We start from the raw sequence: 55,881 nt of genomic DNA on the forward strand, positions 1-55,881 counted from the left end.
CGCCATTGTTGACGGCGACCGCGATGCCGGCGGCAGCGAGGCCGGGCGCAGGCGTGTCGGTGCGCAGGACGACGCCGATGGCTGCGCCATCATGGGCGGGGCGCGGCGGCGACAGCCCGGCGACCAGAGCGCAGCTCCGGTTGGCGGCCTTCACCTTCTCGCGCAGCATCTCGTCGGTCGGCGGAAACGCTTCGCCCGCCCGGTCGTCCGGCCAGGCATCGTCCGCACCGTCGGTCAGCATGTTGATGGGCGCGAACAGGCCGTTGCCGAGGCAGGCCGCGAGATCGAGAGCGCGGAGCGCCGCCGTCCGCCGGCTTTCGGCGCCCGCCGCGGCCGCCTGCTGGATCGTGGTTGGAGCAAGATGTTCGCCGCTCGGCACATCCGCCAGGGACAGCGCGGGGCCGAGCCGGTCCAGCAGTTCCGCCTCGTCGGCAAGCCAGGCCGCGCGTCCGTCCCACCAGGCTGCGGACAGAAAGCCACCAGCGAAACCGGCACCCTGCAGGCGGGTGATCTGGTCCCATGTGAGACCGGGTGTCCAGGCGTGCAGCGTGGCGCCCGGCTCGGCCGCGTGCAGCGCCGTCGCTATGGCGCGCCAGGCGGCATGCGGAGCAAGATGCGGGGTGCGGCACCGGAAATGACGCACGCCCTGCTGCGCGAGCGTGACGAGTTGCGTGCTCCACCACGCCTCGATGTCGTGCCGGGCGGCCGGGTCCTGCCAGCGCAGGCGGGGCGAGACCTGTTCGCGCCGCGGATCGGGCGGTGGAACCGCCGTCGGATCGGCGATCTGCCAGGCGGCCGGGATGGCGTTGCGCCCGAGCCCCTCGGGCTGTTCGAGGCAAATGTCGAGCATCATGGCGAGGCCGGCTTCACGCAGGGTATGGGCGACCTCGGTGATCGCCGCTGCGGCCGCGTCGCCGCCGAAGCGAAGGCCGAGGGCCAGCCCGTCGAAGCCGAGCGATCGCAGGTCCGCCGCGGCCCGTTCCAATCCCGCTCTGGCGAGCGGGCCGTGCAAGGATGCGTAGCAAAATCTCATTGCGCATGTCCGATCAGGCTAACCTCGGCAGACCAGCTGGCACGCGACCGGCGGCGCTCCGTGACATGCGCGGCCGAGCCGGCCCGCCTGTCACAGTTCGGGGATGAACCGCCTGCCGTGGCAGGCGTTTCCTCGGCGACCGACCGGCGCCCGACTCCTGGGACGAACGAAGAATTCACGTTCTGGACGAACGAAGGATCCCTCTTGCAGTTCCACTGATCTCACCGGGAGGCGAGCGCGTCCCTGCCATGCAAGCCTTTGAAATCGTCGAGAGCCGCAGCCCGCTTCTGGGAGCCAATGCAGATGATGAAGGCGTCGGTTTCGCGCTGTTCTCGTCGGTTGCGAGCGGCGTTGACCTGTGTCTGTTCGATCCCGGCGGCACGCAGGAAATCGCCCGCCTGGCCTTGCCGACATGCGAGAACGAGATCTGGAGCGGCTATGTGCCGGGGCTCCGGGCGGGGCAGCGCTACGGCTATCGCGTGCACGGGCCCTACGATCCCGCCGCGGGCCTTCGCTGCAACCCCAACAAGCTGCTGATCGATCCCTATGCACGGCAGCTGACGGGCGACATCGCGCTGTCGGAAGCGCATTTCGGCTATGACCGCGCGGCGGAAGCCGATCGCGATCTGACCTTCAGCCGGCTCGACAGTGCCGGCGTCACGCCGAAATGCATCGTCTGCGGCGACCTTGACGGCGGGCCGGGCCCGAGCGCGCCGGTGATCGGCTGGGACCGCACCATTCTCTATGAGCTTCATATCGACGGCTTTTCCAGGCTGCATCCGGCCGGCGGCGCGGCAGGGCTTGCCCCGTGCGAGGCGCTCGCCGCGCCCGATCTCGTCGCGCATGTCAGGAGCCTCGGCGTCACGTCCGTCGAGCTCCTGCCGGTGCATGCCTTCGCCGACGACTATCCGCTGGCGGCGAAGGGCCTGCGCAACTACTGGGGCTACAACAGCGTCGGCTTCTTCGCGCCCGCGCCGCGCTATCTCGGGCCTCAGGGCCTGCGGTCGTTCCGCGACATGGTGCGCTGTTTCCACGATGCCGGCGTCGAGGTCATTCTCGACGTCGTCTACAACCACACCGCCGAAAGCGACGAGTTCGGCCCGACGCTCAGCTTTCGCGGCATCGACAATGCCGCCTATTACCAGCTTCAGCCGCAGGATCCGCGTCGCTATGTCAACAATGCCGGCACCGGCAACACGCTGCGCGCCGAGCATCCGCGCGTCATCGCCCTCGTCCTCGATTCCCTGCGCTACTGGGCGCAGGTCATGGAGGTCGACGGCTTTCGCTTCGACCTCGCCGCGAGCCTTGCCCGCAAGGACGGGCCGTTCGACGCCCACGCGCCGCTCCTGAGCGCCATCGCGCAGGATCCGGTCGTCAGGCGGCTGAAATGCATCGCCGAACCCTGGGACGCCCGGGCGGAGGGCTATGCTCTCGGCGCGTTTCCGCCCGGCTGGGCCGAATGGAACGACCGCTACCGCGACCGGGTGCGCGCCTATTGGCGCGGCGACCCCGGCTCCGCGCGCGGACTTGCCGAAGGCCTGGCCGGTTCGCCTGGCACATTCGACCGCCGCGGCCGGGCGCCCTGGGCGAGCGTCAACTTCGTCACCGCCCATGACGGCTTCACGCTGCGCGATCTCGTCTCCTACGATCGCAAGCACAACGAAGCGAACGGCGAGGACAATCGCGACGGCCAGGACGACAACCGGTCGTGGAACTGCGGCTGGGAAGGCGAGACCGGCGATCCTGCCGTCAATGCCCTGCGCGAGCGGCAGATGCGCAACATGCTGGCGACGCTCCTGCTGTCGCATGGCACACCGATGGTGCTGGCCGGAGACGAGATCGGCCGGTCGCAGGGTGGCAACAACAATGCCTACTGCCAGGACGGCCCGATCAGCTGGCTCGACTGGGACGCGCTGTCGCCGCGCTATCAGGGGCTGCTCGCCTTTGCGCGCCGGCTGATTGCGCTGCGCCAGCAGCATGGCCTGTTCCGCCCGCCGCGCTACGGCGACGTCGTCCTGCGCTGGCTGAATGCCGGCGGCGGCGAGCAGGAGCCGGCTCACTGGGCGGACGCCTCGGCGCTTGCCTTCGGCTGCCTGATGACGGTGGAGGCGGGCGGACCGGAGAGCCTGATCCTGTTCAATTCCTACGCCGACACGGTGCGCTTCCAGCTGCCGGCGCGCGGCGGCGGCCAGGCCTGGACGCTGGTCGTCGACACGGCCGACCCCGAGGCTCGCACGGGCGCGTCCGAGACCGCCGAGGCCATCCGGGTCGGCGGCCGCAGCCTGATGGTTCTGACGTGACGGCGCGCCTATGTCTCGACGGGCATGTGCCAGATATCGGCGGCATATTGGCGTATGGCGCGGTCCGAACTGAACCAGCCGCAGCCGGCGGTATTCAGGATCGACCGGCGCCACCAGGCACCGGGATCGGCCCAGAGCGCGTCGACCCGGCGCTGCGCCTGGCGATAGGTCTCGAAGTCGCGCAGCGTCATGAACCAGTCGTTGTGCCGGAGGTCGCGAACGAGATCGGCGTAGCGGCCCGGATCGCCCGGCGAGAACGCGCCTTGCGAAACCGCTTCGAGAACGTCGCTGAGATAGGGGGACCGCCCGATGACCGCTTCGGTATCGCTGCGCCCGCGCGCGGCCTCGACCTCGTCGGCGGTCATGCCGAAAATGACGATATTGTCCTCGCCGACCCGCTCGCGGATCTCGAGGTTCGCCCCGTCGAGCGTGCCGATCGTCAGGGCGCCGTTCAGCGCGAATTTCATGTTGCCGGTGCCGGAAGCCTCCATGCCGGCGGTCGATATCTGCTCGGACAGGTCGGCCGCGGGAATGACGAGCTCCGCGACGCTGACATTGTAATTGGGGATGAACACGACCTGCAGCCGGTCCCGCGTCATCGCATCGTTGTTGACGACCGCGGCGACGTCGTTGATCAGATTGATGACCCGCTTGGCGGTCAGATAGTTCGATGCCGCCTTGCCCGCGAAGATCTTCACCCGCGGCTGCCAGTCCAGATAGGGCTCGGCGCGCATCGCGTCATAGAGCGCGATGGTCTCGATGATGTTCATGAGCTGGCGCTTGTATTCGTGCACGCGCTTGATCTGCGCGTCGAACATGGCGCGCACGTTGACGGCAATGCCGGTCTCGCGGCGGATATAGTCCGCCAGGCGCTCCTTGTTGGCGAGGCGTATGGCGGCGACCCGTTGCTGCACCGCCGCGTCGCCGCAGCACCGCGCGAACCGGTCGATCACGCCGATATCGTCGAAGATCTCGCTGCCGCAGGTCTCGGCCAGAAGCTCGGCCAAGGCCGCATTGGCGCCGAACAGCCAGCGGCGGGGCGTGATGCCATTGGTGACGTTGCGGATGCGTGTCGGGAAGATCCTGTGCAACGGCTCGAACACCGTCGTGCGCATGAGCGAGGAATGGAGCTCGGACACGCCGTTGACCGTATGCGATCCCAGAAAGGCGAGATGGGCCATGCGGACGCGGCGGCCGTGATGCTCGTCGATCAGGGAAAGGCGGGAGAGGTCGGCGGTCGGGGTTTCGGCGAGGGCACGCTCGAGAAATCTGGCATTGATGGCGAAGATGATCTGCATGTGCCGCGGCAGAAGCCGTTCCATCAGCGACACCGGCCAGGTTTCCAGCGCCTCCGGCAGCAGGGTGTGGTTGGTGTAGGAGATCGTGGCGTTGACGAGCGACCAGGCCTCGCTCCAGTCCACCGCGTGGTCGTCGACGACAATGCGCATGAGCTCGGCGACGGCGAGAGCCGGGTGGGTGTCGTTGAGCTGGATCGAGGCCTTCTCCGGCAAGGACCTGACATTGCCGAACTGCTGGATGTGCCGGCGTACCAGGTCCTGCAGGGAGGCGGCGGTGAAGAAATATTCCTGCCGCAGGCGCAGCTCCTGTCCGGCCGGCGTGCTGTCGTTCGGGTAGAGCACGCTGGAGATCGCCTCCGCGCGGTTGCGCTCGGCATGCGCACCGAGATGGTCCCCTTCGTTGAAGGCCTTGAGCTGCAAGGGATTTTCGGCACGCGCGCGCCACAGGCGCAAGGTGACGGCCCCGGCGCTGCGCCAGCCGATGATCGGCGTGTCATAGGCGACGGCGAAGACGCTTTCGCTCGGCGCCCAGGTGGCGCGGCCGAACGGTGTCGTATCGACGACGGCGCCCCCAAAGCCGATCTGATACGTGTTTTCGGGCCGCTCGAGCTCCCAGGGATTGCGGAAGGTCAGCCATTCCTCCGGCGCCTCCATCTGCTGGCCACCGGCAATGAACTGCTTGAACAGGCCGTGGTCGTACCGGATGCCGTAGCCGCGGCAGGGCACGCCGATCGTCGCCATGCTTTCCAGATAGCAGGCTGCCAGGCGGCCGAGGCCGCCATTGCCGAGCGCCGCGTCGGGCTCGATCGTCTCGATTGCCTCGAGGTCGACGCCGAGCTCGGCAAGCGCGCCGCGCATCGCTCCGGTCAGCCCGAAATTGCTCAGCGCGTTGGCGAAGGAGCGGCCGATCAGGAATTCCAGCGAGAGGTAGTAGACGCGTTTTCGGCCGGTCCGGTAGCTGTCGATCGTCGTCTGCTGCCAGGTGTCGATGATCCTGTCGCGCAAGGCCAGGATGGCGGCGGTCAGCCAGTCATGATCTCCGGCTGTGGCCGGCGTCTTGCCGATCGAATAGGTCAGCTTGCGCAGGATCTCCTGCTTCAGCACGGCGGTGTCGCCACCTGGATCGGCGGCGGAACGGGGGCGGGAAGCGGTCATGATTCACTGCCTGACGTCATCTGGTCGCAACCATGGCGGGGGACGCGCTGGAACACAGCGCGACGGGGCTCGACGGTTTGAGACCTTGCGGATTCCGTTTCGGGCGAACGTCTTGCGCGATCGAGGCGACACTATCGGCATGGCTACCTGGCAATCGTGATCCGCGTGCCCGAAGGCGAGGAGAGATCCGCAGGTGGAGGCTCGGGGTGCCCGGCGTGACCTACCGGAACCGGTCGTCGGAGGCGGCGCTGGTCGCGAAAGCAAGCGCCCGCGAGCTGTAGGAGAACCCAATGAACCACGTCCAGTTCCCGGGGCCCGTCTGCGGGGTGCCAAAAAAGCCCCGGCGACAGGGTTGTCGCCGGGGCCGAGGCTCTTGGTCCCGAAGGGTGGGTTCAGCTGCAGCAGGACGCGGCGTCGCGCCGGCTGCCGGCCTCATATTCGTCGCTGCGGCGCCACCAGACGCCGGTCTCGTTGCGCCCCTTCGGCGCACGATCGAGCCACGGGTACATGCCCCAGACGCCATCGACACCGCGCGAATAGGCCGAATAGGTATGATAGACGACGCCATCCTCGCGGGTGAAGGCGCTGAGGCCGGGGCGGTCGCGCTTGTAGGCGGCGACATCGGTTCCGCACATGGCGGCGAACTGCGCCTCCGGCGTCGCTCGGCCGCCGGCGGTCTCCGGCTGCGGCACAAAGCCGGCCTGGCGCCGGTAGTTGTAGGTGATGCCCTCGCGCTGCTGTGCCTCCGTGAACGAGGCCTCGAAGTCGAAATTGAAATCGCTGTCCGCGGACGAGGCCCAGGGAAAGCGCCAGCCCATCCGCTCGCGGTAGCCGAGGAGCTTGGCCAGGGGCGCGCGCGAGACCGCCCAGAGCATCACGTCGTGATGGGCCAGATGGGTCACGACGCCGTTAAAGCCGTCGGCGATCGCCGAGCAGGACGGGCAGCCGGCCGCCCAATCGGCGCCGAACATGAAGTGATAGACCAGCAGCTGCGAGCGGCCCTGGAACAGGTCGGCGAGCGAGACCTCGCCGGCCTCGGTATCGAAACGGTAGGCCTTGTCGACGCGCACCCAGGGCAGGGCCCGGCGCTGCCGGGCGAGCGCGTCGCCGCGCCGGGTGTGCTCCTTTTCGGCCGCGAGCAGCGCGATCCGTGCCGCCAGCCACTCTTCGCGGGTTCCGGTTCTCCCAGTGGTCATCGTCTTGCGCTCCTGTTTCAGGACGTGGGGCCGGCCGCTCGCCGCGAGCGTGCCGTCATGTCCGGTGGTAGGCCGCTCGGCGCCGCGTGCGGGAGTGACAAGTGTGGCGGGATTTCGCGGGCCGCACCCGGCTGCGGAGGGGCGAGGCGACCTTCGCGACGCAGTTGTTACTCCCGCGGCCCGGGAGACGGGGCTAGGCTTGCCCCATGAAACACGCACAAGCTGAAATCCTCCGCGAATATGGCCCGTTTCCGGGCGTTTCCGAGGTCCACGGGCTGACCTTCGATGGCCGGCACGTCTGGTTCGCATCGGGTGACCGGTTGAACGCGCTCGACCCGGGGAGCGGTGTCCTGGCTCGCACAATCGCGGTGCCGGCCCGTGCCGGGACGGCTTTCGACGGCCGGCACCTGTTCCAGATCGCCAACAACCGGATCCAGAAGATCGATCCGGAGACCGGCCTCGTGCTGTCGACCATCCCGACGCCGGGCGAGGGGCATTCCGGCCTCGCCTGGGCCGAGGGCTCGCTCTGGATCGCCCAGCATCAGGGCCGGCGGATCATGCAGATCGATCCGGCCACCGGCGCCGTGCTGCGCACCATCGAAAGCAACCGCGTCGTGACCGGCGTGACCTGGATCGACGGCGAGCTCTGGCATGGCACCTGGCAGGACGAGACGAGCGACCTCAGGCGGATCGATGCCGGGACCGGCGCGCTGCTGGAGCGGCTCGACATGCCTTCCGGCATGGGCGTCTCGGGACTGGAGGCCCATGGCGACCTGTTCTTCTGCGGCGGCGGGCCGAGCGGCAAGGTTCGTGCCGTCCGCCGGCCGCGACGGGCCGCAGCGCAATAACGAGGATCGGCGACAACGAGCCTAACAAAAAGGGCGCCAAGCGGCGCCCTTTTCGATGTCGCTATGTCGAGACGGCTCAGTCGAAGCGGCCGCTCGAATGGGCGAGCAGGGTGAAGACCTTGCCGGTTTCCGACGTCAGATAGGTGCGGGCGAGCGAGCCGTCGCGGTCGTTGCGGTCGACGTCGCCGAGCAGGCGCTGGAACTCGTCGATATAGCGGTCGACGGTGTCGCGGAACTCGGCGTCACGGCGGTAGCGGCGGCGCAGGTCGTCGAAGGTCTGCTGACCCTGGGTGGTGTAGAGCCGGCGCGAAAAGACGTTCCGCTCGCCACGGCGCCAGCGCTCCCAGAGGTCGACGACCGCATCGTGGTCGACCATCCGCGCGATGTCCGAGGACAGGGCGTCAAGATTGTCGAGCGCAGCGGGGGCAGGGGGCCTGCGGCCGGCCGGCCGCAGCCGCTCGCCCTCGCCCTCCTCCGTCGATGCACGCGCCAGCAGATCCGACAGCCAGCCACGCTCCGTGCCGCCACGGGCCGGCTCGCTGCGGGCCGGCGCCTCGCGCCGCGGCTCGGCCTTGGGCGTTTCCGCCTTGTGGCTCTCCTGGCGCGGGGCTTCGGCGCGCGGCGCCTCGCCACGGGCCAGCTCGGCGACGTTGGTGCTGCCGCGCAGCGGCACAGGCGGCATGGACAGCGGCTCCTGCCGCCGCGCGCCGGTCGGCGCGAGCGGCGCCGGCTCGGCAATGTCATAGGCGCGGCCGGACTTGGCGACGATGTCGTTCAGCTCAGCCAGGGCCTTGATCTGCTCGGCGACCACCCGGCGCATGGCCGCGGTGTTCTCCTGCGTTTCGCGCGGGATCTCCACCATGCCGCGGGACAGTTCGCTGCGGGTCGCCGCGAGTTCGGTCTGAATCTCGGCAGCCATGCCCTTCATGCTGGCGGTGAGCGAGGCGAAGCGTTCGGCGGCGTCCTGGAACAGGGCGTTCATGTCGGTGGTCGCCTGGTCGTAGGCCGACCGCAGGGCGTGCGAGGTGCGCTCGCGCTCCTTGCCGGTGGCGAGGCGCAGCGCATCCGCCTGTTCGTGGATCGCCTTGGTGGTCTGGCCGGTGGATTCGACCAGCACGCGGCCGATTTCCCGTGCCCGGTTCTCGGCGGCCGACAGATTGTCGTCGAGCAGGCCCGAGAAGCTCTTGATCAGGTTGTCCATGTCCTCGGTCTTGCCGACGAGATGGCCGATCAGGCCTTCGATCACCTCGCGCCGCTCGTCGAGCGACTTGTCGAGGCGGGCATGGGTGCGGCTGACCTGCTCGGCCGCGCCGGCGAGAACCGCCGCCTGGCTGTCGAGCCGTTCGGCCAGCGCGGAGACGTCCTTCAGCACCGAGCTCGCGACCGTCGTCAGCTGGCCGATATGGCCGTTGAGCGCCTGGGTCGAGCTTTCGGCCGTCGTGGAGGCGGTCTCGACCGAACTGCGGAACTCGTCGATGCGCTTGCCGAGCTGCCGGTTGATGGTGCCGAGATTGGCCTCGGCCTGGCTCGACAGGTCACGCAGCACGATGTTCGACTCGGCGAGCCGGCCGAGCAGGCCGCCGACCTCCTCGCGCAGCTGCTCGTTGGTGGCGGTCAGGGCGGCGATCGACTCGCGGGCGCCTTCGTCCACCGTCGTGCGGAAGACGGTCGAGGAATCGGTCAGCGTGCGGGCCGCCATTTCGCTCGAGTCGGTGATCGATCGGGTGACCTCGATGCCGGTTTCCGACAACGCCTGGGTGATCTCGGCGCCCTTCTGGCCGAGCACCTCGGCGATCGTCGCGCCGCGGTTTTCCAGGGCCCGGACCACGATGTCGCCGACGCGGCTGACCTCGGAGGTGATGGCCTGGCCATTCTCGCCGATGCGGGCGACCAGATGGCCGCCGCGCTCGTCGAGCAGGGAGGCGAGCTCGGTCGAACGGGCGCCGAGCACGGCGTTGATCTCGTTGACGCGAGTCGACAGGCCGACCGTGATGTCGCTGGAAATGGTCGCCAGCGTGCGCTCGACGTCCTCGGCATTGGCACGCAGCGTCGCCGAGACGGCATCGACCTTGTCGGCAAGCTTCTGGGCGATGGAGGTGCCGCGCTCGTCGAGCGACTGCGAGACCGTCTCCAGCCGGCCGACCACGACCTGCTCGAAGCGCATGACGCGGGTGTCGAGGCTTTCGGCGACCTCCTGGGCACGGCTGCCGAGGGTGCGATTGATCTCGTCGGCCTTCTCGCTGAGGGTCGCGGTGATCAGATCGGCCTTGCCGGTGAGGATGTAGGTGACCTCGTCCGACTTGTCGCCGAGCGTGCGGGTGATCTCGCTCGACTTGGCGGTGAGATTGTCGGCGATCTCCGCCGACTTGCTCGCCAGCGTCCGTGCGATCTCGTCGGAACGGAGGGTGATCGACGAGGCGATCTCGCCGGACTTGATCGCCAGATGCTCGGCGATCGCATCGGAGCGATCGGTGAGGCTCTGGGCGATCTCCTCGGACTTCGACGAGAGATGGCGGGCGATCTGATCGGACTTGCTCGTCAGGTTGCGGGCGATCTCGTCCGACTTGTCGGTGATGCTCTGGGTGATCTCGTCCGACTTGGCGGCGAGGTTGATGGTGATCTCCGCCGACTTGTTCTCCAGCGCCTCCGTCACGCTGCGGCCGCCGTCGCCGAGAACCTTGGCGAGTTCGAGCGTGCGGCTCGCGAGCGTCGCGTTGAACGCCTGGGCACGGTTGTCCAGCGCCTGGTCGATGCGGGCGAGACGGGCGTCGAGCGCTTCGGTGATCTCGCTGCTCTTGCCCGCGACGCGGTCGGCGAATTCGCGCGTATCGTTGAGGATCCGGTCGGCCAGCTCGCCGCCCTTGCCGGCGATCGTCGCCTCGAGGGCGTCGACATGGCCGGTGAGCTTGTGGTCGAGCAGCGCGACGTGGGTCGCGACCGATTCCGTGAGCGTCGTCGCATGGCCGGCGACGCGCATTTCGAATTCGGACGTATGGCGGCCGATGGCCTGTTCGAGCGCCGTCGTGTGCGACGAGACGAGCTCGCGCAGGTTCGACGTATGCCGCCCGACCGTCTCCTCCAGCGCCGCGGCATGGCCGACGACGCGGGTCTCGAAGCCCTGGCTGTGGCGGCCGATGGCCTCGTCGATCGCGGCGGCCTGGCTCGCCACGCGCTGCTCGAAGCCCTGGCTGTGCTTCAGCAAGGTCTCCTCGATATTGCCGGCGTGCGACAGGACGCGGTCCTCGAAGCCCTGGCTGTGCTTCAGCAGGGTCTCCTCGATATTGCCGGCGTGCGTCAGGATGCGCTCCTCGAAGCCGGTGCTGTGCCGGACGAGGCTGTCCTCCATCTGGTTCGCGTAGCTGGCGACGCGGGTCTCGAAGCCGGTGGTGTGGCGCAGGATCGCCGTCTCCATGTTTCCGGCATGGGCCGAGACGCGTTCCTCGAAGGCCTGGCTGTGCCGGGCGATCGCGTCCTCCATGTTGGCGGCATGGGCCGAGACGCGCTGCTCGAAGCCCTGGCCGTGGCGGCTGAGCGTCTCCTCGAGCTGGCCGGTATGGGCGATGATGCGCTGCTCGAAGCCCTGGCTGTGACGCGTCATGACGTCTTCGAGGTTGCCGGTATGGGCCAGGACGCGCGCCTCGAAGCCCTGGCTGTGGCGGCCGATGGCCTCTTCGAGATTGGCGGCGTGGCTCGCCACGCGCTGCTCGAAGCCCGAGCTGTGGCGGCTGATGGCGTCCTCGAGCGTGACGACGTTCTGGGCGATGCGGGTGACGATGGCGTCGCCATGCTCGCCGACCGCCGAGGACACCGCGTTGGCGGCGGTCTGCAACTGGCTGGTGAGCTCCTGGCTCTTGGACGAGAGCAGGCCGGAAACCTCGTTGCCGATCACGCCGAGCCGGTTGGTGAGGTCGGTGCCCTGGGTCGCGAGCGCCGACAGCACCTCGGTGCCGGCGAGCTCGATTTCCGAGCGGAGACCGGTGGTGCGTTCAGAAATGGCGGTCGTGACGGTCTCGCCGGCGCGGAAGAGCGCGAGCTGGACGTCCTGGGCCTTCTCGGTGAGGGTCTCGACCACCTGGATGCCGACGTCGCCGATGGCCGACTTGGCCTCGCCGGTCCGCTGGGCGATGGCCTGCGCGATCAGCTGGCCGGTGACCGACAGGCGCTTGTCGAGTTCGTCACCCTGGACGGTGATGGTCGCGTGCAGGCGGTCGCCGGTTTCGGCGATGCGGTTCGCCAGCGCTTCGCTGCGCTGGCCGAAGCTGTTGCCGGTCTCCGCCATCAGCGCGATCAGCGTCTCGCCGCGCTGGTCGAAGCTGGCGCCGGTCTCGTTCATGCGGGCGATCAGGGCTTCGCCGCGCTGGCCGAAGGTGGCGGCGATCTCGCCGCTGGTGGCTTCCAGCTTGCCGGCAACATCCACGACGGTCACCTGCAGGCGGTCGCCGGTCTCGGCAATGCGCGAGATCAGTGCGTCGCCGCGCTGGCCGAACGTGTCGGCGACATGGCCGCCAGTGGCCTCCAGCTTTTCCACCAGGTCGGTCACCGTGACCTGCAGGCGATCGCCGGTCTCGGCGACGCGAGCGGCGAAGGCGCCGCCCCGCAGGCTGATGCTGTCGGCAATGTTGGCGCCGGTCGTCTCGAGCCGGTCGACGACGTCGACGACCGTCGTCTGCAGCCGGTCGCCGGTTTCGGCGATGCGGGAGACGAGGGCGTCGCCGCGCAGGCCGAGGCCCTCGGCGATGTGGCTGCCGGTCGCCTCCAGCCGCTCGACCACCTCGGCGACGGTGCCCTGCAGGCGGTCGCCGGTCTCGGCGATGCGGGTAACCAGGGTTTCGCCGCGCTGGCCGAGATTGTCCGCGATGGTGCCGCTGGTGGTCTCCAGACGGTCGACCACTTCCGCGATGCTGCCGTGCAGGCGCTGGCCGGTATCGGCAATGCGCAGGACCAGGGCGTCGCCGCGCTGGCCGAGGCTGTCGATGATGCCGCCGCCGGCCGTTTCAAGCCGATCCACCACTTCGGCGACGCCGACATGCAGGCGGTCGCCGGTCTCGGAGATGCGCGCGATCAGGGCGTCGCCGCGCTGGCCGAAGGCCGCCGCGACATGGTCGCCGGTCGTTTCCAGCTTGCCGACGACGTCGACGACGGTGCCCTGCAGACGGTCGCCGGTCTCGGCGATGCGCGCGATGAGGGTGTCGCCGCGCTCGCCGAGGGCCGCCGCGACATGGTCGCCGGTGGTTTCGAGCTTGCCGACGACGTCGATGACGGTGCCCTGCAGGCGGTCGCCGGTCTCGGCGATGCGCGTGATGAGGATGTCGCTGCGTTCGCCGAGGGCGGCCGCGACGTGGTTGCCGGTCGTCTCCAGCCGGTCGACGACTTCGGTCACGGTGCCCTGCAGGCGATCGCCGGTCTCGGCGATGCGGGCGATCAGGATGTCGCCGCGCTGACCCAGCGCCTGGGCGACATAGCCGCCGGTCGTTTCCAGCTTGTCCACCACCTCGGTGACGGTGTTCTGCAGGCGATCGCCGGTCTCGGCGATGCGGGCCGCGAAGGCATCGCCCCGCTGGCCGATATTGTCGGCCACGAAGCTGCCCGTGGCCTCCAGCTTCTCGACCACTTCGCCGCCGCGCGCCGAGAGCTCGCCGACGATGGTGTCGCCGGCATCCTTGAGGCGGCTCGTCACCTCGCTGCCGCGGTTCGACAGCTCGAAGACCAGCGACTCGCCGGCCTCCTTCAGGCGCGTCGTCACGTCGCCGCCGCGCAGCGACAGCTCGCTGATGAGGTTTTCGCCGGTCTCCTTGAGCAGCGCGGCGACGCCGGTGCTCTGGTTCGACAGTTCCGCGACCAGGCTGTGGCCGGTGTCACGCAGCAGGCTCGTCACCTCGCTGCCGCGGCCGGAGAGCTCCGCCACCAGCGCTTCGCCGGTGTCCTTCAGGCGGGCGGAAACGTCGCTGCCGCGGTTCGACAGCTCGGCGACCAGCGTATCGGCCGAATCCTTCAGGCGCGTCGCCACCTCGTCGGCGCGCGCGGCGATGGCATGGGTGATCTCGGCGCTGGTCGAGGCCAGGTGCTCGGTCATGGTCGAGCCGGTTTCCGACAGCTTGGCCGCCATCGTCGAGCCGGTCTCGGCCATGGCGATGGTGACGCTGTTGCCGGTATCGGTCAGCACGGTGGTGACGCGGTCGCCGGTCGTCGACAGGGCGCGCGTGACCTCTTCGCTGGTGGCGGAGAGGCGCTCGACGATGTCCGAGCCGCGCACGTTCATCTGGTCGATCATGTGATCGCCGGCGCGGCCGAGCGCGACGGTGATGGCCTCAGCCTTGTCGGCCAGGCTGCTGGTGACGCGCAGGCCGCTCTCGTCGATCCGGCGGGACAGGTTGTCACCGGCCTCGGCCATCTGGGCGGCGAGATGCTCGTGCGCGCCGGTGATGGCGCCACGCACGCGCTCGGAGTTGGAGACGATGGCCTCGCGCTGGGTGACCAGTTCCTCGATCAGGTTGCGGATGCGCAATTCGTTGTCGTTATAGGCGCGCTCGAGCGAGGCCACCTCGTTGTGAACGAGGGATTCGAGCTCGTTGGCGCGGGCGAGCGCGCGCTCGACGCCGTCGCCCATGGCGGCAACCTCGCGGCGGATCGCCTGGCCGACCGACACGATCGATTCACGCGCCACCGTCTCCGGCTCGGCGAGGCGAATGGCGACTTCGCTCATGCCGCGCGCGACGATGCGCATTTCCTGCGTGCGGCGGATCAGGCCGCCCATGACGAAGAAGAACACGACCGGCAGGACGAGCGCGGTCAGGAAGGTGAGGACGGCGGGGGAGGTGACGTCGAGGGCGGTGCCGGCGAGGAGGCGCGAGCCGAGGAACAGGCCGAGGCCGACCCATGCGATGGAGACGAAGAAGGCAACCCAGAGCGGCGTCGCGGAGGCGCGGCGCGACAGACGCTCGAGCAACTGGGCAATGTCCCGGCGGTCGTCGTTGGCCGGCGGCTGGCTCGGCGCCACCACGGTCTCGCCGCGCCGGACGTCGGCAAACAGGTCGTCGTCGACCTTGACCGGGGAGGCCGCGGCCGCCGCATTCTCGGTCGAGCGCGCCGAAGGCGATGCCGAAGAAGAGGATTTGGCGGGTTCGGGCGCCTGTGGCGTGCCCTGACCCTTTGCCGCCCCCTTGGTCGCCTCCTCATTGGCGAGGTTCAGCGCATCCTGGATCGCCGCCAGAGCCGCTTCTGCCGGATCCTGGATCTTCTTCGGAGTGTTCGCCATCGTCGTCGCCCGCGTCCTCAATACATCTCGCAGACAGGTACCCGGCAGCGCGCGTGCTACGACCCCAGTGCCTCTCGGACGCAACACAGCGCTGGCGGGACGACAGTCCGCCGCACCCCTAATCTACCGGTGAGATCTTCCGAAAGATACCGGAACACCGGCGACTTTCTCAAACATCGTTAACGCCTTGTTTACCATAAATTTTGCCAAGTGCTTGAAAAGTCTCGATCGAGCTTGGCGAAACAGGGCTCCCAGGGGGCTTGAAGGCGTTAACCTGAGCAGCAGAAAGCCGTCCCCCTGACCTGCCGGGTCAGGTCCCGGACGGAAGCTTTCAACCGGTTTTCCCCAGGGGCCGAAAGCCGCCGATCCCAGGCGGCGCGCGCCGTTCGGCGGCATCGCCGCGGGCAAGCCGCCGGACAATGCCGCCGGGCCGGCTAAGCATTCGCCCGGAGGCACGTTCCGTCCCGCACGCACGGGACCGCAGGGCGCGTCCGCGTGCGTCGGGCCGCGCATCGGAAAGGCAGAAAGGACAAGGCGTTGCGTGCAGCCCAGCCGGCCGCGTGGGCGGTCCCGCCGGTCACCGGTGCGGGGCGCACCAGCGGTAGGTCTTGCCGTTCGAGACGAAGGTCGTCTCGTCGAGGATCCGGTAGCGGAACGCGTAGGTCCCATCGGGGCTCACGCCGCCGCTGCCGCCGGTCTCGCAGCGCGCCGTGCCGGAATAGACGTTGCCCTCGACGCGGACACGGCCGATGCGGCAGTAGCCGTCCCGGTCCTCGCCGCGCGGCGACAGGGTCCCGGAATAGAGGCCGATGCTGCTCAGGATGTCGCCGGCGCCCGTGCCGCGTCCGGGCGGGCCGCAGGCGACGCTATTGTAGTCGCCGTCGCGCAGCGGCAGGCGATCGGCGGCCGAGGCACCGGTTGCGACGAGGGCGGCGGCGAGGACGATGGCGATCTTCATGTGGAACCCGGGATGTTGGGCCGCCATGAGGGTATGGGCGGCTGCGGCCATGGCATATATCCGAATCATTTCTGTGAAATTGTGCGGCTGCGGTCAATTGCGCCTGCTTGGCAGGCCTTGCCGCGGCCGCCTGTGATGGCCGTGGCGCTCCTGTCTTGAACGTGCAACGATCCGGCGTCTAAAGCGTATCGTCGAGGGTCGCTCGTTCACCATGACCGAGAAGTCGACAAAGCCGAAACGTCCGCCGGTATCCCGGCCAAGCGAGGCGCAACGCCGCTGGCTCGCCCGCGGCGCTCAGCAGCCCGGCGGCAAGCTGCCGCTGTTCGACAGCGATGGCCGCGAGGTGCCGCATGCCACCATCCGGTCCTGCATCGAGGCGGGCTGGGCCGAGCCCTGGTTTGCCAATCCGATCAAGCCGGACTGGCTGGTCTGCAAGCTGACCGACGCGGGCAGACAGGTGATCGCGCCGAAGCAGGGCAAGACCTGACGGCGATTTACCGCCCGTCAACCGAATGCCCGTGTTTGGCGGCTGTCTGGTCTTGTCTTAACCTTGGCTTGCCCCGGCCTCGACAATGATCTGGTGACACGACGCCGAAACGGTTCGCGCTGTAATCTGGCGTAATGGCAGGATGACACGATACTCATGACGGACGATCAATCCGGGCAGGCCAGCCCTCTCGATCTCGACCATCTCGCCCGGCAGACGCTGGGAGACCCCGATCTGGAGCGGGAGGTTCTGGAACTGTTCGAGCAGCAGTCGCGGGCGATGATCGCCAAGCTGAGGGCGGCCACCACCGCCAAGGACTGGGCCTATGCCGCCCATACGCTGGTCGGCTCGGCACGCGGCATCGGCGCCTTTGCCGTCGCAGCCGCAGCGGCCGCGGTCGAGGGCGCCAAGCTCGACCATCTTTCCAGCCGCGCCATGGCCGAACTCGACCGGCTGGAGGCCGAGGTGGCCGAGGCCAATGCCTTCATCGCCGAGCGGCGCCGGGCCGCCTGAGGCCGCCGCTCCGGCGGCTTTCGGCCGACATCGCGACGCGACGTGCGCGCGGCCGCCGACGGCGGGCCATCCGCTGCATGGAGGGGCTGCCGATCGGCCCTCTGGCATGGCGGGCGGCTTTTCGCTATCTGAACGGCATCCGGGACCGCCGCGGACCATGCGGCGGTCTTCGTCTTGTCAGGACCATTCACGTCTCAAGGGCCCAAGCCATCATGCCTCAGATTACCTTCATCGATCATGCTGGCGAGAAGCGCTCGGTGACCGGCGACGTCGGCGCGACCGTGATGGAAACGGCGATCAAGAACGGCGTGCCGGGCATCGTGGCCGAATGCGGCGGCGCCTGCGCCTGCGCGACCTGCCATGTCTATGTCGACGATGCCTGGACCGCGGCGGTCGGCGAGCCCTCCCACATGGAGGAGGACATGCTCGATTTCGCCTTCGATGTCCGGCCGAACTCGCGCCTGTCCTGCCAGATCAAGATCACCGACGCGCTCGACGGCCTCGTGGTGACGACGCCCGAGCGGCAGGGATGATCGCGGCGGGTGCCGTGATGTCGAAGCCCGCTTCGGCTTGATACCGCGCGCGGAGCGGGTTTCAGGTCCGAGGACCGCCAGCGCGGCGTGACCGGGGAGAGCCCTATGACCAACCCCATCGAGACCGATTGCCTGATCATCGGAGCCGGCCCGGTCGGCCTGTTCGCGGTGTTCGAGCTCGGCCTGCTCGACATCAAGGCCCATCTGGTCGACATCCTGCCCAAGGTCGGCGGGCAATGTTCCGAGCTCTACCCGGAAAAGCCGATCTACGACATTCCCGGCTTTCCGTCGGTGAGCGGCCAGGGGCTGGTCGACAATCTGATGAAGCAGATCGAGCCGTTCGGCGCGACCTACCATCTCGGGCAGCAGGTCGACGCGGTCGAGGTGCTGGGAACCGCCGAGAAGCCGCTGTTCCGCGTCACGACCGACGCCGGCGAAGTGTTCCAGGCCAAGACCATCGCCGTTGCCGCCGGCGGCGGCTCGTTCCAGCCAAAACGGCCGCCGGTCGCCGGGATCGAGGCCTATGAGGGCCATTCGGTCCATTATGCGGTGCGCAAGATCGAGCACTTCCGCGACCGCGACGTGTTCATTGTCGGCGGCGGCGACAGCGCGCTCGACTGGACGCTGAGCCTGCAGCCGGTCGCCCGTTCGCTGACCCTGATGCACCGGCGCGACGAGTTCCGCGCCGCGCCCCATTCGGTCGAGCAGATGCGCGCCCTGGTGGCCGCCGACAAGATGAAGCTCGTCTTCGGCCAGATCGCCGCACTGGAAGGCGAGGGGGCCGCGCTGTCCGCCGTGCAGTGCCGCGGCTCCGACGGCCAGCCCTTCACGATCGCCTGCGACCGGCTGCTGCCGTTCTTCGGGCTGACGATGAAGCTCGGACCGATCGCGGCCTGGGGCCTCAACCTGCATGAAAACCTGATCGCCGTGGACACCGAGAAGTTCGAGACCTCGACACCCGGCATCTTCGCGATCGGCGACATCAACTGGTATCCCGGCAAGCTGAAGCTGATCCTTTCGGGCTTCCACGAGGCCGCCCTGTTCGCGCAGAAGGCGCATCGCTACGTCTATCCGGACCGTCGGCTGACCTTCCAGTACACGACGTCCTCGACCAGCCTGCAGAAGAAGCTCGGCGTCGCCTGAGCGCCTCGGCGATGCCGCTCCGCGACAGGGCGCCGCTTGTGCGCGGCGGCTCGATCGCGCACATAGAGAGATCCCAGAGGCGGCCATGCATCGACTGATCCTCCTGCGTCACGCCAAATCGGACTGGCCGGAGGGCGTGCGCGACCATGACCGGCCACTCAACGGCCGTGGCCGGCGCGCGGCGCCGCTGATCGGCTCCGCCATGGCCGCGCGCGGCTTCGTCCCGGACCGGGCTCTCGTCTCCACGGCCCGGCGGACGCACGAAACCTGGGCGCTCGCCCGCGCCGCGGCACCGGTCCTGCCTGAAGGCGTCGAGGAGCCGCGGCTCTACCACGCCTCGCCCGCCATGCTCATGGCGGTCATCGCCCAGACCCCGGAAAGCGTCGGTACGCTGGTCCTGGTCGGGCACAACCCCGGCACCGAAACGCTCGCCGGCAGCCTGGTCGCCAGGGGGCCCGCTCTCGAGCGGCAGCGGATCGCGGCCAAATATCCGACCGGCGGCCTCGCGGTCATCGACTGCGACATCGCCGCCTGGCGCGACATCGCTCCCAAATGCGGCACGCTCGTCGCCTTCGTCTGCCCGCGCGATCTCGACGGCGAGACGGAATGACATGGTCTGGACCGGTTTTCTGAACGAAACCCGGCTCGCCGCGCGCTCGATCGCGGCCTATGCGACCGACTGGGTCAGCCCGACACTGCGGCTCGGCGTCACCGGCCTGTCGCGCTCGGGCAAGACCGTGTTCATCACGGCGCTCGTCCATGGCCTGCTGACCGCTGCCCGCTGGCCGGTGTTCGAGGCGCAGGCACAGGGCCGCATCGCCCGGGTCAGGCTCGAGCCGCAGCCCGACGACGGCGTGCCGCGCTTTCCCTACGAGGCGCATCTGGCGAGCCTGACCGGTCCGGAACGAACCTGGCCCGACGGCACGAAGCGCATCAGCGAGATCCGTCTCGCCATCGATTTCGCGTCGAATGCGGGCCTGATGCGCGGCACCGAGAAGACGCTGACGCTCGATATCGTCGACTATCCCGGCGAATGGCTGCTCGACCTGCCGCTGCTGGCGCAGAGCTATTCCGAATGGTGCCGGCGCAGCCTCGATGCGGCGCGGCTGGCGCCGCGACAGGCCCTGTCGGCCGCCTTCCTGGGCGCCGCGGCGGAGATCGACCCCTTCGGCCGCGCCGACGAGGCCGCGGCGCGGCGGCTCGCGGAGCTGTTCACCGCCTATCTCAAGACCTGCCGCGACGAGCGGGTGTCGCTGTCGACGCTGCCGCCGGGCCGGTTCCTGCTGCCGGGCGATATGGAGGGGTCGCCGGCGCTCACCTTCGCGCCGCTCGACCTTCAGGGCCGCGAGGCGCCTGCCGACAGCCTCGCCGCGCTGATGGAGCGACGGTTCGAGAGCTACAAGCGCCTCGTGGTCATGCCCTTCTATGCCGATCATTTCGCCACGCTCGACCGGCAGATCGTGCTGGTCGACGCGCTCGCGGCGCTCAATGCCGGCCCGCCGGCGCTGCACGACCTGGAACTGGCGCTCGCCGACGTGCTGACCGCCTTCCGGCCGGGCCGCAACTCGATCCTCTCGGCCATGCTTGCGCGGCGCATCGACAAGGTGCTGTTCGCGGCGACCAAGGCCGATCATCTGCATCAGACGAGCCACGACCGGCTGGAGGCGCTGCTCGGCCGCCTGACCGAGCGAGCCATGCAGCGGGCGGCCTTCGCCGGCTCGCAGGTCGACGTCGTGGCGCTGGCCTCGCTGCGCGCCACCCGCGAGACGACCGTGACGCGCGGACGCGAGACGCTGGCCTGCATCGTCGGCACGCCGCTGGCCGGTGAGACGGCCGGCGGCGAGACCTTCGACGGCCGGTCGGACGCTGCGGTGTTTCCCGGCGAACTGCCGGCCGACCCGGCGGGCCTGTTCGCCGGGGCCGACGCGTTCGACGGCGAGGACTATCGTTTCGTCCGCTTCCGCCCGCCGCTGATCGAGCCGAGCCGGCCTCTGCCGCATATCCGGCTCGACCGCGCCGTGGAATTCCTCATCGGAGATCGCCTGGCATGAGCGATGCGCCGAAAAAGCCCATGGCCTTCCGGCTCGACCGGCAGGATATCGAGATCGCGGCGCCGTCGGATGCACCGGTGCCGGCGCGCAGCGGCCCCGTTGCCGACGACGCGGTGCCGCCGCCACCGGCGACGGCGCCGACCAGCCGCTGGGTCAAGCTGTTCTGGACCGGCCTCGGCGGGCTGGTGTCGCTGGCCTTCGGCCTTGCCGTGTCGCGCCTGATCGACGACCTGTTCCAGCGCGCCGCCTGGCTCGGCTGGGTCGGCCTCGCCGCGCTCGCGCTGTTCCTGCTCGCCGGGCTCGTCCTGCTCGGGCGCGAATTCGTCTCGCTGCGCCGGCTGGCGCGTTTCGACCGGCTGCGCGAGCGTGCGGAACAGGCGCTGGCCGCCCGCGACGACCGGGCCGCGGCCGCCGTCGCCGACGACCTGGTGGCCGCACTCGCCGGCAATCCGCGCACCGCCAAGGGCCGGGCCCGCGTCGCCGATGCGGTGAGCGAGGGCATCATCGACGGTCCGCAGCGCCTGCGCATCGTCGAGCGGGAGGTCCTGGAGCCGCTCGACCGGGAGGCGACGCGGCTGGTCGCGGAAGCGGCCCGGCGCGTCTCGGTGGTCACCGCGGTCTCGCCGCGCGCGGCGGTGGACCTGGCGGTGGTGTTCGGCACCGCGGTGCAGCTCGTTCGCCGGCTCGCCGAACTCTATGGCGGCCGTCCCGGTACGCTCGGCATGTTCAAGCTGACCCGCCACGTCCTGACCCATATGGCGCTGACCGGCGGCATGGCGGCGGGCGACACCGTTCTGGACCAGCTTCTCGGGGCGGGTCTCGCCTCCAAACTGTCGGCCAAGCTCGGCGAGGGCGTTCTGAACGGGCTTTTGACGGCGCGGCTCGGTGTCACAGCTATCGCCGTGACGCGGCCGCTGCCCTATATTCAATCAGCACGGCCGGATCTGCGCGATCTCGCCGGCGACGCCCTGAGCCTTTCCGCGGCAAGAGCCGAGCGGGACAGGACCGGCGGACCGAACGGCTGATCGCGCTCGCCTGACATGCGGGGCATTGCCTGAAGGTCCGGTCGCCGGAACGAGGAGGCATCGATGTTCAAGACCGTGCTTTGTCCTGTCGACGTCAACGAGGCCGGCCTGGAAACCCGCGCCATCGCCACCGCGGTCCCGATGGTCCGGGCGAGCGGCGGCAAGCTCACCTTGCTGGCGGTCGTGCTCGAATCGCCGGTCATGGCGGCCGAATATCTGCCGCCGGATTTCCGCGAGAACCAGGTGCGCGAAGCTGGCGAGGTGCTGGCCCGCCTGGCCCGCGAGACCGGCCTGCCGCCGGACCAGGTCGAGACCCGCATCCGCCACGGCAGGCCCTATCACGAGATCCTGGAGGAGGCGCGGGCGATCCATGTCGAGCTGATCGTCATGGCGTCGCACCGGCCCGGCCTGTCGACCTATCTGCTCGGCTCGAACGCCACCTATGTGGTCCGGCATGCCGCCTGCTCGGTGATGGTCATTCGCGAGCAGACGGCCTGAGGCGGCTTCAGTTCACCGGACCGGCGCCGCCGATATCGGCCATGTCCGGTTCGGAGGGCCGGGTGCCCGTGGCGCGATTGGCCCAGACGGTCACCAGCCAGAGGACGATGCCGATGCCGATCAGGACGCCGGCGATCCTGTACTGGACCGGATCCCGTCCGGTCCAGGGCCCGGTCAGGAAGGCGCAGCTCAGCGCCCCCAACACCGGCAGGACTGTGGGCGTGCGGAAATGCTCGTGCGCGACCGGGTCGCGGCGCAGCACCAGCACCGCGACATTGACGATCGTGAAGACGGCGAGCAGCAGCAGCGCCGTCGTGCCGCCGAGCGCCGGCACTTCGCCGACGAAGGTGATCAGCGCGAAGGCGAGCAGCGTCGTGAAGCCGATCGCCACATAGGGCGTGCGCCGGCCGGCATGGACGCGGCCGAGGAGCGGCGGCAGGACGTGCTCGCGGCTCATGCCGTAGACGAGGCGGCTGGCCATGAGCATGTTGATCAGCGCGCTGTTGGCGACGGCAAACATGGTGATGAAGCCGAAAATGCCCAGCGGGAAATTCGGCGCGCCGGCCTGCACCACCTTGAGCAGCGGCGTTTCGCCTTCGCCGAGCTGCTCCGGCGGCACCAGGGTGATCGCGGAGATCGACACCAGCACGTAGATGGCACCGGTGATGACCAGGCCGGCGAGCAGAACGACCGGGAAATGCCGGGTCGGGTTCTTGCACTCCTCGGCCATGTTGACCGAGTCCTCGAAGCCGACCATGGCGAAGAAGGCGAGCGTCGTCGCCGCCACCACCGGCCAGACCATGCTGCCGTCCATGCCCGTCTTGAACTCGAGCACGCGGGAGACGTCGCCCTGGCCCGCGCCGATCGCCCAGAGGCCGATGACGATGATGATCAGCAGGCCGGTCAGCTCGACGCAGGTGAGCACCACATTGGCCTTCACGCTCTCGCCGACACCGCGGAAATTGATCGCCGCGCAGGCCGCCATGAAGACGAGGCCGATGACGGTGATGCCGAGGCCGGCGAGGTTGAGCCCGAAGGCGTGGGACATGTTGGCCGCGAAGGCGCGCGAGGCGGTCGAGGCCGAGGTGATCCCGGAGCACATGACGGCGAAGGCGACGATGAAAGTGACGAAATGGATGCCGAAGGCCTTGTGGGTATAGAGGGCGGCGCCGGCGGCCTTGGGGTACTTCGTCACCAGTTCGAGATAGCTGAAGGCGGTCACCAGGGCGACCGCGAAGGCGACCAGGAACGGCAGCCAGACGACGCCGCCGACCTGCTTCGCCACCTGGCCGGTCAGGGCGTAGATGCCGGTGCCGAGAATGTCGCCGACAATGAAGAGCAGCAGGAGCCAGGGGCCCATCACCCGGTGCAGGCCGGGCTCGGCGGCCGCGCGGGCCGCATCGGTATTCGCCGTCACGTCGGTCATTGGCAGAGCCTCTCAACCACGTCTTGCGATTCATCCATGAGAAGCGAATTCGGCGCCTGGAGTCAAAAGCGGCATGAAGTGATGCGCGCAAAGTCAGGACAGACGCGCGCCGGCTGGCGGCGGCCGGACGCGCTCGCCTGTGCGCCGACCGGGCGAAGCGTGCGCCGATCGGGCGAATCCGGGGCGACCCGCGCGTCTCACGCAAAGCTTTCCGGAGGCCGACAGCGCCATTGTTGACGGGCGGGCCGGCGCGGGATCAGGTGCATTGCCGGAGCGGAACAGGGACAGGCCATGCGCATCGTCGCAATCTCCGAACGGACAATCCCCGTCTCGCGTTATGCCGATCCGGCGCTGCCGTCGGGCGGCCTCACCACCAGCCTCGTCACGGTCACCACGGACGTTTGGCGTGGCGGCCATCCGGTGATCGGCCATGGCTATGCCTCGGTCGGCCGGTTCGCTCAGGGCGGACTGATCCGCGAGCGCTTCGCGCCGCGCCTGCTCGCCGTCGCCGGCGCGTCGCTGGCGGATGAGGCCGGCACGACCCTCGACCCGTTTCGGGCCTGGGCAGTGATGATGAACGGCGAGAAGCCCGGCGGCCATGGCGAGCGCTGCGTGGCCGTCGGCGCGCTCGACATGGCGATCTGGGACGCGGCGGCGAAGATCGCCGGCGAGCCGCTCGCTGCGCTGCTGGCCCGCCGCACCGGGCGGCCGGCGCCGCCCGACACGGTGCCCGTCTATGCCGGCGGCGGCTACCCCTATCCGGCTGGCGATCTCGACCGCCTCGCCGGGGAAATCGCCCATTTCGCCAATCTCGGCTTCACCCACGCCAAGATCAAGATCGGCGCCGATCCGGAGTGCGATGCGCGGCGGATCGAGGTCGCGGCCAGGCAATTGCCGGGCAGCGCGCATCTTGCCGTCGATGCGATGAACCGGTTCGATCTGGCCGGCGGGCTGGCCGCGGCCGCGATGCTCGGGCCGTTCGGCCTCTGGTGGTTCGAGGACATTTGCGACCCGCATGATTTCGCGACCCAGGCGGCCGTCGCAGCGGCCTATCCCGCGCCGATCGCCGCGGGCGAGGCGCTGTTCTCGGTGGCCGAAGCGCGGCTGCTCGACCGCCATGGCGGGCTTCGGCGCGACCGCGACATCCTCGTCTTCGATCCTGCCCATTGCTACGGCCTGACCGGCTATTGCGGCATCGTCGAGACGCTGACCGCCGCCGGCTGGCCGCGCGAGGCCTTCTGGCCGCATGGCGGACATCTCTTCGCCCTGCATGTCGTGGCGGGGCTCGGCCTCGGCGGCGCCGAGGTCAGCCCCCTGGCCTTCGCGCCGTTCCGCGGCCTTGCCGACGGCGCCCGGATCAACGGCGGCCGGGCACCGGTGCCGCAAGCACCGGGCATCGGCTTCGAGCTGCATGGCGAGGCCTGGCGCGCCTTCAAGGCGGATGGCGCCTGAACCGGCCCGGATGCTGCGCCGGCCGGCTAAGCGTTTGTCCCGTATTTGACAAAGGCCTGCCTCATCTTACGCTTTTCGGCGCGCCGGCCGCCGGAACGAGAGTGCGCCAAGCGCCCGCAGGCCGGCCTCCAAGGGAGCTTCGAAGCGAAACGAGCGGGAGCCTCGGCAATGACGACGCAGTCGACCACCGACACGGCGGCCATGGGCGATACCAGCCTGACGGCCTTCTACCGCGACATGAACCCCCTGGAGCGGCGCACATTCTGGGCCTGCTTCTTCGGCTGGGTGCTCGATGCGCTCGACTTCATGATCTATCCGCTGGTGATCGGCACGCTGATCGCCATGTGGCAGATCGACCGTGGCATTGCCGGAGCCGCCGTGACGGTGACGCTGCTCGCCTCCGCCTTCGGCGGCTGGATCGCCGGCTATCTCTCCGACCGGCTCGGCCGGGTGCGCACGCTGCAGATCACCATCGTCTGGTTCTGCTTCTTCACCCTGCTCTGCGCCTTCGCGCAGAACTATACCCAGCTGATGATCTTCCGCGCGCTGCTCGGCCTCGGCTTCGGCGGCGAATGGGCCGCCGGCGCGGTCCTGATCGGCGAGACCATCCGCGCGCAATATCGCGGCCGGGCGGTGGGCTCCGTGCAGTCGGGCTGGGCGCTCGGCTGGGGCGCGGCGGTGCTGCTGCAGGCGATCTGCTTCTCGCTGCTGCCGGCGGAGGAAGCCTGGCGCTGGATGTTCGCGCTCGGCGCCATTCCCGGCCTTGCCGTGCTGTTCCTGCGCCGCCTCGTACCGGAACCGGAGGTGGCGGTCGAGGCGCGGGCCCAGGCGGTGGACAAGCCGCCGATCTGGGCGATCTTCCGCGGCGATCTCCTGAAGACGACCATCCTCGCCTCCATCCTGTGCACGGGCGCCCAGGGCGGCTACTACGCGATCACCACCTGGCTGCCGACCTTCCTGCGGGCCGAGCGCGGCCTCACCGTGGTCGGCTCGACCGGCTATCTCGCCATGATCATCATCGGCAGCTTCGTCGGCTACCTGGTCGGCGCCTGGCTCGCCGACCGGCTCGGCCGGCGCCTGCTGTTCATCATCTTCGCCGTCGGCGCGGCGGCCGTGGTCCTGCCTTATACCGTGCTGCCGATCTCCAACGAGATCATGTGGCTGCTCGGCTTCCCCCTCGGCTTCTTCGCCTCGGGCTATTTCTCCGGCATGGGCGCCTTCCTGACCGAGCTCTATCCGACCATCCTGCGCGGCTCGGGGCAGGGCTTCTGCTACAATTTCGGCCGTGGCATCGGCGCGCTGTTTCCGACCCTCGTCGGTTTCCTCGCCGAGCGGCTGTCGCTGGCCGCCGCCATCGCCGCCTTCGGCCTCACCGCCTATGCGCTGCTGGTGATCGCGGCGCTGCTGCTGCCGGAGACCCGCGGCAAGGAGCTGACGGCCGACTGACGCGCCGCCCGCCGAGGCCTCGCCACAGCACTGAAACGGGACACGACGCATCATGGACGCGAACCGGCACAGCCGCACGGCACGAGGCGCGGCAGGCTTTCGTGCCGCGCACCAGCTGGTCGAGGGCGGCGCGATCTTCGCCGATCCTTTCGCGCGCGCGATCCTCGATGCCGAGGCGCTCGCCGAAGCCGATCTCAGGGCCGCCGATCCGGCGACACGGCCGACCCGCATGTTCATGGCTGTGCGCAGCCGCTATGCCGAAGATGCGCTCGCCGGGGCGGTCGGGCGGGGCATCCGCCAGGCCGTCGTGCTCGGTGCCGGCCTCGACACGCTGGCCCTGCGCAACCCGCATCGCGCCGCTGGGCTGCGCGTCTTCGAGGTGGACCATCCGGCAACGCAGGCCTGGAAGCGCGAGCGGCTCGCCGCGGCGGGGCTCGCGCTGCCTGACCTCCTGACCTTCGTGCCCATCGACTTCGAGCGCCAGGCGCTGGGGCAGGGCCTCGCCGCGGCAGGCTTCCGGCACGACCTGCCGGCCTTCTTCATCTGGCTCGGCGTGGTGCCCTATCTCGCCCGCCCGGCGATCGAGCGCGTGCTCGCCTTCGTCGCCTCCGTCCCGCATGGCGAGATCGTCTTCGACTATTCCGAGCCGCTCGAGAACTATCCGCCGGAACGCCGGGCCGGGGTGGCCGCGCTCGGGGCGCGGGCCGCGGCGGCGGGTGAGCCCTGGCTCAGCCATTTCGATCCCTCGGATCTGCACGATCTCGCGCGCCGGCTCGGGCTCGCCCTGGTCGAGGACCTCGGTGTCGCCGGCGTCGCGGTGCGCTTTTTCGGCGTGCCGGAACATGCCGCGCCCGCAGGCGCCGGCCCGCATGTGGTGCATTTCGTCCAGGCCTGAGCGGCGGGTGGGACGATGCGGGGACGGCCGTCGACGGGGGGCCGCCCGTCAGGCGACGCGGTCGCGCTCGGCGATCGGCTCGCCGCGCGAGACACAAAGGATGTTGTCGAACATGCGCTTGACCGTCGGCACGAAATTGTCGGCGGCGATCGCGGCCAGATGCGGCGTCACCACGAGATTGTCGAGGCCGAGCAGGGGACTGTCGGCCGGCAGCGGTTCGATCGAGAACACGTCGAGCGCGGCGCCGGCGATCCGCTTCGCTGCGAGCGCCGCGATCAGGTCGGCTTCGTTGACGACGCCGCCGCGGGCGACATTGATCAGCACGGCCGTGCGCTTCATCTGCTCGAAGGCCGCGGCATCGATCAGACCGGCGGTTTCGGGCGTCAGGGGGCAGTGCAGCGAGATCACGTCCGACCGGGCCAGCAGGTCCGGCAGCGCCGCATGGCTGGCGCCGAGGGCGGCCTCCTCGCCGGCGGTGAGGGGGTGGCGCTTGCTGTAGAGAACCGTGCAGCCGAAACCTTTCAGCAGGGTCGCGACGGTCTGGCCGATGGCGCCGAAGCCGACAAGGCCGACGGTCTTGCCCGAGAGCGTGAAGGTCGCGCCCGGCAATTGGCCGGTGCGCCAGCGGCCCTGTTTCAGTTCCGCGTGGCCATAGCCGATGAAACGCAGGGCCGAGAGCATCAGGCCGAGGGTGAATTCGGCGACCGGCACGGCATTGCTGCCAGTGGTGCGCGCGACCTGGATGCCGAGGGCCCGGGCGGTCGCCAGGTCGATATTGTCGACGCCGACGCCCCATTTGTGCACCAGCCTGAGTTTCTTCGCCGCGCGCAGCACGTCGCCGGAGACGCCGACCTGCCCGGTGATGGCATAGTCGGCCTCGGCGATGATCGTCTTCATGTGCTCGTCGCCCGCCGCGGTGCCGTGGGTCAGCACGAAGCCGAGCGGCAGCAGCGCGCGCAGGTGATCCGCGCGCTCTGCGGTCGTCATGTCGAGGAGGACGATCTGCTCGGGCATGGCAAGGTCCGTTCGGGGCCTGGTCAGATGGAGAAGCGGGCGCCGGCCCGGGCGAGGCCGCCCGAAATGGCGACCGGCGTTCCGTCGGCGCGCCAGCAGGCGGCGCCGGTCAGCGTGCCCTCGGGATTGAAGGCGATGGCGTTCATGCCGCCGGCAATGCGCGGCGAACGGACGATCCGATGGCCGCGGGCGGCCAGGTCCTGCGCGACGGCGTCGGGAACGGCGTCCTCGATCTCGAGCACGCCGCCCTCGGTCCAGACGCGCGGCGCCTCGACCGCCTCCTGCAGCGACATGCCGTGGTCGATGAGGTTGACGATCGCCTGCAGCGCGGACGGGAAGATGCGCAGCGCCCCCGGCAGACCCAGGGCGAAGGCCAGCCTGCCGTCCTTCACCGCCATCATGGGCGCCATCGAGGTGAAGACCCGCTTGCCCGGCGCGATCGACAGCGCCCGCCCGGGATGCGGATCGAAGTTGAACATGTAGTTGTTGGCGATCATGCCGGTGCCGGGCACCTGGACGCAGGCGCCGAACAGGCCGTTGAGCGTCTGCGTGGCGCTGACGACATTGCCCGCGGCGTCCGCGACGGTGATGTGGGTCGTGTCGGCGGATTCGCCGCCGATCACGCCCGCCGACCAGATCCTCGCCTCGTCCATCGCGATGAGGGCCCGCCGCTCGGCCGCATAGGCCTTGTCGATCAGCCGCGCGACCGGAACCTTGACAAAGGCTGGATCGGCGGTGGCGGCGGCCCGGTCCGCGAAGGCGATCTTCAGCGCCTCGGCAAGGAGATGGATCGCGTCTGGCGAGCCGAAGCCGAGCGCGCCGATATCGAAGCCCTCGAGGATGTTCAGCATCTGCGCGATATGGACGCCCGAGGACGAGGGCGGCGGCGGCCCGATGATCTCGTAGCCGCGATAGGAGCCGCGTATGGGCTCACGCCGCTCCGTCCGGTAGCCGGCAAGATCGGCCGTGTCGATCAAGCCGCCGCGCGCGGCCATGCAGTCGGCGAGCGCCGTTCCGAGCGCGCCGGCATAGAGCGCCTGGGGGCCCTCGGCGGCGATCAGGCGCAGGCTCTCGGCATAGTCGGCCTGGACGAGCCTCGCGCCCGCCGCAAGCGGCTGCCCGCCCGGCAGGAGCAGGGCGGCAAGGCCCGCATCCGTCGCGAGATCGGCGGCGGTATCGGCTATGCAGTTCGACAGATAGGGGGTGACGATGAAGCCGCGCGCGGCGAGGGCGATGGCCGGCGCGATCACGTCGGCCAGCGGCAGCGTGCCGAACCGTTCGAGCGCCTCGCACCAGCCCCGCAGTGCGCCGGGAATGCCGATGGCCTTGGCGCCGACGACGTTCTCCCGGTCGCGCACGTCGCGCTGCCGGCCGATCTCGTCGCTGAGGCAGTCATACATGTCGGCGGTGGCCCGGCGCGGTGCGGTCGACAGGTTGTCGATGACCTGATGGCGGCCGTCGGCGAGGCGGATATGGGACAGGCCGCCGCCGAGAACGCCGACCATCATGGGCTCGACCACGGTCAGGGCGAACAGCGCGGCGACCGCGGCATCGACGGCATTGCCGCCGGCCAGCAGCATTTGCGCGCCCGCCGCTGAGGCGAGCGGGTGATTGGTGACGACCATGCCGCGCGAGCCGGTCGCGGGCATTTTTTCGCAGACGAAGGGGGTTTGGCGCGGGGCGTGGATGGAATCGCTCATGATGAGAGGTGTCGGGCTTTCCGCATCATCGCATCAAGCACCATCTTGCTCGCAGCTGATATGTCGCCATGCGTCTCGCCGGCCTTGACGTGCCTGGCGCGTCCGCTGTGCGTCGCGATCGCGGCGGCAGCCCAGCGTCCCGGCCACGGGCGTGGCCTTGATACCATACCGACGAGTTGGTATGGTATTTTCAATCCAGGAGCCGGAGATGCCGCGAGCGAGGCCGGAATCACGAGACAAGCTGATCGGCGCGACGATCGGCGTCGTCAGGGCCAAGGGCTACAATGCGACGCGGGTCGAGGACATCTGTGCCGCGGCCGGCGTGACCAAGGGCAGCTTCTTCCATCATTTTCCGAGCAAGGACGCGCTCGCCCTGGCCGCCACCGCGGCCTGGAACGAGGCGGCCGCGCGCCTGTTCGCCGAGGCGGATTTCCATGAGGCCCCCGATCCCCTCGACCGGCTCATCGGCTATGTCGCCTTCCGCAAGGCCGCGATGGCGGGAGATCTCACCGGCTGCACCTGTTTCGCCGGCACGGTGATCCAGGAAACCTATCTGACCCATCCGGAGCTCACAGCGGCCTGCGAACGGGGCATCGACATGCTCACGGCCATGCTCACGGCCTGGATCGAGGCGGCCGTGGCGCACCATGGCCGCCGCGGCGACTGGAGCGCGGCGAGCCTTGCCCAGCACATGCAGGCCGTGGTGCAGGGCAGCTTCGTCCTGGCCAAGGCGAGCGGCGACTGGAGCGCCGCGCGCGCCGCGCTCGACCATCTCGCCCGCTATGTCGACATGCTGATCCGCAGGTCGCCGGGGGCCTGACCCCGGACGGACCGAACGCCCCAAGATCGTGAAGGAGCCGTGCCCATGTCTTCCTATCGCTGGGTGATCGTTGCGGCCGGTGCCGTGATGACCTGCGTCGCCATCGGCTCGATGTTTTCGCTGGCAGTGTTCCTCGAGCCGATGTCGACGGCGACCGGCTGGGGCCGTACCGGCATTTCCAGCGCCATGACCATCGACTTCCTGGTGATGGGCGTTGCCGGTTTCGGCTGGGGCGCGGCGAGCGACCGGTTCGGGCCGCGCATCGTCGTGCTGTGCGGCGCGGTTCTGCTCGGCGCCGGCCTCATGATCGCGAGCCGGGCGCCGACGCTGCTCGCCTTCCAGCTCGGCTACGGTGTGCTGGTCGGCCTTGCCGCCGGAGCCTTCATCGCGCCGATGATGGCGGCGGTGACGGCCTGGTTCGACCAGGGGCGGGCGCTTGCCGTCGCCCTCGTCTCGGCCGGCATGGGCGTTGCGCCGATGACCGTCTCGCCCTTCGCCGGCTGGCTGATCACCCATTACGACTGGCGGACCACCATGGCGGTGATCGCCGTCGGCACGTGGGCGCTGCTCATTCCGGCCGCGCTGCTCGTGCGCTCGGCTCCGGTGCCGGCGGCCGGGCCGGGCGATGCCGGCGCGGGCGAGGGCGAGCCCGACATGCCGCTCGCCAAGGCGCTGACCTCGCCGCAGTTCCTGGTGCTGGGCTTCACCTTCATGCTGTGCTGCGCGGCCCATTCGGGACCGATCTTCCACACGATGAGCTACGCCATGTTCTGCGGCATTCCGACCATGGCCGCAGTCAGCATCTACAGCGTGGAGGGGCTTGCCGGTCTCGGCGGCCGGCTGCTGCTCGGCGTGCTGGGTGACCGCTATGGCGCCAAGCGCGTGCTCGTCACCGGCCTTCTGGTCCAGGCTGTGGCGATCGCGGCCTATGTCTTCGTCAACCAGCTCGGCGCCTTCTACCTGCTCTCGGTCGTTTTCGGCACGGCCTATGGTGGCGTCATGCCGCTCTATGCTGTGCTGGCGCGCGACTATTTCGGGCCGCGCATCATGGGCGCCGTGTTCGGCGCCGCGGCCATGCTGTCGAGCCTCGGCATGGCGATCGGGCCGCTGGCTGGCGGCTGGATCTTCGATGCCTTCAACGCCTATCGCTGGCTCTATGTCGGCTCGGCGCTGGTGGCGCTCGCGGCGGTCGTCCTGGCGCTCGCCTTTCCGCCGCCGCGGCGGGTCCAGGCCGCCTGACCGGCTAGCCGGCGAGCGCGTCGGCGAGCGCGCGCAGCCCTGCCTGGCGTTCCCGCCGCGCGGCCAGCGCCGCCTCCATGTCGACGGCGGCGAAGCGCGTCGCCTGGTGCGGCTGCAACTGCCCGACAAGGTCCATGTCGGCCGAGATGACCGTGCCGATCATGAAATAGCCGCCGCCCGAGACGGCGTCGCGATGCAGCACGATCGGCTCCGTGCCGCCGGGCACCTGGATCGAGCCGTAGGGATAGCAGCTGTCGACGATGTTGGACGGGTCGGAGCCGGCGCCGAAGGGCTGCCTGCGCGGCTCGAAGGCGAGCGGCGTGCCGCCCCGGAACCGGTAGCCGATCCGGTCGGCCTCGGGCGCGACCTTCCAGGTGTCGTCGAAGAAGCCCTTGCCCGAGGCTTCGGTGATGCGGTGCCAGTAGAGGCCCGGCAGCACGCGCAGGACCGGGCTCGCGCCCGGCAGCCGGCGCTGCGCCGGCGCGATGCTCGCGCCGATCCGTGGCGCGCGTTTGGGCGTGCCGACGGCCAGCCGGTCGCCCGCCTTCAGGGCGCGGCCGTGATGGCCGCCGAGCGCGCCGAGCAGATAGGTCGAGCGGGAGCCGAGCACCAGCGGCACGTCGATGCCGCCGGCAATGGCGACATAGGCGCGCGCGCCGGTCTTGAGGAAGCCGAAGGAGAGCACCTGTCCGGCCTTGACGGCGAAGGCGGTCCAGCCCGGCTGCTCGACCCCGTCAACCCTGGGCGGCAGATCGGCGCCGGTCACCGCTACCGTGGCATCGGCGCCGAAACGGATCTCCGGTCCCATGAACACCACTTCGAGCGCCGCATCGCCCTCGTCATTGCCGACCAGCAGGTTGGCGGCGGTGAGCGCGAAGCGGTCCATGGCGCCCGACAGGGGAATGCCGAGGTGATAATAGCCGGGCCGGCCGAGGTCCTGCACGGTCGTGGCAAGGCCGGGCTTGACGATGTCGAGCGCGCGGGTCGCGTCAGCCATGGAGGGCCTCCAGCAGCTTGGCGTTGGTGCCGGCCGGATCGGCCTGGAAGGAGCTCAGCGAAAAATCGACCTTGCGGATCACCGGCGCGAAGCGGCCCCGGTCGACATCCGCCACCGCCGCGTCATAGCCGGCACGGTCCACCGGCCTGAACTTCACGATGTCGCCGGGCCGGAAGAAGATCATGAAGTCGCGCAGATAGCTGATCTCCTGGGCGGGGTCGTAGATCGGCATCGGGGTGATGCCGAACATCTGGTAGCCGCCGGCGCCGCGCACCGAATAGATGCACGAGAAGCAGCCGCCATGGCCGACCGTCAGCCGGGGCGTATCGGTGCGCGGCCTCAGATATTTCGGCACCTCGATCTGCCTCGCCCGCTCGACCATCTGGTACATGAAGGGCAGGCCGGCGACGAAGCCGACCATGGAGACGAACCAGGGCGCGCCGGAATGGGCGGCGACGAAATCCTCGACCCCGCCATAGCCGTTGATCCGGGCGGCATAGTCGAGATCGCTGCCGGCCGGATCCTGGTGGCGTTCGCGGAAACGCATCAGCGTCTCGTGCGTCCAGGGATCGTTGTAGAAGACCGGGATCTCGATGATGCGGGTCGAAAGCGTCGCCGCGCTGTCGCGCGCGGCGCCTTCGAGGCTCTTCAGCTCGCGCATGAGATCGTCGGGCGCGATGAGGTCGGGATCGAACTTGATCTGGAACGAGGCGTTGGCCGGGCAGATCTCGGTGACGCCCCGGATGCCGCTCGCCTTGACCGCATGGGTCATGGACAGGCTCTTGAAGAAGGCGGCAAGCGACATTTCCTCGTCGACCTCGACGAAGATGTGTTCGTCGCCTCCGAAGGAGTAGCGGGTCTTCATGGCGGCGAGACCTCCTGCAGGCGTCAGATGGATGCGTTGAGCGGATGGGCCTCGAGCCAGGCCTCCAGCCAGCGTGTATGGACATGGCCGGCACTCACCTCGGGGTCGGCGGCGAGCGCGCGGTGCAGCGGCACCGTGGTCGGCACGCCCTCGACCTTCAGTTCGGCGAGCGCGCCGGCGAGCCGGCGGATCGCCGCGGCGCGGTTCTCGTCCCAGACGATGAGCTTGCCGATGAGGGAATCATAGAACGGCGGCACCTGGTAGCCGGGATAGAGCAGGGTGTCGAAACGCACGCCCATGCCGCCGGGCACGGCGAGCGCGCCGACCGTGCCGGGAGCCGGCATGAAGCCCTTTGCCGGATCCTCGGCATTGATGCGCACCTCGATCGCATGGCCGCGCGCCCGCACCTGATCCTGCGTGAACGAGAGCTTGGCGCCGCCGGCGATCCGGATCATCTCGCGCACGAGGTCGATGCCGGTGATCATTTCGGTGACCGGATGCTCGACCTGGATCCGCGTGTTCATCTCGATGAAGAAGAATTCGCCGCTCGCCTCATCGAAGAGATATTCGAGCGTGCCGGCGCCGCGATAGCCGACGGAGCGGGCGAGCCTGACCGCGGAGGCGAGGAGGCGCTCGCGCACGGCGGCGGTGAGGCAGGCGGCGGGGGCCTCCTCCCAGACCTTCTGGCGGCGGCGCTGCAGCGAACATTCGCGCTCGTGGACGTGCACGGCATCTTCGCCGTCGCCGAGGATCTGCACCTCGACATGGCGGGCGCCGTGGATGAACCGTTCGAGATAGAGCCCGCCGTCGCCGAAGGCCGCGGCCGCTTCGGCGCTCGCCTGCGGGATCAGCTTCTCCAGCTCCTCGGGCGTATCGGCGACGCGGATGCCGCGGCCGCCGCCGCCGGCAGACGCCTTGATCATCACGGGATAGCCGATGCTCCCGGCGAGCGTGAGGGCGGCGGCGGCGCCATCGACTCGGCCCTCGCTGCCGGGCACGGTCGGCACGCCGGCGCGGGCGGCCATGGCGCGGGCGGTCGCCTTGTCGCCCATGGCGCGGATCGTCTCGGCTCTGGGGCCGATGAAGACGAGGCCGGCCTTTTCGACCATGTCGGCGAAATCGGCATTCTCCGACAGGAAGCCGTAGCCGGGATGGACGGCATCGGCGCCGGAGGCGATCGCCGCCGCCAGCACGGCCTCCTTGTTGAGATAGGACTTGGTCGCCTGCGCCGGCCCGATCTCGGCGACGCCATCGGCAAGGCGCGCGGCCAGCATGTCGTGGTCGGCCTGGCTGACCGCCTGGACGGTCTTCAGTCCGAGCTCGCGCGCCGCGCGGATGATGCGCACCGCGATCTCGCCGCGGTTGGCGATGAAGATCTTGCCGATCGCCATGACAGGTCTCAGGCCTCGATGTCGTAGAGCGGCTGGCCGGCCATCACGGCATCCTCGTTTTCCGCATGGAAGGCGACGACCCGGCCGGCCTCCTCGGCGACGACGGGCGTGAAGGTCTTCATCACCTCGATGAGGCCGACCGTATCGCCGACCGCGACCGCGTCGCCGACCGACTTGAACGGCGGCTCGCCGGGCGAGGCGGAGCGGTAGAACGTGCCGGGCAGGGGGGACTGAACCGTCTTGAGCGTCATGGTCGTCTCTCGTGTCGCGGGGATCAGCGTTTGAAGCCCTCGGCGACCAGGGCGGCGCGCAGGGCATGGGCGAGCGCATCGGCGCCCGGCGTGTCGGAATGGATGCAGATCGTCTCGGTGCCCACGGGCACCTTCCGGCCGCCGATGCTTGCGACGGCGCCCTCGCGCATGGCGGCGATGCAGCGCCGCGTGGCGGCCGCGACATCGACGGGCGGGTGTTCGCGCGTGATGATCAGGCTGCCGTCGTCGGCATAGTCGAGATCGGCATAGAATTCGCTGAGGAAGGCCCGCCCGCGCGCCGGATAGACGCGGGCATGCTCGGTGCCCGGCAGGCCGACGAGCGGCACGGCGAAGATGTCGGCCGCATCGCAGATCGCATGGGCGATCTCGGCCTCGCGCGCCGCCATGCCGAACAGCGCGCCGTGCGGCTTGATGTGATGAAGGCTCATGCCCTCGGCGTCGAGAAAGCCCTTGAGGGCGCCGATCTGGTAGATCAGGCAGTTGGCGAGCTCCTCCCGGCCGATCTTCATCTCGCGCCGGCCGAAGCCCTGGAGGTCGGGCAGGGACGGGTGGGCGCCGACCTTGACGCCGTGCCGCTTGGCAAGCCGCACCGTGGCACGCATGTGGTTGAAGTCCGAGGCGTGAAAGCCGCAGGCGACATTGGCGATGTCGATGACGGGCATGATCAGGGCATCCTCGCCCATGCGCCAGAGCCCGAAACTTTCGCCCATGTCGCAGTTGATGAGCACCATGCCGTTGCCATGCCTTTCAGCGCCCGAAGGCCGATCGCGGAGATCGTGGCAAACCGAGGTTTCATTGTAAAATTGTAAAAGCGGGTATCCCATATCAGAAAATCAGATAATTCTGGGAGCCTTGGCCGGGCCGCCCGGCCTGCAGGCCGAACACCGCTTTGGCCGCAATGGAGACGGGCTTGTCGGTTTCGCTGAAGCAGATCCGCTATTTCATCGCCGCCGCCGAATCCGGGCAGATTTCGCAGGCCGCGGTCGAGCTCAACGTCTCGCAGTCGGCGGTGACCGCGGCCGTGCAGCAGTTGGAGGCTGCGCTCGGCCTGCGCCTCTTCGACCGCAAGGCCGGGGGCGTCTCGCTGACGCCCGAAGGCAGCCGTTTCCTGCTGCACGGGCGCAATGTGATGGCGAGCGTCGCCGAGGCGATGCGTGCGCCGCTGACATCGGGGCTTTCCGTATCGGGGCGGGTCAGGGTGGGGGTCAGCTACACCGTCGCCGGCTATTTCCTGCCGCGCCATCACGCCCGCTTCATGGTCAGCCTGCCCCATGTGGAGCTCGACCTGCACGAGGCGACGCGCGAGGCCATCGAGCAGGCGCTGATCGACGGCAGCCTGGACATTGCGGTGGTGCTGGTGGCCAATCTGGAGGCGCGCGACCGGCTTGCCTCAGAGGTGCTCCTGCGCTCGCGGCGCCGGCTGTGGCTGCCGGTCGAGCACGCTCTGCTGAAGCGCAGCGCGATCCGGCTCGCCGACGTCGCCGAATACCCCTATGTGATGCTGACCGTGGACGAAGCCGAGCAGACGGCGGAGCGCTATTGGGCGCGCTCGCGCCATCGCCCGCAGGTGATGTTCCGCACGAGCTCGGTGGAAGCGGTGCGCAGCATGGTCGCCGCCGGCATGGGCATCACCATTCTGTCCGACATGGTCTACCGGCCCTGGTCGCTGGAGGGACAGCGCATCGAAACGCGCCTCGTCCAGCCCGACATTCCCAGCATGGATGTCGGTCTTGCCTGGCGCCGCGACGCCGAGCCGAGCCCGGCGACCCGCGCCTTCCACGACTTCATGAGCCTGGCCTTCGCCGGCTCGGGCCACCCGTGACCACCGGCCGCGGGGCTCGCGCCGCCTGGCCCTAAGGCAGCAGCTGCGGCGGGGGAGCGTCCGGGTCGATGGCGACCGGGCGGTTGCGGATCAGCCAGGTCGCCATCTGCCAGCCCATATAGCCGGCGACCGCCAGCGTCGCGCCGGCGAGCGCCCAGGTCAGCGACCGCACGGCCTCGACGACGACGGCGAGGCCGGCGACCACCAGGACCAGGTTGAACAGGGCGACCAGGCCGTAGCGCCACGGCGGCTCGCCGCCGAAGAAGCGGGCCTTGGGCGCGGCCCTGGCAATGGCCGGCAGCAGCATGCGGACGAAGGCGGCGAAGGCCGTGTCGTTGGCCTCGACCTCCATCAGGCCGCGATAGGTCAGGTTGGCGAACCAGACGGACTTGCCGAGCCGCTGGCCGATCTCGACGCGGAAGCGCCTGTTGTAGAGATTGGCGGGGCGATAGAGGATGCGCACCGTGCCGACCTGGTGCAGCGGCATGCGGCCTTCGACCTTGCCGTCGCTCCAGGCGAGCGCGTCCGGCTCCAGCGTGAAGGTGATCTCGGCGCCGACCAGCTTCGGCCGATGGCGGAAGAACGGCCGGCCCTCGGCATCGCGCCAGAGCGCGTCGGCGGGCGGGGAGCTCGTCGGTTCGGTCATGGTCTCTTGCTCGGTCGCGGCGCTCGGGGGCGGACGGCGCCGGTCGGCCGTCGCACCGGCAGGATGTTCAGCGCACCAGTTCCTTCATCGCCTTGTCGAGGCCATGCAGGGTCAGCGGGAACATGCGCTGCTCCATCAGGTCGCGCACCATGCCGACCGAATGGGTATATTCCCAGTGCTTCTCCTGGACCGGGTTGAGCCAGACCATGGACGGGTAGATGGCCGAGACGCGCTTCAGCCAGGTCGCGCCGGCCTCCTCGTTGAAATGCTCGACCGAGCCGCCGGGCTGGACGATCTCGTAGGGGCTCATCGAGGCGTCGCCGACGAAGATCACCTTGTAGTCGTTGCCGTATTTGTGCAGCACGTCCCAGGTCGGCATGGTTTCGTCGAAGCGGCGGGAGTTCTTCTTCCAGACCTTCTCGTAAAGGCAGTTGTGGAAGTAGAAATACTCCATGTGCTTGAACTCGGCGCGGGCGGCCGAGAACAGCTCCTCGCAGAGCTGGATGTGCCAGTCCATCGAGCCGCCGACATCGAAGAAGAGCAGAACCTTGATGGCATTGCGCCGTTCCGGGCGCATCTGGACGTCGAGGAAGCCGTGGCGCGCCGTCTCGCGGATGGTGCCGTCGAGATCGAGCTCGTCGGGCGAGCCGGTGCGGGCGAATTTGCGCAGGCGCCTGAGCGCGATCTTGATGTTGCGCGTGCCGAGCTCGACGGTGTCGTCGTAGTCCTTGAACTCGCGCTTGTCCCAGACCTTCACCGCCCGGAAGTTGCGGTTGCCGTCCTGGCCGATGCGGATGCCTTCGGGATTGTAGCCATAGGCGCCGAAAGGCGAGGTGCCGCCGGTGCCGATCCACTTGCTGCCGCCCTGATGGCGGCCCTTCTGCTCGGCCAGACGCTGTTTCAGCGTCTCCATCAGCTTGTCCCAGCCGCCGAGCGCCTCGATCTGCTTCTTCTCTTCCTCGGTGAGGAATTTCTCGGTGAGCTTGCGCAGCCATTCCTCGGGAATCTCGGCTTCGATCCCGTCGGCGAGCCGTTCGAAGCCCTTGAAGGTGGCGCCGAACACCTTGTCGAACTTGTCGATGTTGCGCTCGTCCTTCACCAGGGTCGCACGCGACAGATAGTAGAACTCGTCCGGCGAGCGCTCGATGACGTCGGCGTCGAGCGCCTCCATCAGGGTGAGATATTCCCGCACCGTGACCGGCACGCCGGCCTTTTTCAGATCGTGGAAGAAGGTGATGAACATGGCGCCAGTCTAGAACGGGAAACCGGCGCCGTCACTCGGTCCTTATGGCAAGGTTCAGTCTCTTTCGACGGCGGAGAGACGCGGGTCCTCGGGGGCGACATGTTCGAGGATGTCGCCCGGCTGACAGTCGAGCGCCGTGCAGATGGCATCGAGCGTTTCGAACCGCATGCCCTTCACCTTGCCGGACTTCAGGAGCGAGATGTTGGCCTCGGTGATGCCGACGCGCTGGGCGAGCTCCTTGGAGCGCATCTTGCGGCGGGCGAGCATGATGTCGAGGTTGACCAGGATCGGCATCACACGAAACCCGCATTTTCCTCGGCGATCCGGGCGGCTTCGCGCAGCGTCCAGCCGATGGCGACGAGCAGCCCGCCGACGATCGCCCAGAGCAGGTCGTCGACGCCGATTTCGAGCGCGATCATGCGCTGACCGCTCGGATTGGCGATCGTCAGGAGCGCGCCGGCGCCGGCCCGCCAGAATGGCGAGAGCAGTCCCTTGGCGACCAGGATCGCGCCGATGCGCCAGACCCTGGTCGCCACGATGTCGCTGAAGCTGATGCCGGTGGTGAAGCCGGCAAAGACCGCGCGCGCCTGCATCAGCAGGTAGATCAGGAGCGCGAGCGGCGGCGCTGAGAGCGCAATGCCGAGGGCCTGGATGCCCGGCGTGACCGTCACGGGATGGCCGGCAAGGCCGATCCGTGGCGCCAGAACCCGCCGAACGAGCTCGGGGTCGAGCCAGATCCAGAGCGATCCGGCGACGGCGATCGCCATGACGACGAGCGTGGCCGTCGAGAGGATGTGGGCCCAGCGGATCCGCCGCTCGGCCGTGCTGCGCCGTCCGGCGCCGCGGTGGATGATGTGAGTCACACGATGGCTCCAATTGACGCGATAATGAATTTCTGTATTACGATAATTTATCGCTGTCAAATTGGAATTTTTCCATGTCTCTTCCGGTCTCGCCCTCGTTCATCCTGCTGGCTTTGTCGCTGGCCCTGTCGGGCTGTTTCGGCGTGCCGGTATCGAGCCTGCCGCGGCTGATGCGGCTCGATTTCATGACCATGGATTTCAATGAGGTGCGGGCCGCGCTCAGGCTGCCGGCCAGCCTCGCCTTGCGGCCCGGGGACGCGGTCATGACCATCAAGACGCGCACCGAGGACGGAGTGGAAACGGCCGACCGTTTCGTGCTGGTGGAAGCGCCCGAGCCGGCCGAGCGGGCGGGCCTTGCCGAGCAGGCGAGGGCGGGGTTCACGCTCGGGGTGTTCAGGGTCGCGCCACATGACGTGCCACGGCTTGCGGCGCTGCAGGCCCGCATCCGCGCATCGCGGGAACGGGGGCCGCGGCTGCGCGGCAGCATCGATATCCGCGTGTCCGGCGGCTGCCTCAGGGAGGCGGTGGCCGAGGGGCCCTTGCCGGTATCGAGCTATCTGAAGCCCGGCCGCGGCGAGGCGTTCATCGCGCTCACCGAGGACGTGGATCTGAGACGGGCCATTCCGAGCGCGGACTGGGCGGAACGTATGTCGCGCTGCGCCGCCTGACGCCGCGCCGGGCGCGGCCGCTCAATCGCCGCCGCCGCCACCGCCACCACCGTCGCCGCCTCCGCTGTCGCCGCCGCTGCCGCCATCGGAGCTGGCGCTGGCCGTTTCGGAGACGCCGGAATCCCCCGGCTCGCCTGCGGTTGCATTGGAATCGCCTGCGCTCTCGCCGCCAGCCCGGCCGAACAGCACGGCTGCGAGAACGCCGCCGCCGACCAGGACGGCGAGGATGAGGCCGAGATGGTCGCTCATCGCGTGCGCCAGGTGACGGTCAGCGTGCCGACGGCGTGCCGGTCCGCTCGCGCCTCGCGGCTTCGCGGGCCGGCAGGACGGCGCGTGCATGGGCACGGTCGATATAGACGAACAGGCCGATGAGGCCGAAGGTGACGAGGCTGACGCCGAGGCTGAGTGTGTTCATGGCGTGACGATGCAACCCTTGCGTTTCCAGGCCGTGTCGCAAAGTGAAGCTGCCTGCTTCCCCATGGGAAACATCGGGCAAAAATGAACCAGCCGGGTCGGGCCTGCCCGGACGGGCCCGGATGCCATGCGCTTCCGTTCGCGGCGAGCTGCCCGCGCTCTCGCGCAGGCCTTGAGCCCGGGAAGCCGCATGCAACGGCTCGTCCGTCAGCGTGGCTCCCAGGCGCCCGAAGGGCTGCGGCAGAGCCGCTGCTCGTCGAGCGTCGCCGGCGGCGGCGGGCCGACGAGGGCAGCCGCAGGGCCGTCGAAGACGACAAGGGTCGCGGAGACCACCCGGCACGACCGGTTGCCGCTCTCCGGATAGACCGACAAGGTCATGTCCCGGCGCAGTCCCGTCCGGCTCTGCCAGTTGGTGTCGAGCCCGCGGGCGCTGGCGCCAGCCGCCTGCACCAGGGTGCGGATCTCGGCGACGTCATCGTCGGTCAGCGCGAGCACTGCGGGGCAGGCCTCGGTTTCCGGCGTGACCGTCCGGCTGAGGGCGGTCACCGAACCGCCGATGAAGAAGCCGCCGCCGCTGGCGCTGCTGCTCTGCGTGCCGCCGGCCTGGGTCGCGCGGCAGCGCGCCACCTGCCGCTCGATCGCCCAGGGCGAAGGCGGCACCGGCGGCGCGGGCGGGCTCGTCTCGGTGGCGAGCTGCGCGCAGCCGGCAAAGCCCAGCGCGGCGACACACGCGGCGAGGCGGAGCGGCGTCGGGCGCGGGCCGGGGGGCATCATCCCCTCCGGGCGAGGAAGGCCAGGCGCTCGAACAGGTGCACATCCTGCTCGTTCTTCAGGAGCGCGCCGTGCAGCGGCGGAATGGACTTGCGCGGATCCTTCTCGCGCAGCGTCTCCGGGCTCATGTCCTCGACCATCAGCAGCTTCAGCCAGTCCAGCAGCTCGGAGGTCGACGGCTTCTTCTTCAGTCCGGGCACGTCGCGCACCTCGTAGAAGATGCGCAGGGCCTCGGCCACCAGCTTCTGCTTGATGCCCGGGAAATGCACTTCGACGATGCGGGCCATGGTCTCGGCATCGGGGAACTTGATGTAGTGGAAGAAGCAGCGCCGCAGGAACGCGTCGGGCAGCTCCTTCTCGTTGTTCGAGGTGATCACCACAACCGGGCGCTGGGCCGCCTTCACCGTCTCGCTGGTCTCGTAGACGAAGAATTCCATCCGATCGAGCTCCTGCAGGAGGTCGTTGGGGAATTCGATATCGGCCTTGTCGATCTCGTCGATCAGCAGCACCGGGCGGACCGGGGCCGTGAAGGCCTCCCAGAGCTTGCCGCGCTTGATGTAGTTGGCGATGTCCTTGACCCGCTCGTCGCCGAGCTGGCTGTCGCGCAGGCGCGACACCGCGTCATATTCGTAGAGACCCTGCTGGGCCTTGGTGGTGGACTTCACGTGCCACTCGATCAGCGGCGCACCGATGGCCTTGGCCACCTCGATCGCCAGCACCGTCTTGCCGGTCCCCGGCTCGCCTTTCACCAGCAGCGGGCGCTCCAGCGTGATCGCGGCGTTCACCGCCACTTTCAGATCGTCTGTGGCGACGTAGTCGCTGGTGCCCTCGAAACGCCGGGACGTCATGGATGCTCCTTCAAGTCCGAACCATTATGCCAAAGGCTCGGCAGGGTAGGGGGCGCGGCCGGGCGCCGCAAGCACCCGGCAGAATTTGCCCCAGCCGTTGCCGATCTTGCCGGGCAGCGCCGAATTTACCTGCAATTTACCATCTAACCCATTGAAAAACATCATCCCTGTCTTGGCACGCACGCTGCAACGACAGGCCCGATCGCGTTGCAGGGGCAAGGCGAAGGGCATCGGCCATTCGGCTCGGGGGAGAAAGTCATGGGTATCTTCGGCGCGTTGACCACCGCGGTCAGTGGCCTTGCCGCGCAGTCCTATGCGCTGGAGAACATCTCCGGCAATATCGCGAACTCGCAGACATCGGGCTTCAAGCGGATCGACACGAGCTTCGTCGACCTCATTCCGGACGGCGGCGCCCGCCGCGAGCTGGCCGGCTCCGTGACCGCCTATTCGCGCGCCACCAACACCATCCAGGGCCAGGTGCAGGCGAGCGGCGTCAACACCAATATGGGCATCAACGGCTCGGGCTATTTCATGGTCCAGCAGGCCGTCGGCACGCTCGACAACCAGCCGGTCTTCTCCAACGCGGCCTACTATACCCGGCGCGGCGACTTCACCGTCGACGCCAATGGCTACATGGTCAACGGCGCCGGCTACTTCCTGCGCGGGCTCAAGCTCGATCCGACCACCGGCAACCCGTCCGGCAGTTCGCCGGAGGCGATCCGGATCACCAATGACGTGATCCCGGCGAAAGCGACCACGTCGGTGACCTATCGCGCCAGCCTGCCGTCGGTGCCGGCGACCTCGCGCTACCAGGCCTCGGTGCCGGGAAGCGAACTGATCGATCCGACGCTCGCGGCGGGGGCCGCGACCTATGGCGGCGCGGATGCGGCGAAATTCGTGGCGTCCTCGGTGTCGGGCGGCTCGGTCACCGCCTATGACCCGCTCGGCAATCCGGTCAATGTCCAGGTCCGCTGGGCCAAGACCGCCAATGCGTCCGCCGGCCCGCCGGCGACGGAGGCGACCTGGAGCGCCTATTACCAGTCGAGCTCGGCCAGCGGCTCGGAGGCCTGGACGCGCATCGGCGGCGATTTCACCTTCAATTCGACCGGCCAGCTGACCTCGCCGACGACCAGCCCGACCATTTCCGACCTGACCGTCAACGGCGTCAATGTCGGCAACGTCAAGCTCGACATCGGCACGGCGGGTATCAGCCAGTATGCGCGCACCGACGGCACCGTGCTGGTCACCACCATCGACCAGAACGGCTATTCGGCCGGCAAGCTGGCCAATGTCTCGATCACCGAGAGCGGCCGCATCCGCGGCAACTATACCAATGGCCAGTCGCTCGACCTGTTCCAGATCCCGCTCGCGACCTTCCAGGGCGAAAACAACCTGAAACGCATGGACGGCGGCGCCTTCGCCGAGACCGCGGAATCGGGGCCGGCGATCATCGGCGGCGGCGGGCGGATCTCGTCCAACGCGCTGGAGAGCTCCAATGTCGACGTGTCCGAGGAGTTCACCAAGCTGATCGTGACGCAGCAGGCCTATGCCTCCAACACGCGCATCGTCACGACCGCCAACCAGATGCTGCAGGAAACCATCAACATGATCCGCTGACGCGGATCCCGTGACCGGGCCGGCGGCGACGCCGGCTCCGTTTTTACAGCATCAGGAGTGACGGCCCATGGCCCTGTCGAGCGCGCTCAGCAATGCGCTGTCCGGACTGCGGTTCAATTCCACCGCAATGGCGCTGACCAGCGCCAATATCGCCAATGCCAGCAACAGCAGCTACCTGCGCAAGACGGTCGATCCGATCACGCTGCTGTCGGGCAACCAGGTCGGCGGGGTCGAGGCCGGCACGGTCCGGCGCGAGTTCGATGCCTTCATCCAGCGCCAGCTCTATTCCGAGCGCTCGAACGGGCTCTATTCGTCGACGCGCAACACCTTCCTGTCGCGGCTCGACCAGGCCTTCGGCGCGCCCGGCTCGGCGCGCGCCCTCGACACGGTGATGAACAATTTCGCCACCGCCTTCCAGACGCTGCAGACCTCGCCGGAAAGCGCCAGCGCCCGCGCCGGCGTCATCAACACCGCGACCGTCCTGACGCAGACCCTGCGCAACCTCAGCAACACGGTGCAGACCATGCGCCAGGATGCCGAACAGGGCTTGAGCGATGCGACGCGCACGCTCAACGGCCTGCTCGGCGACCTCCAGACGATGAACGAGCGGCTGCGCACGACCGACAAGTCGGACGCCTCGCGCGCCGGCCTGCTCGACCAGCGCGATGCCCTCGTCGACCAGATCTCGCAATATGTCGACGTCCGCGTCACCTACGATTCCAGCGACGGCGTGCAGCTCTATGGCGGCAACGGCTTCGTGCTCTTGAGCGGCACCGCGCCGACGCTCAGCTTCGATGCGCGGGGCCAGATCGGCCCGGCCAATCGCTATGACCCGGATCCGGCCAAGCGGACGGTCGGGACGATCACCGCCAATGTCGCCGGCACGTCCATCGATCTCGTGGCGCAGGGCGTGTTCAAGTCCGGCAAGATCGGCGCGCTGCTCGAGCTGCGCGACAAGTCGCTGGTCGCCGCCCAGGACCAGCTCGACCAGATCGCCGCGGGCCTGGCCCAGGCGCTCGGCACTTCGTCGAGCTCGACGCCGGTCTCGCTGACCGGCCCCGGCCCGGCGCAAGGTTTCGACACGCCGCTCGGACCCGGCCTCTCGGACGGCGACACGGTGACCGTGGAAGCGACCGTCAATGGCGTGAAGCAGACATTCACGTTCAAGCGGGTCGACGACCTCTCGGTGCCGATCAGCGACAGCATGAGCGCCGACCCGAACGACAAGGTGTTCCGGCTCACCGGCAACTCGGCCGCGGGCCATGCGAGCCAGATGCAGGCGGCGATCGATGCCTGGGCGTCGAGCAACGGCGCACCGGCGGGGGCGTTCCAGGTCTCGGTGTCGGGCGGCAATCTGCGTGTGCTGGCCGACCCGTCCGTGGCGGGCGCCGCGGTCGGCGCGGCCAAGGCCAATGTCACGGCCCAGTCGATCAACGGTGGCGGAGCGGCTTTGCCCTTCTTCGTCGACCAGACGGCGCCGGGCGGGCTCTATTCCGACCGGGTGACCGCCGGCGGCGCGCAGCTCACGGGCCTTGCCAGCCGCATCGACCTCAACCCGGCGCTGAAGGCCGATCCGAGCGGACTGGTGGTGATGCAGACCAATCCGCGCACGCCGGATTCGGACGTCACCCGCCCGGCCTTCCTGAACCAGGCGCTTGCCAATGCCGGGCGCTATTTCGCGCCGCAGGCCGGCATCGGCTCGGCCCAGACGCCGTTCCAGGGCTCGCTCCTGTCCTATACCCGGGCGGTCATCTCGGCGCAGAGCAACGAGGCCGCGACCGCCAAGCAGCTCGACGAGGGCCAGCAGGTGGTCGTCAACCAGCTGCAGTCCCGGTTCGACCAGAGCTCCGCCGTCAATATCGATACCGAAATGACCGTGCTGATCCAGCTCCAGACCTCCTATGGCGCGAATGCCCGGGTCATGTCGGCCGTCCGCGAAATGTTCGACATCCTCAGGCAGATGTGAGGAACGACCCATGGCTATCCGCACGACCGGCATCGTTCCCGGCTTCAGTGGCACCGACTTCGTCCAGATGAAGAACCAGATGACCGAGCTGCAGCGCCAGCTCGGCTCCGGCATGAAATCGGACACCTATGGCGGGCTCGGCCTCGACCGCTCCCTGGCCCTCAGCTTCCAGGGCTCGCGCGCCCAGGTCGCCGCCTTCCAGCAGACCATCTCGCTGGTGCAGACGCGCATCAAGATCATGGATACCGCGCTGACCGGCATGCAGAAGACGGTGTCCGACACCAAGAAGGCGCTGCTCTCGGTCGACTTCACCCTGGCCTCCGGCCGGACCGCCGCGCAACTCACCGCCAGCAACAGCCTCGATGCCGTGATCGGCATGCTGAACAGCGACGACGGCGGCCGCTACCTGTTCGGCGGCCGGCAGACCGCCAAGCCGCCGGTGCTCGACAGCGCCACCATCATGGCCGGCCGGGACGGCAAGGCCGGTTTCCGCCAGGTGCTGCTGGAGCGCATGCAGGCCGATCTCGGCTCGGCCTCGGCTTCGCCCGAGCGTGACGCGGGGGCGACCGGACGCCTGACGCTGACCGCGGCCGGCGCCAGCCCGATCACCCTCGCCGAGGACGGCAATCATCCCTTCGGCCTGAAGCTCGACACCGTCACCGGCCAGATCGGCGGCGCGACCGCAACGCTGACGGCCGGCCCGCCGGCCTCGCTGGCAATCGCGCCGGGTGCCGGAACGACCCAGGCCGGGGAAAACCTCACCATCGGCTTCAAGTTGCCCGACGGCACGACGGAGCGGATCACGCTGACCGCGGTGACCGCCGATACGGCGAGCCTCTCGCCCGGCCAGTTCCGCATCGGCGCGACCCAGGCGGAAACGCTGGAGAACATGCGCACGGCCCTCGGCGACGGCGTCTCCCGCATGGTGGCGACCAGCCTTGCCGCCGCATCCGCGACGAAGGCCGGCGAGGACTTCTTCAAAGGCGAGACCGACGCGGCGGCGCTGGCCGGCCCGCCGCCGATCGAGCCGGGAGTCGCCCGGCGCCTGGTGCCCGGCGCGTCCGGCACCATGGCCGACGCGGTCGCCTTCGACACGCCGGCCAATGCCGAGAACCGGACCCTGCGCTGGTACCAGGGCGACCGGACCTCGGCCGATCCACGTGCCACGGCGGCGGCGCAGGTCGATACTGGCGTGTCGGTCGGCTATGGCGTGCGGGCCGACGAGGAGGCCCTGCGCGCGGCCGTGCAGAACCTTGCCGTGGCGAGCGCGGTGACCTTCCGCACCGACGACAGCCTCGCCAAGGAGCGCTACCAGGCGATGACGCTCAGGGTCGGCAACGGGCTGACCGGCCAGGGCGCGGCGCAGACGGTGACCTCGATCCAGATCGAGCTGGCTTCCGCCAACACCAATGCGGATTCCGCCAAGGCGCGGCACAAGGAGACCGACGCCATGTTCGCGGGCCTGCTGGCCGACGTGACCGGCGTGAAGAACGAGGAGGTCGCCGCCCAGATCATGGCGCTGCAGACGATGATGCAGGCGAGCTACCAGACGAGCTCCATGCTCTCCCGGCTCAACCTCGTGAACTTCCTATAGGCGGCGGCGGCCCTGCCGGAGGTCCGTCCGCGGGCCTCGCCGATGCCGCTTTCCGACCGCCGCCGGCCGCAAGCCGGCGGCGGTCGGCGTTTGCGCTCCGGCCGTACATTCCGCCAGCATTCGGCGAGCATTCCGGAATTGCCCGCAGGGGTCGCATTCCATGCGCGGGCAGGTGGCAGCGCCGCTTCGGCGCCCCCTTGCGCGGTAGCGCACCGATCGCGTCTTCGGACGGTGGAACCGGGGCGGTGCGGGCTCCCGGCAGGCCGCCGGCGCGGCGCGGGGGCAAACCCTCGATTGAAAATGCCGTGTCGATATTAGTCCCAAGTGGAATTGTCGGACCTGTACCCCCATTTTAGTTTGCACCCCGACAATCGGGATGGCCGCGCGATTCGTTTCTTGCCCGGGAGGTGGTCCGATGAGCAGCAGCAAGCTGGCTCCGCGCCTGACTGTCGTCAGCAGCAGCGGCAGCGGCACGACAACGGCTCTCGGCCGCAGCCTCGGCCTTATCCGGAGGCGGCTGGGATTGACGCTGAAGGACATCAGCGCCGGGTCCGGCATTCCGATTTCCACCTTGTCCAAGGTGCAGAACGGCCAGGCGACGCTCACCTACGAAAACCTGGTGAAGCTTGCGACCAGCCTCGGGGTCGATGTCGCCGACCTCTTCCGCGGCGATCATGCCGAACTGCGCACCACGCGCCGGGCGATCCAGCGCAAGGGCCAGGGCAGGACCGGCGCGACCGACAGCTTCCGCTTCGAGGTGCTGGCGACCGAGCTGACGCGCAAGCGCATGACGCCGACGGTGCTGACGGTGACCGCCACCTCGTTGGCCGAGACCGGCGGCCTGAAGCGGCACGAGGGCGAGGAATTCCTCTACGTGGTCTCCGGGACGCTGGAACTGCACACCGAATATTACGAGCCGGCGCGGCTCGAAGCGGGGGACAGTGCCTATCTCGACAGCGCGCTGGGCCACGCCTATGTGGCCGTGTCGAAGACGCCCGTGGTGGTCCTTGCCGTGCTCTCGCAGGCCGAGCCGCGCTGAGCGACGGGCCTCGGCGAGGCCGGCCGCGAACGACGGCAATCCGGATTGCAGGGCGCCCGAAGGCGCGCCTCAGCGACCGGACAGGCCCGCGGCGATGTTGCGGTTGATGGAGACCAGCACGGCGAGCTTTTCCGGCTGCGGCTCGATCTCCACCTCCAGGCTGCGCTTGAAGATGAACAGGCCGAGATTGGCGATGTTGTTCTTGATCTCGAGCGGCAGCGGATTGTCGGCCTTGGTGGCCGAGGTGGTCAGCACGGTCCAGAGCTTGCGGTTGAAGTTGAGCGCGTTGCTCAACTCGCCATTGGCACCCGGCCACTGGTCCTTCAGGGTCTGGATCCGGGCGGCCGCCTTCAGCAGCAGGCTCGCCTCGAGTTCGCGCGGGTTCGCCGTCGCCGTGATCTTAGCCGTCGACGCGTAGGCCGCTGCTCCGTGATGCATGATCCAGCAGAGTCCCTTCGTACTCGATGAGGCCCTTCGTGGCCTTCAGCGCCTTGTAGAGGGAACCGGTTAATATGTGATTGTTGACCTCTGCAATGTAGGGTCGTGTCGAGGGGGCCGCCTCCAGCACGTCGCGGACCATGTCGAAATACATTTCGTGGTGCTTCAGCGGATCGCGCGAGAGGTACATGAGCTGGACGACCAGGTAGATCTTCTTGCACGGCGTATCCGCCGCCTCCATGGTCATCACGTCCTTCTCACGCAGGATGGGCGCCTCGCCCTCGATGGTCAGGCGCGTGCGCTGGTCGTCATTGGTGATGACGCTGTCGCCGAGGATGAACTTCTCGCCGGCCTTCAATTCGACCTTGAGCGCCATCGGGCCTCTCCGTGCACGATTCGAAACCGGGCGCGAGGATAACACATCGCACGCCCCCGAAGGTTGCGACCGGCAAACGAAAACGGCGGGGAGGGCCCCGCCGTCTCGATCCCGGTCGCCGCCGATGTCAGCCGAACAGGCGCAGAACGCCCTGGTCGGCCTGGTTGGCGAGCGAAAGCGCCTGCACCGACAATTGCTGGCGCGTCTGCAGGGCGAGCATGTTGGCACCTTCCTCGTTCATGTCGGCAAGGGTGAGGTTGTCGGCGCCGACCTTGAGCGTATTGGCGAGCTCCTGGGTGAACTTCTGGCGGATCTGCACCAGCGCCAGGTTGGAGCCGAAGGCACTCGACTGGGCGCGCAGCTTGTTCATGGCGAAGGTCAGGTCCTCAAGGGCGTCGTTGATGTCCTTGTCGGTCTGCAGGTTGTTCGCCGCCGGCTTGATCGCCAGATCCTTGTCGGTCGAGAGGCGCGCGCCGGTAATGGTCAGCGAGGAGGTCTGCTTCTCGTTGAACATGGCCTGCAGCGTGTCGCCGTCGAGCAGGTTGATGCCGTTATAGCCGGCATCGCGCGCGAGCTGGTCGATCTGCCGGCGCAGTTCGCCGAACTGGATGGCGATGTCGGTGCGGGTCGGGTTGATCTTGCCGGCCGGCTGCGAGGAATTGGTCGCGTCGAAGCCGAGATTGCGCATGACCGTCGCGGAAGCGCCGGTGGCCGTGATCGCGATGGGCTGGGTGCCCGTCGCCTCGATCAGGAGGCGGCCGTCGGGCGTCAGCGACGCCTTGGCGTCGGCGCCCGAGTCCGTGCCGATCGCGACACCCGTGCCGACGCCCGCCCCGATGATGCTCGAATTGTCGTTGATGGCATTGACCAGGTCCTGCACCGTCGTCCCGGTGGCGATCGTCAGCGTCGTCGTCCGGTTGGTGCCGGTATTGATGGTCAGCGTGTCGCCCGCCGCGAAGCCGAGATCGGTGACGAGATTGGTATTGGATTTCAGCGCGGTCGGGGTGCCGGTCGTATCCTTAGGTGTCAGGCCGGAGAGGCGGGCGAGCGTCGAGGCCGAGCCCTGGGCCTGGCGGGCGATCGCCTGCATGTTGGTGACCACCTTGATGATCGCCGAAATGCCGTTGTCGGCCGCCTGCAGCGTCTGCACCGCATTGCCGATGCCGTCGAGCAGGTTGGTGATGTCGGCGGCGCGGCCGTTGAGCTGGGCGGCCGAGAAGTAGTTGCCGGGATTGTCGAGTGCCGAATTGACCCGCTTGCCGGTGGACAGGCGCGTCTGCGTCTGGTCGCGAAGGCCGGCCGTATCGATCAGCGACAGCAGATTGCTGCGAATGCCTTTCGACAGAACGATATCGCTCATAGGACCACCCTCATGCCTCGCGCCGCGAATCCCTCGCGCGCCCTCTCTTCTCCCGCACTCTTGCCGGTTAACCTTTCCTAATCGTTAACGCCATGGCGTCGCGCGGAAAAAATGTGCGCGGAGAAGGGGTTATGCCGCCGCAGCAAGATGCGGTGGATGCGGCAGAAGTTAACCGGCAGGATTTGCCGGGCGGCAGAATGGGCGCGACAAAGGCCGAGCGCGACCGGCCGGCACGGCATGGCCCCGCCTTGCGCCGCAGCGGCCGTTCTGATCGATGGTGGCTTTCTCGGTTCGGCGGGGATCGATCATGGACGAGACGCTGGAAGACCGGCTCATCGCGCTGGCGGCGCGGGATCAGCAGGCGCTGCGGGAGCTTTTCGATGCCGGCGAGCTTCCGACCGCCGGCTATCATCCGCGCCTGCGCGCCCTGCACGAGGACAATGCGCGGCAGCTCGGCGACATCATCAACCGGCATGGCTGGCCGGACCGGACGATCGCGGGGGAGAAGGGGGCGGAGGCTGCCTGGCTGGTGGCGCAGCATGCGGTCTTCGATCCCGCTTTCATGCAGCGCTGCGCCGATCTGGTCGAACGGGCGGTGGCGGCGGGAACCGTGCCCGGCTGGCAGCTTGCCTTCCTGCAGGACCGGCTGAGGACCATGTCCGGCCGGCCTCAGGTCTACGGCACGCAGTTCCAGCCGGACGCGGAGGGCTGGCCCGTGCCCTGTCCGATCGAGGATGCCGCCGGGGTCGACGCGCGGCGGGCGGCGCTGGGACTGAACACCCTCGCCGAGCGGACGCAGGAGATGCGGGCGCGGGAGGCCGAGGCCCGCCGGCGACGCTGACGGGCGGGGCGCTCAGGGCCGGGCGTTCAAGGCGGGCAGGCTCACGAAGACAAGGTAGAGAAACAGGCCGACGCCCATCGCGACGATCATCGCGAAGACGAAGGCGGTCTGCCGCCAGCCCAGCACGCGCGCCATGGGCGGGCCGAAGATCGCGACGGAGAGGAGCACCATCAGGGTGGCCCAGGCATAGGTGCCGACGGTGCGGGATATGCCGAGCCCCGGGCCGTAGACGCTGAGAAGCACGATCGAGCCGGCGAAGATCACGGCGAAGAGAGCGGCGCGCAGGCGCAGCATGCTGGGCTCCGGAATGGGCGCCGCCGGGTCGTCAGGCAGCAGAATCGGCTGGTTGCGATATGAGACGATGCGTTTCGCAATGGCCGAATAGGCCGCTCAAATCAAGAAGCGGCTCTCTGCATCAAGGTTAGCCGTGGTTCGAGGCTCGCCTTTAGCTCGCACCTCACCATGAGGATTGGAAAAGCCTGGCATCGAGCACGGTCATGAAGCGCTGCGCTCTTGGCCTCATGAGCACCGTGATGCCGATCTCCTACATCCCTCATGGTGAGGTGCGAGCGTAGCGAGCCTCGAACCACGGCGAACCTTGATGCAGGGTAGGTAACGCCGCAAGAGTGACCGGGCGTCAAAGCCCGATCGTTCTCCCCGAACATCCGATCGCGGCCTTCGCGGCCTCAGCCGATTCAGGCGACCGTATTGACCTTGGAGCCGGCCTTGGCTTCGGCCTCCTTGGCCTGGCGGCTCTTGATGATCTGGGCCATCAGGTTCTCCTCGGCGATCGCCGCGCTGCTCTTGCCGCCGGTCACCGCGTTCTGCAGGGCTTCCTCGGGCGAGCCGCCGAGGCCACCGCCGAACAGGGCGTTGGCGTTCTGGGCTGCCGTCGTGTCGGTATTGCCGCCCAGAATGGCATTGAGCGAGCCGCCGCCGCCGGCGCCCGCCAGCACGGAAGCGACCGAATTCGGCTGGCCGCCGAGCGAATTGAGGAGCTGGGCGGTATTGCCCATGGCTTCGCCGATGGCGGCGGCGCGCTTGCCGCTCCAGACCTGCGACTGCTGGTAGGGCGTCAGGTTGTAGAAGCCGGGTCCACCGATGACGGCCATGGCCGGTCCTTCCTGGTCATTGCTGGCGCGGAGGGTAGGGCGCGCGGCCTTAAGCCTTGGTTACGGACGCGCGCGAGACGCGCTGCGATGTCCGCGCGACGCCCGGGGCGGCCGCCCTGACTACGCTCGCCAAGAAGAGCGAAAGCTTAATCTTCGTTTAACCTTTGCGGCGCGGCGCGACACATTCGTTATCCCAAGCATGTTTCGTTAAGAACTCGGCCCTAAAGCTAGGGTTGCAGTCCAAAGTGGCTGTCCTCCCGGACGAACCGGGATGCTCCTCCAGACCAGAAGGTCAACTCTCATGGCGTCCAATATCACGCTTTCGGCTGGCGTCCGCTCGAACCTGCTCAACCTGCAGAACACCGCCGACCTCAAGAACATCACCCAGACGCGCCTCTCGACCGGCAAGAAGGTCAACTCGGCGCTCGACAATCCCTCCAACTTCTTCACCGCCGCCTCGCTGTCGTCCCGCGCCAGCGACCTGTCGAACCTGCTCGACGGCATGGCGAACGGCATCCAGACGATCCAGGCGGCCAATAACGGCCTGTCCTCGATCACCACGACGCTGCAGTCCATGCAGTCGACGCTGAACCAGGCCCGTCAGGACAAGTCGTTCCAGACGCAGTCCTACACCATCGACCAGAACGCGATCGGTGGCGCGACCGTCAAGAACATCTCGCTGTCGGGTGGTGCCGTCGGCAGCACGCCGGTCACCATCGCGCTGAACTCTGCTGGCACGGCCGCTGGCGCTGCCACCTATACGGCGGGCGCTGTTGGGACGGCCAACATCGATGTGTCGAGCAACTCGATCTCGATGACCGTCAACGGCAAGAGCATCACGATCGACAACGCTAAGCTGACCGCGGCCGGTGGCACCGCCGGTGTCGGTACGCTTGCGCAGTTCGCGACTGCCATCAACACTGAACTTGGCGCTAGCTTCGGTGTCACTGCCGCCGTCGATGGCGCGGGCAAGCTGGCCTTTACCGGGACGGCGACCGGCGCGAATGCTTCCGTGACCGTCAGCAACGTTTCCGAAACCACCTCCGGCACCAGCAATACCGGTCTGGGCACTGGTGGCTCGGCTCGCGGCACCGACGCAACCGGCGTGAAGAGCGTTGACACCCTGGTCAGCGAGATCAATGCCAACACCTCGCTCGCCGGCAAGGTGACCGCGTCGAACGACAACGGCAAGCTGCGCATCCAGAACCTGTCGACGGCCGATCTGACCGTGACCGGCGTCAGCAACGGCTCGGCCGACGGCTCGACCTCGACCGGCACCGTTGCCGGCAACAGCGTGCGCACCTCGCTCGCCAAGCAGTTCAACGACCTGCGTGACCAGCTCACCAAGTTCGGCGACGACGCTTCCTTCAACGGCGTCAACCTGCTGCGCGGCGACAACCTGAAGCTGACGCTCAACGAGACCGGCACCAGCTTCATCAACGTCCAGGCCAAGGACAAGAACGGCAGCGCCACCTCGATCGACAACGCGTTCCTGAAGGTCGATGCGGTCACCGCCCAGAACTTCGACAGCGACACCACGCTGGACGGCAAGCTGGACGTGATCAAGGACGCCCTGTCCTCGATCCGCTCGGTCTCCTCGTCGCTCGGCAGCCAGCTCTCCTCGGTGCAGGCCCGCAAGGACTTCACCAAGCAGATGATCAACACGCTGCAGGTCGGCTCGGACAACCTGACGCTCGCCGACACCAACGAGGAAGGCGCGAACCTTCTGGCGCTCAACACCCGCCAGTCGCTGCAGACCACCTCGCTGTCGTTCGCCTCGCAGGCCGACCAGGCGGTTCTCCAGTTCCTGCGCTGAGTTCAAGCGCTTCTCAGGGGATACCGAACATTACCAGCGGCGGCGCCTCGGGCGCCGCCGCTGTCGTTTGCGGGCAGTCAAACGGCCGAGGCGCGCAGGCGTCAGCGCGCCCGGTCTGGTTTCGATGTCCCTGCATGCGGGGCGGCCATGGTTTTGAAGGTCGCGTCGCGCTCGCCTCACCCATGACGCACGGAGGAAGGCGCCGCTACGGGGGCCATGGCGCGTGAAGCGCAAAGCCCGGCCCGCGCCGCCGCCAACAGCGCTTTTCATGCCTCGCGCTGGTCTGGGTCATGCGGTCACCGGACGATAGAGGCGCGTATCGAGGGCATGGCCTCGTCCGCGCGCTCGGGGCCAATCCCGACAATCGTCATGCAGGGGCGAGCGAAGCGACCCTCGAACCGGGGCCGATCACAAGGCAGGCCGCTTCCTCGTCTCGTTCAGGCGATCTTTTCGACGCGCCTGTGCTCCGCGGCCCCGGCGGCCTTTTCATCCTCGCGGCGCTGCAGCTCGCGGCCATAGGCGCGCAGCTTCAGGATCATCTCGTCGGGATACTGACTGACCACCTTGCCGGTCTCCTTGTTGACCGTGCGAAACACCAGGGTGGCCGCATCCTCGTCCATGTCGATGCGGTGCTGCA

Annotated in this window: 51 protein-coding genes (2 of these 51 running past the window's edge); 23 read left to right on the top strand and 28 right to left on the bottom strand. The window is 68.6% G+C overall.

What is annotated here, in order from left to right; translation table 11 throughout:
- A protein-coding gene (locus OZ671_RS14845) for an alpha-1,4-glucan--maltose-1-phosphate maltosyltransferase (protein WP_268861463.1) crosses the window boundary here: on the bottom strand, positions 1-985 show its beginning. Its footprint begins 2,108 nt before the window's first position; the window shows 985 of its 3,093 coding nt (coding positions 1-985); its start codon is at positions 983-985; its stop codon lies beyond the left edge, outside the window.
- A 296-nt stretch (positions 986-1,281) separates the two neighbouring features.
- Between OZ671_RS14845 and glgX the strand changes: the two genes are divergently transcribed.
- The gene (glgX, locus tag OZ671_RS14850; protein WP_268861464.1) at positions 1,282-3,333 is read left to right on the top strand and encodes a glycogen debranching protein GlgX; all 2,052 of its coding nucleotides are present in this window, start codon (positions 1,282-1,284) and stop codon (positions 3,331-3,333) included.
- Between the two features lie 8 nt (positions 3,334-3,341).
- Here glgX and OZ671_RS14855 read toward each other — a convergent pair whose 3' ends face one another.
- Positions 3,342-5,786 carry a glycogen/starch/alpha-glucan phosphorylase gene (locus OZ671_RS14855; RefSeq protein WP_268861465.1) on the bottom strand — a complete coding sequence of 815 codons (2,445 nt, stop codon included), beginning with the start codon at positions 5,784-5,786 and terminating at the stop codon, positions 3,342-3,344.
- Between the two features lie 392 nt (positions 5,787-6,178).
- On the bottom strand, positions 6,179-6,982 hold the full coding sequence (locus OZ671_RS14860) for a DUF899 domain-containing protein (RefSeq protein ID WP_268861466.1): 804 nt from the start codon (positions 6,980-6,982) through the stop codon (positions 6,179-6,181).
- Positions 6,983-7,188: 206 nt separating this feature from the next.
- Between OZ671_RS14860 and OZ671_RS14865 the strand changes: the two genes are divergently transcribed.
- Positions 7,189-7,830 (top strand): glutamine cyclotransferase, encoded by a 642-nt coding sequence (locus OZ671_RS14865; protein ID WP_268861467.1) that lies wholly within the window; start codon positions 7,189-7,191, stop codon positions 7,828-7,830.
- Positions 7,831-7,906: 76 nt separating this feature from the next.
- Here the strand turns inward: OZ671_RS14865 and OZ671_RS14870 are convergent, their stop codons facing one another.
- Together OZ671_RS14870 and OZ671_RS14875 are read right to left on the bottom strand one after the other, a co-directional pair.
- Positions 7,907-15,085 carry a hypothetical protein gene (locus OZ671_RS14870; RefSeq protein ID WP_268861468.1) on the bottom strand — a complete coding sequence of 2,393 codons (7,179 nt, stop codon included), beginning with the start codon at positions 15,083-15,085 and terminating at the stop codon, positions 7,907-7,909.
- Positions 15,086-15,662: 577 nt separating this feature from the next.
- Positions 15,663-16,094 (bottom strand): hypothetical protein, encoded by a 432-nt coding sequence (locus OZ671_RS14875; protein WP_268861469.1) that lies wholly within the window; start codon positions 16,092-16,094, stop codon positions 15,663-15,665.
- Positions 16,095-16,254: 160 nt separating this feature from the next.
- Here OZ671_RS14875 and OZ671_RS14880 point away from each other — a divergent pair, with 160 nt between their 5' ends.
- From OZ671_RS14880 to OZ671_RS14915, 8 genes are all read left to right on the top strand, one after another.
- Complete coding sequence (locus OZ671_RS14880) at positions 16,255-16,530, top strand: hypothetical protein (protein WP_268861470.1); 276 nt, start codon at positions 16,255-16,257, stop codon at positions 16,528-16,530.
- 156 nt (positions 16,531-16,686) lie between these two features.
- On the top strand, positions 16,687-17,043 hold the full coding sequence (locus OZ671_RS14885; protein ID WP_038306431.1) for an Hpt domain-containing protein: 357 nt from the start codon (positions 16,687-16,689) through the stop codon (positions 17,041-17,043).
- Between the two features lie 212 nt (positions 17,044-17,255).
- Positions 17,256-17,576, top strand: a complete 321-nt coding sequence (locus OZ671_RS14890) for a 2Fe-2S iron-sulfur cluster-binding protein (protein WP_268861471.1) — start codon at positions 17,256-17,258, stop codon at positions 17,574-17,576.
- Between the two features lie 105 nt (positions 17,577-17,681).
- A complete protein-coding gene (locus OZ671_RS14895) occupies positions 17,682-18,719 on the top strand; it encodes an NAD(P)/FAD-dependent oxidoreductase (protein WP_268861472.1) in 1,038 nt (345 codons plus the stop codon).
- Between the two features lie 85 nt (positions 18,720-18,804).
- Positions 18,805-19,329, top strand: a complete 525-nt coding sequence (locus tag OZ671_RS14900) for a SixA phosphatase family protein (protein ID WP_268861473.1) — start codon at positions 18,805-18,807, stop codon at positions 19,327-19,329.
- 1 nt (position 19,330) lies between these two features.
- The gene (locus OZ671_RS14905) at positions 19,331-20,770 is read left to right on the top strand and encodes a YcjX family protein (protein WP_268861474.1); all 1,440 of its coding nucleotides are present in this window, start codon (positions 19,331-19,333) and stop codon (positions 20,768-20,770) included.
- A complete protein-coding gene (locus tag OZ671_RS14910) occupies positions 20,767-21,795 on the top strand; it encodes a YcjF family protein (RefSeq protein WP_268861475.1) in 1,029 nt (342 codons plus the stop codon). The genes OZ671_RS14905 and OZ671_RS14910 overlap by 4 nt, the downstream gene beginning before the upstream one ends.
- A gap of 63 nt (positions 21,796-21,858) precedes the next feature.
- Entirely contained in the window at positions 21,859-22,293 is a 435-nt protein-coding gene (locus tag OZ671_RS14915; RefSeq protein ID WP_268861476.1) for a universal stress protein, read from the top strand.
- A 7-nt stretch (positions 22,294-22,300) separates the two neighbouring features.
- On the opposite strand, the gene OZ671_RS14920 is transcribed toward OZ671_RS14915, so the two are convergent.
- A complete protein-coding gene (locus OZ671_RS14920) occupies positions 22,301-23,719 on the bottom strand; it encodes an APC family permease (RefSeq protein ID WP_268861477.1) in 1,419 nt (472 codons plus the stop codon).
- Between the two features lie 291 nt (positions 23,720-24,010).
- Here OZ671_RS14920 and OZ671_RS14925 point away from each other — a divergent pair, with 291 nt between their 5' ends.
- The 3 genes from OZ671_RS14925 (at position 24,011) to OZ671_RS14935 (ending at position 27,512) form a co-directional block, all read left to right on the top strand.
- Positions 24,011-25,171, top strand: coding sequence for an enolase C-terminal domain-like protein (locus OZ671_RS14925; RefSeq protein WP_268861478.1), 1,161 nt, complete (start codon positions 24,011-24,013; stop codon positions 25,169-25,171).
- Between the two features lie 168 nt (positions 25,172-25,339).
- Positions 25,340-26,617 (top strand): MFS transporter, encoded by a 1,278-nt coding sequence (locus OZ671_RS14930; protein ID WP_038306417.1) that lies wholly within the window; start codon positions 25,340-25,342, stop codon positions 26,615-26,617.
- A gap of 52 nt (positions 26,618-26,669) precedes the next feature.
- The gene (locus tag OZ671_RS14935; protein ID WP_268861479.1) at positions 26,670-27,512 is read left to right on the top strand and encodes a class I SAM-dependent methyltransferase; all 843 of its coding nucleotides are present in this window, start codon (positions 26,670-26,672) and stop codon (positions 27,510-27,512) included.
- Positions 27,513-27,560: 48 nt separating this feature from the next.
- Here the strand turns inward: OZ671_RS14935 and OZ671_RS14940 are convergent, their stop codons facing one another.
- On the bottom strand, positions 27,561-28,526 hold the full coding sequence (locus OZ671_RS14940; protein WP_268861480.1) for a 2-hydroxyacid dehydrogenase: 966 nt from the start codon (positions 28,524-28,526) through the stop codon (positions 27,561-27,563).
- Positions 28,527-28,549: 23 nt separating this feature from the next.
- Entirely contained in the window at positions 28,550-30,226 is a 1,677-nt protein-coding gene (gene ggt, locus OZ671_RS14945; RefSeq protein ID WP_268861481.1) for a gamma-glutamyltransferase, read from the bottom strand.
- A 208-nt stretch (positions 30,227-30,434) separates the two neighbouring features.
- On the opposite strand from ggt, the gene OZ671_RS14950 reads away from it, so the two are divergent.
- Positions 30,435-31,046: a TetR/AcrR family transcriptional regulator gene (locus tag OZ671_RS14950; RefSeq protein ID WP_268861482.1), complete on the top strand. Its 612-nt coding sequence runs from the start codon at positions 30,435-30,437 to the stop codon at positions 31,044-31,046.
- Between the two features lie 45 nt (positions 31,047-31,091).
- Positions 31,092-32,285 (top strand): MFS transporter, encoded by a 1,194-nt coding sequence (locus tag OZ671_RS14955; protein ID WP_268861483.1) that lies wholly within the window; start codon positions 31,092-31,094, stop codon positions 32,283-32,285.
- A gap of 4 nt (positions 32,286-32,289) precedes the next feature.
- On the opposite strand, the gene OZ671_RS14960 is transcribed toward OZ671_RS14955, so the two are convergent.
- From OZ671_RS14960 to pxpA, 5 genes are read right to left on the bottom strand one after another with little or no spacing between them, the layout of a single operon-like run.
- The gene (locus tag OZ671_RS14960) at positions 32,290-33,282 is read right to left on the bottom strand and encodes a biotin-dependent carboxyltransferase family protein (RefSeq protein WP_268861484.1); all 993 of its coding nucleotides are present in this window, start codon (positions 33,280-33,282) and stop codon (positions 32,290-32,292) included.
- Positions 33,275-34,147 carry a 5-oxoprolinase subunit B family protein gene (locus OZ671_RS14965; RefSeq protein ID WP_268861485.1) on the bottom strand — a complete coding sequence of 291 codons (873 nt, stop codon included), beginning with the start codon at positions 34,145-34,147 and terminating at the stop codon, positions 33,275-33,277. Before OZ671_RS14965 ends, OZ671_RS14960 begins: the two co-directional genes overlap by 8 nt.
- 23 nt (positions 34,148-34,170) lie before the next feature.
- Positions 34,171-35,538, bottom strand: coding sequence for an acetyl-CoA carboxylase biotin carboxylase subunit (locus OZ671_RS14970; RefSeq protein WP_268861486.1), 1,368 nt, complete (start codon positions 35,536-35,538; stop codon positions 34,171-34,173).
- Between the two features lie 8 nt (positions 35,539-35,546).
- On the bottom strand, positions 35,547-35,789 hold the full coding sequence (locus tag OZ671_RS14975) for an acetyl-CoA carboxylase (RefSeq protein WP_268861487.1): 243 nt from the start codon (positions 35,787-35,789) through the stop codon (positions 35,547-35,549).
- A 23-nt stretch (positions 35,790-35,812) separates the two neighbouring features.
- On the bottom strand, positions 35,813-36,541 hold the full coding sequence (gene pxpA / locus OZ671_RS14980; protein WP_268861488.1) for a 5-oxoprolinase subunit PxpA: 729 nt from the start codon (positions 36,539-36,541) through the stop codon (positions 35,813-35,815).
- Between the two features lie 179 nt (positions 36,542-36,720).
- On the opposite strand from pxpA, the gene OZ671_RS14985 reads away from it, so the two are divergent.
- A complete protein-coding gene (locus OZ671_RS14985; protein WP_268861489.1) occupies positions 36,721-37,632 on the top strand; it encodes a LysR family transcriptional regulator in 912 nt (303 codons plus the stop codon).
- Between the two features lie 31 nt (positions 37,633-37,663).
- Here the strand turns inward: OZ671_RS14985 and OZ671_RS14990 are convergent, their stop codons facing one another.
- From OZ671_RS14990 to OZ671_RS15005, 4 genes are all read right to left on the bottom strand, one after another.
- The gene (locus OZ671_RS14990) at positions 37,664-38,278 is read right to left on the bottom strand and encodes a hypothetical protein (RefSeq protein WP_268861490.1); all 615 of its coding nucleotides are present in this window, start codon (positions 38,276-38,278) and stop codon (positions 37,664-37,666) included.
- Between the two features lie 67 nt (positions 38,279-38,345).
- Positions 38,346-39,521 carry a vWA domain-containing protein gene (locus OZ671_RS14995; RefSeq protein ID WP_268861491.1) on the bottom strand — a complete coding sequence of 392 codons (1,176 nt, stop codon included), beginning with the start codon at positions 39,519-39,521 and terminating at the stop codon, positions 38,346-38,348.
- Between the two features lie 54 nt (positions 39,522-39,575).
- On the bottom strand, positions 39,576-39,815 hold the full coding sequence (locus OZ671_RS15000; RefSeq protein WP_268861492.1) for a helix-turn-helix domain-containing protein: 240 nt from the start codon (positions 39,813-39,815) through the stop codon (positions 39,576-39,578).
- On the bottom strand, positions 39,815-40,384 hold the full coding sequence (locus OZ671_RS15005; protein WP_268861493.1) for a hypothetical protein: 570 nt from the start codon (positions 40,382-40,384) through the stop codon (positions 39,815-39,817). Before OZ671_RS15005 ends, OZ671_RS15000 begins: the two co-directional genes overlap by 1 nt.
- A gap of 74 nt (positions 40,385-40,458) precedes the next feature.
- Between OZ671_RS15005 and OZ671_RS15010 the strand changes: the two genes are divergently transcribed.
- Entirely contained in the window at positions 40,459-41,052 is a 594-nt protein-coding gene (locus OZ671_RS15010; protein WP_268861494.1) for a hypothetical protein, read from the top strand.
- Between the two features lie 21 nt (positions 41,053-41,073).
- Here the strand turns inward: OZ671_RS15010 and OZ671_RS15015 are convergent, their stop codons facing one another.
- The 5 genes from OZ671_RS15015 to OZ671_RS15035 form a co-directional block, all read right to left on the bottom strand.
- On the bottom strand, positions 41,074-41,301 hold the full coding sequence (locus OZ671_RS15015; RefSeq protein ID WP_268861495.1) for a hypothetical protein: 228 nt from the start codon (positions 41,299-41,301) through the stop codon (positions 41,074-41,076).
- Between the two features lie 19 nt (positions 41,302-41,320).
- Positions 41,321-41,467: a hypothetical protein gene (locus OZ671_RS15020; protein ID WP_268861496.1), complete on the bottom strand. Its 147-nt coding sequence runs from the start codon at positions 41,465-41,467 to the stop codon at positions 41,321-41,323.
- Positions 41,468-41,673: 206 nt separating this feature from the next.
- Positions 41,674-42,237 (bottom strand): hypothetical protein, encoded by a 564-nt coding sequence (locus OZ671_RS15025; RefSeq protein ID WP_268861497.1) that lies wholly within the window; start codon positions 42,235-42,237, stop codon positions 41,674-41,676.
- Positions 42,237-43,085, bottom strand: a complete 849-nt coding sequence (locus OZ671_RS15030) for an AAA family ATPase (RefSeq protein ID WP_038306358.1) — start codon at positions 43,083-43,085, stop codon at positions 42,237-42,239. Before OZ671_RS15030 ends, OZ671_RS15025 begins: the two co-directional genes overlap by 1 nt.
- A gap of 24 nt (positions 43,086-43,109) precedes the next feature.
- On the bottom strand, positions 43,110-43,250 hold the full coding sequence (locus OZ671_RS15035; protein ID WP_268861498.1) for a hypothetical protein: 141 nt from the start codon (positions 43,248-43,250) through the stop codon (positions 43,110-43,112).
- A gap of 93 nt (positions 43,251-43,343) precedes the next feature.
- Between OZ671_RS15035 and OZ671_RS15040 the strand changes: the two genes are divergently transcribed.
- From OZ671_RS15040 to OZ671_RS15055, 4 genes are all read left to right on the top strand, one after another.
- Positions 43,344-44,702, top strand: coding sequence for a flagellar hook protein FlgE (locus OZ671_RS15040; RefSeq protein WP_268861499.1), 1,359 nt, complete (start codon positions 43,344-43,346; stop codon positions 44,700-44,702).
- Between the two features lie 67 nt (positions 44,703-44,769).
- The gene (gene flgK / locus OZ671_RS15045; RefSeq protein WP_268861500.1) at positions 44,770-46,668 is read left to right on the top strand and encodes a flagellar hook-associated protein FlgK; all 1,899 of its coding nucleotides are present in this window, start codon (positions 44,770-44,772) and stop codon (positions 46,666-46,668) included.
- 10 nt (positions 46,669-46,678) lie between these two features.
- Complete coding sequence (locus OZ671_RS15050) at positions 46,679-48,262, top strand: hypothetical protein (RefSeq protein ID WP_268861501.1); 1,584 nt, start codon at positions 46,679-46,681, stop codon at positions 48,260-48,262.
- Positions 48,263-48,677: 415 nt separating this feature from the next.
- Positions 48,678-49,301 (top strand): helix-turn-helix domain-containing protein, encoded by a 624-nt coding sequence (locus tag OZ671_RS15055; protein WP_268861502.1) that lies wholly within the window; start codon positions 48,678-48,680, stop codon positions 49,299-49,301.
- Positions 49,302-49,370: 69 nt separating this feature from the next.
- Here OZ671_RS15055 and flaF read toward each other — a convergent pair whose 3' ends face one another.
- The 3 genes from flaF to OZ671_RS15070 all read right to left on the bottom strand — a co-directional run bounded on the left by flaF (position 49,371) and on the right by OZ671_RS15070 (position 51,475).
- A complete protein-coding gene (flaF, locus tag OZ671_RS15060; protein ID WP_268861503.1) occupies positions 49,371-49,739 on the bottom strand; it encodes a flagellar biosynthesis regulator FlaF in 369 nt (122 codons plus the stop codon).
- Entirely contained in the window at positions 49,702-50,115 is a 414-nt protein-coding gene (gene flbT, locus OZ671_RS15065; protein ID WP_038306350.1) for a flagellar biosynthesis repressor FlbT, read from the bottom strand. Before flbT ends, flaF begins: the two co-directional genes overlap by 38 nt.
- 127 nt (positions 50,116-50,242) lie before the next feature.
- The gene (locus OZ671_RS15070) at positions 50,243-51,475 is read right to left on the bottom strand and encodes a flagellin N-terminal helical domain-containing protein (RefSeq protein WP_268861504.1); all 1,233 of its coding nucleotides are present in this window, start codon (positions 51,473-51,475) and stop codon (positions 50,243-50,245) included.
- Positions 51,476-51,782: 307 nt separating this feature from the next.
- Between OZ671_RS15070 and OZ671_RS15075 the strand changes: the two genes are divergently transcribed.
- A complete protein-coding gene (locus OZ671_RS15075; RefSeq protein ID WP_268861505.1) occupies positions 51,783-52,316 on the top strand; it encodes a DUF6624 domain-containing protein in 534 nt (177 codons plus the stop codon).
- A 12-nt stretch (positions 52,317-52,328) separates the two neighbouring features.
- On the opposite strand, the gene OZ671_RS15080 is transcribed toward OZ671_RS15075, so the two are convergent.
- On the bottom strand, positions 52,329-52,610 hold the full coding sequence (locus OZ671_RS15080; protein ID WP_268861506.1) for a hypothetical protein: 282 nt from the start codon (positions 52,608-52,610) through the stop codon (positions 52,329-52,331).
- A 401-nt stretch (positions 52,611-53,011) separates the two neighbouring features.
- On the bottom strand, positions 53,012-53,428 hold the full coding sequence (locus OZ671_RS15085; protein ID WP_268861507.1) for a hypothetical protein: 417 nt from the start codon (positions 53,426-53,428) through the stop codon (positions 53,012-53,014).
- Positions 53,429-53,729: 301 nt separating this feature from the next.
- Here OZ671_RS15085 and OZ671_RS15090 point away from each other — a divergent pair, with 301 nt between their 5' ends.
- Complete coding sequence (locus tag OZ671_RS15090; protein WP_268861508.1) at positions 53,730-55,244, top strand: flagellin N-terminal helical domain-containing protein; 1,515 nt, start codon at positions 53,730-53,732, stop codon at positions 55,242-55,244.
- A gap of 437 nt (positions 55,245-55,681) precedes the next feature.
- Here OZ671_RS15090 and OZ671_RS15095 read toward each other — a convergent pair whose 3' ends face one another.
- Positions 55,682-55,881, bottom strand: the 3' portion of a protein-coding gene (locus tag OZ671_RS15095) for a flagellar protein FlaG (RefSeq protein ID WP_268861509.1). Its footprint extends 247 nt past the window's final position; 200 of the gene's 447 nt are visible here — the last part of the coding sequence; the start codon falls outside the window, past its right edge; its stop codon occupies positions 55,682-55,684.

Source organism: Phreatobacter sp. AB_2022a (assembly GCF_026847585.1).
Lineage (GTDB): Bacteria > Pseudomonadota > Alphaproteobacteria > Rhizobiales > Phreatobacteraceae > Phreatobacter.

What these genes read in the sequence shown, in the direction of transcription:
- OZ671_RS15035 (WP_268861498.1), bottom strand. Translation starts at nt 43,250, where the DNA reads ATGATGTTTTTCAATGGGTTAGATGGTAAATTGCAGGTAAATTCGGCG.
- OZ671_RS15000 (WP_268861492.1), bottom strand. Translation starts at nt 39,815, where the DNA reads ATGCCGATCCTGGTCAACCTCGACATCATGCTCGCCCGCCGCAAGATG.
- OZ671_RS15075 (WP_268861505.1), top strand. Translation starts at nt 51,783, where the DNA reads ATGGACGAGACGCTGGAAGACCGGCTCATCGCGCTGGCGGCGCGGGAT.
- OZ671_RS14950 (WP_268861482.1), top strand. Translation starts at nt 30,435, where the DNA reads ATGCCGCGAGCGAGGCCGGAATCACGAGACAAGCTGATCGGCGCGACG.
- OZ671_RS14885 (WP_038306431.1), top strand. Translation starts at nt 16,687, where the DNA reads ATGACGGACGATCAATCCGGGCAGGCCAGCCCTCTCGATCTCGACCAT.
- OZ671_RS15020 (WP_268861496.1), bottom strand. Translation starts at nt 41,467, where the DNA reads ATGAACACACTCAGCCTCGGCGTCAGCCTCGTCACCTTCGGCCTCATC.
- OZ671_RS15050 (WP_268861501.1), top strand. Translation starts at nt 46,679, where the DNA reads ATGGCTATCCGCACGACCGGCATCGTTCCCGGCTTCAGTGGCACCGAC.
- OZ671_RS14940 (WP_268861480.1), bottom strand. Translation starts at nt 28,526, where the DNA reads ATGCCCGAGCAGATCGTCCTCCTCGACATGACGACCGCAGAGCGCGCG.
- ggt (WP_268861481.1), bottom strand. Translation starts at nt 30,226, where the DNA reads ATGAGCGATTCCATCCACGCCCCGCGCCAAACCCCCTTCGTCTGCGAA.
- OZ671_RS14975 (WP_268861487.1), bottom strand. Translation starts at nt 35,789, where the DNA reads ATGACGCTCAAGACGGTTCAGTCCCCCCTGCCCGGCACGTTCTACCGC.
- OZ671_RS15040 (WP_268861499.1), top strand. Translation starts at nt 43,344, where the DNA reads ATGGGTATCTTCGGCGCGTTGACCACCGCGGTCAGTGGCCTTGCCGCG.
- OZ671_RS14865 (WP_268861467.1), top strand. Translation starts at nt 7,189, where the DNA reads ATGAAACACGCACAAGCTGAAATCCTCCGCGAATATGGCCCGTTTCCG.
- flbT (WP_038306350.1), bottom strand. Translation starts at nt 50,115, where the DNA reads ATGGCGCTCAAGGTCGAATTGAAGGCCGGCGAGAAGTTCATCCTCGGC.
- OZ671_RS14920 (WP_268861477.1), bottom strand. Translation starts at nt 23,719, where the DNA reads ATGACCGACGTGACGGCGAATACCGATGCGGCCCGCGCGGCCGCCGAG.
- OZ671_RS15070 (WP_268861504.1), bottom strand. Translation starts at nt 51,475, where the DNA reads ATGAGCGATATCGTTCTGTCGAAAGGCATTCGCAGCAATCTGCTGTCG.
- OZ671_RS14995 (WP_268861491.1), bottom strand. Translation starts at nt 39,521, where the DNA reads ATGTTCATCACCTTCTTCCACGATCTGAAAAAGGCCGGCGTGCCGGTC.
- OZ671_RS14890 (WP_268861471.1), top strand. Translation starts at nt 17,256, where the DNA reads ATGCCTCAGATTACCTTCATCGATCATGCTGGCGAGAAGCGCTCGGTG.
- OZ671_RS14860 (WP_268861466.1), bottom strand. Translation starts at nt 6,982, where the DNA reads ATGACCACTGGGAGAACCGGAACCCGCGAAGAGTGGCTGGCGGCACGG.
- OZ671_RS14875 (WP_268861469.1), bottom strand. Translation starts at nt 16,094, where the DNA reads ATGGCCGCAGCCGCCCATACCCTCATGGCGGCCCAACATCCCGGGTTC.
- OZ671_RS14915 (WP_268861476.1), top strand. Translation starts at nt 21,859, where the DNA reads ATGTTCAAGACCGTGCTTTGTCCTGTCGACGTCAACGAGGCCGGCCTG.
- OZ671_RS14855 (WP_268861465.1), bottom strand. Translation starts at nt 5,786, where the DNA reads ATGACCGCTTCCCGCCCCCGTTCCGCCGCCGATCCAGGTGGCGACACC.
- OZ671_RS14880 (WP_268861470.1), top strand. Translation starts at nt 16,255, where the DNA reads ATGACCGAGAAGTCGACAAAGCCGAAACGTCCGCCGGTATCCCGGCCA.
- OZ671_RS14895 (WP_268861472.1), top strand. Translation starts at nt 17,682, where the DNA reads ATGACCAACCCCATCGAGACCGATTGCCTGATCATCGGAGCCGGCCCG.
- OZ671_RS14905 (WP_268861474.1), top strand. Translation starts at nt 19,331, where the DNA reads ATGGTCTGGACCGGTTTTCTGAACGAAACCCGGCTCGCCGCGCGCTCG.
- OZ671_RS14930 (WP_038306417.1), top strand. Translation starts at nt 25,340, where the DNA reads ATGACGACGCAGTCGACCACCGACACGGCGGCCATGGGCGATACCAGC.
- OZ671_RS15030 (WP_038306358.1), bottom strand. Translation starts at nt 43,085, where the DNA reads ATGACGTCCCGGCGTTTCGAGGGCACCAGCGACTACGTCGCCACAGAC.
- OZ671_RS14960 (WP_268861484.1), bottom strand. Translation starts at nt 33,282, where the DNA reads ATGGCTGACGCGACCCGCGCGCTCGACATCGTCAAGCCCGGCCTTGCC.
- OZ671_RS14965 (WP_268861485.1), bottom strand. Translation starts at nt 34,147, where the DNA reads ATGAAGACCCGCTACTCCTTCGGAGGCGACGAACACATCTTCGTCGAG.
- OZ671_RS14910 (WP_268861475.1), top strand. Translation starts at nt 20,767, where the DNA reads ATGAGCGATGCGCCGAAAAAGCCCATGGCCTTCCGGCTCGACCGGCAG.
- pxpA (WP_268861488.1), bottom strand. Translation starts at nt 36,541, where the DNA reads ATGGTGCTCATCAACTGCGACATGGGCGAAAGTTTCGGGCTCTGGCGC.
- flgK (WP_268861500.1), top strand. Translation starts at nt 44,770, where the DNA reads ATGGCCCTGTCGAGCGCGCTCAGCAATGCGCTGTCCGGACTGCGGTTC.
- OZ671_RS15090 (WP_268861508.1), top strand. Translation starts at nt 53,730, where the DNA reads ATGGCGTCCAATATCACGCTTTCGGCTGGCGTCCGCTCGAACCTGCTC.
- OZ671_RS14925 (WP_268861478.1), top strand. Translation starts at nt 24,011, where the DNA reads ATGCGCATCGTCGCAATCTCCGAACGGACAATCCCCGTCTCGCGTTAT.
- glgX (WP_268861464.1), top strand. Translation starts at nt 1,282, where the DNA reads ATGCAAGCCTTTGAAATCGTCGAGAGCCGCAGCCCGCTTCTGGGAGCC.
- OZ671_RS15080 (WP_268861506.1), bottom strand. Translation starts at nt 52,610, where the DNA reads ATGCTGCGCCTGCGCGCCGCTCTCTTCGCCGTGATCTTCGCCGGCTCG.
- OZ671_RS15055 (WP_268861502.1), top strand. Translation starts at nt 48,678, where the DNA reads ATGAGCAGCAGCAAGCTGGCTCCGCGCCTGACTGTCGTCAGCAGCAGC.
- OZ671_RS15085 (WP_268861507.1), bottom strand. Translation starts at nt 53,428, where the DNA reads ATGGCCGTCATCGGTGGACCCGGCTTCTACAACCTGACGCCCTACCAG.
- OZ671_RS15015 (WP_268861495.1), bottom strand. Translation starts at nt 41,301, where the DNA reads ATGAGCGACCATCTCGGCCTCATCCTCGCCGTCCTGGTCGGCGGCGGC.
- OZ671_RS14970 (WP_268861486.1), bottom strand. Translation starts at nt 35,538, where the DNA reads ATGGCGATCGGCAAGATCTTCATCGCCAACCGCGGCGAGATCGCGGTG.
- OZ671_RS15025 (WP_268861497.1), bottom strand. Translation starts at nt 42,237, where the DNA reads ATGCCCCCCGGCCCGCGCCCGACGCCGCTCCGCCTCGCCGCGTGTGTC.
- OZ671_RS14955 (WP_268861483.1), top strand. Translation starts at nt 31,092, where the DNA reads ATGTCTTCCTATCGCTGGGTGATCGTTGCGGCCGGTGCCGTGATGACC.
- flaF (WP_268861503.1), bottom strand. Translation starts at nt 49,739, where the DNA reads ATGCATCACGGAGCAGCGGCCTACGCGTCGACGGCTAAGATCACGGCG.
- OZ671_RS14935 (WP_268861479.1), top strand. Translation starts at nt 26,670, where the DNA reads ATGGACGCGAACCGGCACAGCCGCACGGCACGAGGCGCGGCAGGCTTT.
- OZ671_RS15010 (WP_268861494.1), top strand. Translation starts at nt 40,459, where the DNA reads ATGTCTCTTCCGGTCTCGCCCTCGTTCATCCTGCTGGCTTTGTCGCTG.
- OZ671_RS14900 (WP_268861473.1), top strand. Translation starts at nt 18,805, where the DNA reads ATGCATCGACTGATCCTCCTGCGTCACGCCAAATCGGACTGGCCGGAG.
- OZ671_RS14990 (WP_268861490.1), bottom strand. Translation starts at nt 38,278, where the DNA reads ATGACCGAACCGACGAGCTCCCCGCCCGCCGACGCGCTCTGGCGCGAT.
- OZ671_RS14870 (WP_268861468.1), bottom strand. Translation starts at nt 15,085, where the DNA reads ATGGCGAACACTCCGAAGAAGATCCAGGATCCGGCAGAAGCGGCTCTG.